This is a genomic window from Variovorax sp. LjRoot290 (assembly GCF_964253985.1).
Classification (GTDB): domain Bacteria; phylum Pseudomonadota; class Gammaproteobacteria; order Burkholderiales; family Burkholderiaceae_C; genus Variovorax.
The window spans coordinates 865001-920734 of record NZ_CAXURW020000001.1 but is presented as its reverse complement, the minus strand read 5'-3'; the positions used below and the strand labels follow the sequence as shown (position 1 = coordinate 920734).

The window sequence follows — 55734 nt, the reverse complement described above, 5'->3', positions numbered from 1 at the left end:
GCGTTGCGCAGCCGGCACCTCGTCGCCGGCGCCTTCCTTGTCGATCCACGCGATGTGCTTCAGCAGCGGGAGGCGCTGCGGGCCCAGTTCCCGCAGCATGCCGAGGTAGTCGCTGGTCTTGAACTGCGGCATCGTGACCAGCGCACTGCACGCCACCTTGTTGAGCGCGTACTCGAGCTCGGCGGTGCGGTAGGCCGGATTGATGTTGACCAGGATGATGCCGACCTTGGCGGTGGCGATCTGCATCAGCACCCAGGGCGCGTTGTTGTGCGACCAGATGCCGACGCGGTCGCCGGGCGCGAGCCCCAGGCCGAGCAGCGCGCTGGCCAGGCGATTCGACTCACGCTGCAGTTCGAGGTAGCTCAGGCGCTTGTTCTCGTGCACGCTGACCAGCGCGTCGCGCTTGCCCTGCCGCGCCGCCATGTCGTCGAAGAAATCGCCGATGGTCTGCTCGATCAGCGGCACGTCGGTGGCGCCCTTCGCCAGGCTGCGCGTGACGGTCATGAAGAACTCCTTCAAGCGGTTTCGGCAAACAGTTCGCGGCCGATCAGCATGCGGCGGATTTCGCTGGTGCCGGCGCCGATCTCGTAGAGCTTGGCATCGCGCCACAGCCGCCCCACCGGGAACTCGTTGGTGTAGCCCACGCCGCCCAGCGCCTGGATCGCCTCGCCGGCCATCCAGGTGGCCTTTTCGGCCGAGTAGAGGATCGCGCCCGCGGCGTCCTTGCGGAAGGTGCGCGCATGGTCGTTGCGGTCGCAGGCCTTGCCCACCGCATACACGTAGGCCCGCGTGGCCTGCCAGGTCGAGTACATGTCGGCCAGTTTGCCCTGCATGAGCTGGAACTCGCCGATGCTCTGGCCGAACTGCTTGCGCTCGTGCACGAAAGGCAGCACCGCGTCCATGCAGGCGGCCATGATGCCGAGCGGGCCGCCGGAGAGCACCGCGCGCTCGTAGTCGAGGCCGCTCATCAGCACCTTGGCACCGGCGCCCTCGCCGCCCAGCACGTTTTCTTCGGGCACTTCGCAGTTGTCGAAGTAGAGCGGGTAGGTGTTGGAGCCGCGCATGCCGAGCTTGTCGAGCTTGGTGCCGGCCGAGAAGCCCTTGAAACCCTTCTCGACGATGAAGGCGGTCATGCCGCGCGCGCCCATCTCGGGCTCCGTCTTGGCGTAGATCACCAGCGCGTCGGCGTCGCCGCCATTGGTGATCCACATCTTGCCGCCGTTGAGCACGTAGCGGTCGCCCTTCTTCTCGGCGCGCAGCTTCATGCTGACCACGTCGGAGCCGGCGTTGGGCTCGCTCATCGCGAGCGCACCCACGTGCTCGCCGCTCACCAGCTTCGGCAGGTATTTCTTCTTCTGCGCTTCGCTGCCGTTGCGGTGGATCTGGTTCACGCACAGGTTGGAGTGCGCGCCGTAGGAGAGACCGACCGAGGCCGAGGCCCGCGACACCTCTTCCATCGCCACGATGTGGGCAAGGTAGCCGAGCTCGGTGCCGCCGTATTCCTCCTTCACCGTCATGCCGTGCAGGCCGAGCTCGCCGAGCTTCTTCCAGAGGTCGTGGGGGAACAGGTTTTCGCGATCGATGTCGGCCGCGCGCGGCGCGATCTCGTTGGCGGCGAAGTTCTGGATCGCATCGCGCAGCGAATCGATGGTCTCGCCCAGGTCGAAGTTCAGGCCGGGGTCATGCATGGGGTTGTCTCCTCACAAGCGGTGTCGTTGGCGCCGGAAATCCCGCGCGGGAAGCCGCAGCTTACGCCCCCTGCCGTTGCAATTGGCGCCACAATGGTTGCATATTGCGTCATCAAGATCGCATTCTTCCATGTCGTCTTCCCTCTTCAAACCGGCCGTCCGCGCCGCCACGCCAATGGCCTTCGTGCGAGCGATCGTGCTGGGCTACGAGCGCTACGGCATGGACCCGTCCCGGGCCCTGGAAGTGGCACAGATTGCGCCGCGCGATCTGAAGAATGCCCAGGCCCGCGTGACGGCCGCACAGTTCGAGGTTCTGTCGGGTTTCGCGATGCAAGAGCTCGACGACGAGGCGCTCGGCTGGTTCGGCCGCCGCCTGCCCTGGGGCACCTACGGCATGCTGTGCCGCGCCTCGCTGAACTCACCCAACCTCGGGGTTGCCATCAAGCGTTGGTGCCGGCACCACCGGCTCCTGACCGAGGACATCGCGCTCGAACTGAAGGTGGCCGGCGGCGTGGCGACGGTGTCGATCCGGGAGCACGCCGCGCTCGGCGAGCTGCGCGAGTTCTGCCTGGTGTCGAACCTGCGCTTTCTGCACGGCTATGCCTCCTGGGTCATCGATTCGCGGGTCTCGCTGCGCGAGGCCAGCTTTCCCTTCGAGGCGCCGCCGCACCGCGATGCCTATCCGCTGATGTTCGGCGGCGAGCTGCGCTTCGGCGCCGAGGCGGCCAGCTACAGCTTCGACGAGCGCTACCTGGCCCTGCCGCTGCAGCGCGACGAGCAGGCGCTGCGCACCATGCTGCGGCGCGCGCTGCCGCTCACCGTGCTGCAGTACCGCCGCGACCGGCTGCTGGGCCAGCGCGTGCGCGAGCTGTTGCGCACGCGCGGCAGGGAGGCGGCCACGGCCGAGGCGCTGGCTGCGATCCTGAACCTGTCGGCCCGTACGCTGCATCGCCAGCTGCAGGAAGAAGGCGTGTCGCTGCAGGCGCTGAAGGACGAAGTGCGGCACGAGCAGGCGGCCGAGCAGCTGCGCCGCACCGAGCGGCCGATCAAGCAGATTGCGCTGGCGGTGGGATTTCGCAACGAAAAAAGCTTTTCCCGTGCGTTCCGGACCTGGGCAGGTGTAACACCCGGCGCATTTCGTCGCGGCGGCGCATCGGAGGCCGGTCGGAGGCTTGCCTCGCGAGGATGATCCGTGACAAAGTTCATCGCTGCGCTCGCACCTGCGCTCAAGGCGCGAGCCCTCCCGCCCTAGGATCGAGGCATGCACACTCCCGACACCGACACCTCCGAATACGCGGCCCTGGTCGAATTCGCCGCCACCTCGGGCCGCTCGCGCATCCATCCCGCGGTGGTCGAGAACGCCGACAAGCTGATCGCCCGTTTCTGGTCGGCACGCGCCCAGGCCATGACGCAGGCCCTTGCCGCGATGGCCAAGGCCGCCACGCAGCGCGCGAACTGAAGTTTTTCTTTTCCGCTCAGCGCTCGCGGGCGGCCAGCAGCGCCGGCAGCTGCGCCATGTCGCTGAACACCTGCGTCACGCCAACGGCCAGCAGCGCCTCCGGCCCGCTGTGGCCGAGATCGGAAGGGCTGTAGCCGAACACGGTGGCGCCCGCGGCGACGCCGGCCGTCGCGCCGGTCACCGTGTCCTCGACCACCGCGCAGCGCGCCGGATCGACGCCCAGCGCCGCGGCAGCGGCCAGGTACACGTCGGGCGCGGGCTTGGAGCGCGGCATCTCGTGGCCGCTGAAGATCCGGCCGGCGAAGCAGTCGAGGATGCCGATCTTGTCGAGCTGCAACTCCACCTTGTGGCGGTCGGCGCCCGAAGCGCAGGCGATGCGCCCGTCGAACGCCGCGTGCAGCGCGCGCACCGCGCCGGCCGCGTTGGGGATCGCGACCAACTCGCGTTCGAGCGCCTCGTTGCGGCGGCCGCGAAAGCCGTGCAGCCATTCGGGCGTGATGGCGAAGCCGGTGTTGGCCTCGATCAGCGCGGCCTCGTCCTTCACCGCCTTGCCGGTGAAAAGGCGCATCGACTCTTCCACCGTGAGCTGCCAGCCGAGCTCGCCGAGCATCTCGGCGAGCACGCGGTTGGTGATGGGTTCGGAGTCGACGAGGACGCCGTCGCAGTCGAAGAGGACGGCGTCGAAGGGGATGGAAGGCATGGGGCGATGGTATCAACCACCCTCTGCCTTCCCGGCTCAACGCGCCTGGATCGGGATGTAGATCTCGCCCCCGCCGGCCTTGAACTCGGCCGACTTGCCCGCCATGCCCTCGTCCAGGGCCTTCGCCTCGTCGATGCCGCGCTGCGCCGCGTACTCGCGCACCTCCTGCGTGATCTTCATCGAGCAGAACTTCGGGCCGCACATCGAGCAGAAATGCGCCACCTTGCTCGAGTCCTTGGGCAAGGTCTCGTCGTGGAATTCGCGCGCGGTGTCGGGGTCCAGGCCGAGGTTGAACTGGTCCTGCCAGCGGAACTCGAAGCGCGCCTTGCTGAGCGCGTCGTCGCGCGCCCGCGCGCCCGGATGGCCCTTGGCCACGTCGGCTGCGTGGGCCGCGATCTTGTACGCGATGATGCCCTGCTTCACGTCGTCGCGGTCCGGCAGGCCCAGGTGCTCCTTGGGCGTGACGTAGCACAGCATCGCGGTGCCGGCCCAGCCGATCATGGCGGCGCCGATCGCGCTCGCGATGTGGTCGTAGCCCGGCGCGATGTCGATGGTCAGCGGGCCCAGCGTGTAGAAAGGCGCCTCGTGGCAGTGCTTCAGCTGCTCGTCCATGTTGGCCTGGATCATGTGCATGGGCACGTGGCCGGGGCCCTCGATCATGGTCTGCACGTCGTGCTTCCACGCGATCTGCGTGAGCTCGCCCAGCGTGCGCAGCTCGGCGAACTGGGCCTCGTCGTTGGCGTCCGCGGCGCAGCCGGGACGCAGGCCGTCGCCGAGCGAGAAGCTCACGTCGTAGGCCTTCATGATCTCGCATATCTCCTCGAAGCGCGTGTAGAGGAAGCTCTCCTGGTGGTGCGCGATGCACCACTTGGCCATGATCGAGCCGCCGCGCGAGACGATGCCGGTGCGGCGATCGGCCGTGAGATGAATGAAGGGCAGGCGCAGCCCGGCATGGATGGTGAAGTAGTCCACGCCCTGCTCGGCCTGCTCGATCAGCGTGTCGCGGTAGATCTCCCACGTGAGGTCTTCCGCCACGCCGCCGACCTTCTCGAGCGCCTGGTAGATCGGCACCGTGCCGATGGGCACCGGGCTGTTGCGCACGATCCAGTCGCGCGTGGTGTGGATGTTGCGGCCGGTGGACAGGTCCATCACGTTGTCGGCGCCCCAGCGGATCGCCCACACCAGTTTTTCCACCTCTTCCTCGATGCTGGAAGTGACGGCTGAGTTGCCGATGTTGGCGTTGATCTTGACCAGGAAGTTGCGCCCGATCGCCATCGGCTCGACTTCCGGGTGGTTGATGTTGGCCGGGATGATGGCGCGGCCGCGCGCCACCTCGTCGCGCACGAACTCGGGCGTGATGATCTTCGGGATCCGCGCGCCCATCGGGTTGCCGGCCAGGCGCTTCTCGCGCGCCGCGTCGGCCAGGTACTCGGCCATCCATTCGCGCTTGCCGTTCTCGCGCAGCGCCACGTATTCCATCTCGGGCGTGACGATGCCGCGGCGCGCATAGTGCATCTGGCTCACGTTCATGCCGGACTTGGCACGCAGCGGCGTGCGCTGCAGCCCCGAGGCGGCAGCGCGCAGCTCGGCCAGGCGCTGCGCATCGCGGTCGGCATGGGTGGCGCCGTCGTCGAGCATCTGGTGGGTGCGGCCTTGATAGCTTTCGGTGTCGCCGCGCTCGGCGATCCAGGCGCCGCGCACGCCGGGCAGGCCCTGGCGCACGTCGATCTCGGCCGAAGGGTCCGAGTACGGGCCCGAGGTGTCGTAGAGCGAGACCTGCTCGCCGTTGGTGAGCCGCACGTCGCGCACAGGCACGCGCAGGTCGGGCCGGCTGCCGGCGATGGCGCTCTTGGTCGAGGCAGGAAAGGGCTCGCGCGTCAGCGTGAGCAGCGAGGCGAACTTGTCAGGGGCATTCATGCGGGGGCACTCCGGTTCGTTGGACGGGTGCTCCGCGATCGCTCCAGGATCGGCACGGCGGAAAAAAGAATGTCCGGGGCCGGGGAGTTGCAGCTCTTCTTACGCTGGTATGAACCAGATCAAGTTCGCGGGTTCGGCGCTTGGCCATCTCAGCACACATCTGCGTGCACCCCGGAGCGGGACCGATTCTAGGCCTCGTTCGCGGCAGGGATCAAGCGGGATGTGCGGCGATGTCCGGCGCGCCGGCCGGCAGTGCCTCTTCATCGACCTCGATCGCGGCGGCGGCGCTCCAGGCCGAGAGCCCGCCGGCGAGCACGCGCACGCGCGGCAAACCGGCCTTCATCAGCACGCGCGCGGCAGCGATGGCGGACTCGTCGTTGGGGCAGTCGCAGAACACGATGAGTTCGCGCCCGTCGGCAAAGGCAGCCAGCTCGACGGGGAGCTCGCGCAGCGCGATGCCGATGGCGCCCGGAATCGCGCGCGGATCCAGCGCGCGTCCCTCGGCGGAGCGCACGTCGATCAGCGTCGGGCGGGCACCGGCCGCGAAGGCTTCGCGCAGCGCGCCGGCCTCGATATGCTCGATGTCGTCGGCAGCGAGCGCGATGCGGCGCCGGCGATAGCGCCAGGCGACGAAAGCGACGAGCACCAGCGTGCCGACAGCCGCAGCCGTGAGGCCGACGCTGGACAGCACCGCCAGCACGTCCTGGATCGCCGCGTGGAAGATGCGGCCCAGCAGGAGGAAGCCCAGCGTCCAGATCAGCGCGGCCACGGTCTCGTAGGACAGGAAGCGCGTGTTCGACATGCCCAGGGCGCCCGCCATCGGCGGCGCGACCACCGACACGCCGGGCACGAACTTGGCCGCGATCAGCGACAGCCCGCCCCAGCGGCCGAGGATGGCCTCGCTGCGCCGTACGCAGGAGTCGGCCGACAGCGAGATGCGGCACAGGAGGCGCATCACGCGGTAGCCCCAGCGGCGCCCGGCCAGGAACCAGGCGCCGTCGCCGAGGATGTTGCCGACCAGGGCGGCCGCCAGCACGGCGGCGAATGACACCTGCCCGCCGACCGACAATCCGCCGGCGATAACGAGAAAGGGCGCGGCCGGCACCGGCGCGCCGAGGCGGGTCGCCAGCGTGGCGAGGAACACCACGGCGGCACCCTGGGCCGAGAGGAGCGTGACGAGATCGTCCATCCGCTATTCCCCGGGCACGGGACGCCCCGCCGCAAAGCCTCCGGCGCTGCGCGTGGGCGCGATGCTGCGCAGATCGATGTCGGAAAAATAGGCCAGCCCGTGGCCCTGCGTGTTGTCCGCGTCGGCCGAGATCGCGACCGCGACCACGTCGGGCATGGTGTCGCCGGCCTCGTCGCCGAAGACGCGCCGGTAGTCGGCCAACAGGTTGCGGCGCTCGCTCGCCCACGTGCCCGGCGTGGCGGCCGGCCCCGACTCGAGCACCACCATGCGCATGCGCTGGGTGAAGGCGTTCACGAGCGTGCTGCCCTTGGCTTCCTTGTTGTCCCATACGTAGCACAGCGCTTCGCTGGGCACCTGCTCGCCCGTGGTGCGCCGTGCCAGCGCCAGGCGCGTGCGCTCGCCGAAGGACAGCCGGTCGGTGGGGAAGTCGAAGAACACGCAGAGCTTGGCCGCGCCGTCGTCGCCGCTGCGCTTGCGCAGGTCGGCGTCCTTCACGAAGTCGTCGACGCGCCAGCGCCAGGCCAGCGTGGTGGAGGCGTCGAGCGGCACCTGGGTGGCATGCACGAGGTTGCCGTAGGACTGGTCGGCCTCGACCTTCAGGACACGGCGGCCATCCTGCTGCACGACCTCGAAGCGGGTCGGCGTCTTGTTGGGCAGCGTGGTGAAGCGCCACGGCGCAGGGGCTTCGGCACCGCGCGCGCTCGAGAAAGGCGTGATGTCGGCGGCGTCGCCGGCGTGTGCCGCCGGGGCGCAGGCCATCCAGAGCGCAGCGCCCAGGACCGGTGCCGCCAGCATGGCCCAAAGCCACTGCCGGTATGCGGTCGGAATCCTCGTGCTGCGGGTCATGTCGCCCTCTGGTCCAGGTTGTGTTGAAGTCTGGAAGAGAGTGTGCGGGCACAACGGCCGCGGATAAATAGGCCAAACGGAATCGGACTGTCTCTGTTCTGGACACAATGGCGCGCCGCGCGCTATCGAATTGCTAGCGCGCAATGCAGGCCGCGCGGGGCGGCAACAGATTTTTCAGTTGCCCCGCGGCTTCAGCGCAGATCGCCGTCGAGGTAGTACCAGCGGCTGACTGCGCCGTCGTCCTCGCGCACGAAGCGGCTGCGTTCATGCAGCCGGGTCGCCACGCCCGCGCTGCTGCGCTGGCGGGCGACGAACTCGACCTCGGCATGGTCGGCGTCCAGCACCGAACGCGAGCGCACCTCGAGGCCCAGCCATTTGACGCCGGGCTCGAAGCCGAGCGTCGCAGGGCGCGTCGACACGTGCCAGGTAGCGAGCAAATAGTCGGCCCGCTCGAGCACGAAAGCCGTGTAGCGCGAACGCATGAGCGATTCGGCGTCCGTCGCCGGCGTGCGCTCGAAATCGTCGAGGTAGCGCCCGCAGCACTGGGCATAGGGCAGCGGCAGCTCCCGGCGGTCGCGGCGTCCGCAGGGGCAGGGAACGCGCGCGGAGTTGGGAGAGGAAGTGGACATGAGGGAAGGACAGATTCTCGCGCATTGTGCAAACCCTCTCGCAAACCCTGAATCGCCACGGATGGCGCGGCACTTGCTCGCGCACTAAGCTCGGCACAAGGAGGAGGCGGCCATGTACCTGAGAGCTTCGGAACAGCACGCGCTGCGCGGCATCTTCGCGCTGCTCGCAGAAAGCCAGGGCGAACGCGAGATCCGCGAGCGCATCGGCTGGGCACTGCTCGACCTGCTGCATGCCGACCAGTTCGCCTCCTTCGTGTGGGATGCCGAGAGCGGCAGCTTCGGCCGCCGGGTGGCGCTCAACATGGACCCGGCCAATCTCGACCGCTATGCCGAATGGCACCAGCACCATGATCCGATCACCTTCGTCCTGCAATCGCGCCGCCGTGCCACCCGCGTGACCGAAGTGATGCCGCAGCGCGAGCTGATGCGCACACCCTTCTTCAACGATTTCCTCTCGCGCGACGGCCTGCACTGGGGCATGAACCTGCACGCCTTCCATGGCGAGCGCGCGCTGGGCGACCTGCGCATCTGGCGCTGCCGGGGACGCGGCGACTTCGGCGAGCACGAGAAGGCGCTGCTGGACCTGATCGAGCCGGCCTTCGCCGGCGCGCTGCAGCGCGTCGACGCAAAGCCTGCTGCTGCGTGGCCGCAGCTGAGCCCGCGCGAGCAGCAGGTCGCACGGGCGGTGCGCGAGGGTCTGACCGACAAGGACATCGCGCGGCGCATGGAAGTCGGCGTGCCGACGGTGCGCACCTACCTGCGGCGCATCTTCGGCAAGCTCGGCATCGAGCGCCGTTCGGCGCTGGCCGGCTGGACCGCGCCCGGCAGCGATCGCTGACTACTTCGTGGGTGCCGGCAGTCGGCCCAGCACCCCTTCGACCGCCAGCCCCAGCGCCAGCAGCTTGCGGTCGCTTCCCGCCGGGCCATCGAATTCCAGCCCGATCGGCAGGCCGCTCGTGGCGCCCAGGCCCGAGGGCAGTTGCAGGCCGGGGATGCCGGCGTTGCCGGCGGGGTCGGTGTTCTGGATCAGCGCGCCGAAGTTCTTCGGGCTGCTGGCCTCCTGCGTGGCGGCGAGCGCGACGCGCGTCACCGTCGGAAACACGAGCGCATCGAGCCTGTTCGCCTTGAAGGTGTCGCGGTAGAGCTTCTGCAGCGCCGGCCGGGCCTTGGCGATAGCGTTGTCGTAGGCAGGCTTGGCATCGACCACGCCGTTGGGGGCCGGCAGCTTGCGCGGGATCACGAGGCCTTCGAAGGCACCCTTGACATCGGGGCTGGCAGCGGCCGCGGCCAGCTGCCGGATGTCGACGCCGGTGCGGTACTTCGCGAGGTAGGCCACCATGTCGTCGTGCGCCTCGTAGAACGCGATCGGGAAGCCGGCCGCGCCATTGAGCTCCATCAGCTTCGGCATCTCGACGTCCACCAGCGTGACGCCTGCCGCGCGCAGCTTGGCCAGCGCCGCATCGGTGGCGGCCTTGGTGTCGGCATCGAGGTTCGCGAAGAAGGCCGGCACCACGCCGAGCCGCACGCGCTTCAGCTCGGCCGGCACCAACGGTGCGCCGCCGGCGATGGCTGCGTCGAGCAGCGCCAGGTCGGCCACCGACAGCGCCATCGGCCCGGCGGTGTCGCGCGTGTGCGAGACCGGCGCGATGCCCTGCTGCGAATAACGGCCCACGGTCGGACGCAGCGCCGCGCATCCGTTGAAGGCGCAGGGAATGCGCACCGAGCCGCCGGTGTCGGTGCCGAGCGCAGCCGGCGCCATGCGCGCACCGAGCGCCGCGCCGTTGCCCGAGGAGGAGCCGCCCGCGATGCGGGTCGCGTCATAGGCATTGCGCACGCCGACCTCGGGCCCGCTCTGGAACGCGGGGTTGTAGCCCGTCACGCCGAAGGCCAGCTCATGCATGTGGGTCTTGCCCAGCACGATCGCACCCGCCGCGCGCAGCTTGGCGACCACGGGCGCATCCGTCGACGGCACGAAACCCTTCAACGCCGGTGTACCGGCGGTGGCGGGCAGACCCTGGACCTGGATGTTGTCCTTGATGACCACCGGCACGCCGGCCAGCGGCTTGCACGGGCCGCCGCGCTTGCGCGCGGTGTCGGCCGCGCGCGCGGCCTTGAGGGCGCCGGCCTCGTCGAGCGTGATGAAGGCATTGAGCTGCGGCTTGGCCCTGGCCTGCGCGAGGTAGGCCGAGACCAGCTGCTCGCTGGTCAGCGAACCGGCGCAGAGGCGCTGCGCGGCCTCGCTGGCGGTCAGCGTGGCGATGTCCGGGGGCGCGGATTGCGCGTGGGACTGCAGGCCGAGCCCCGCGATGAACGAGAGGGCCGCTGCGCGAAGGGCCAGGGCGGAATTCGAATGAGACATGGCGAGAGCTCCGAGGAGAGAGGCCGCCATGTTGCGCCGCTGGGCGGCGCCTGTCTGTCATCCAGATCGATGACAGCAGAGCTAGGGCCTGCGTTGCACCGGCTTCCGAGCGCGCGCGAGGCGCGCCTTGGCCTGCTGGCCCACATGATCGATCAGCCAGCCGCCCAGCATGACCATTCCAAGCACGCCGAGAGTCATGAGATCCGTTGCCATGATGCGCTCCTCATCGTTTCCACTGGCACCAGTCTGGTCGTTCGCAGCGCGCGCGTGAATCCGCCAATCGGCAGGGAACCTGGCCGCAGGCGCCATACAGCTTTCGACAGTGCGAAGCTGCCATCTTCAAGCCAGGGCGCGCTGGATCAGGAGTTTCTGGATGTCGGAGGTGCCTTCGTAGATCTGGCACACGCGCACGTCGCGGTAGATGCGTTCCAGCGGGAAGTCGTTGACGTAGCCGTAGCCTCCGAGCGTCTGGATCGCCGCGCTACACACCTTCTCTGCCATCTCGCTCGCGAAGAGCTTGGCCATCGCCGCCTCCTTGAGGCAGGGCCGGCCCGCGTCGCGCAGGCTCGCCGCATGCCAGATCAGCTGGCGCGCGGCTTCGAGCTGGGTCGCGCATTCCGCGAGCCGGAAGCCGACGGCCTGCTGCTCGAAGATCGAGCCGCCGAAGGCCTGGCGCTCCTTGGCGTAGGCCAGCGCCACCTCGAAGGCGCTGCGCGCCATGCCCACGCTCTGCGCGGCGATGCCGATGCGGCCGCCCTCGAGCGCGCCGAGCGCGATCTTGTAGCCCTCGCCCTCCTGGCCGATCAGGTTCTCCGCCGGGATGCGGCAGGCGTCGAAGTTGATCTGGGCGGTGTCGCTCGAATGCTGGCCCAGCTTGTCCTCGAGCCGCGCGACCGTGTAGCCCGACGCGTCGGTGGGCACGATGAAGGCGCTCATGCCGCGCTTGCCCGCGCCCTTGTCGGTGACGGCGATCACGATCGCGACCTGGCCGTTCTTGCCGCTGGTGATGAACTGCTTGACGCCGTCGATCACCCAGCCGTCCGCGTCCTTGCGCGCCGTGCTGCGCAGCGACGAGGCATCGCTGCCGGCCTGCGGCTCGGTCAGGCAGAAGGCGCCGAGCATCTGCCCTTGGGCCAGCGGTTGCAGCCACTTCTTCTTTTGCTGCGCATTGCCGTAGCGCATGAGGATCGCGTTGACCGGGCAGTTGGTGACGCTGATCGCGGTGCTGGTGCCGCCGTCGCCGGCCGCGATTTCCTCCAGCACCAGCGCGAGCGTCAGGTAGTCGAGGCCGGCGCCGCCGTCTTCCTCGGGCACGCAGATGCCGTAGGCGCCGAGCGCCGCCAGGCCTGCGTGCGCTTCCTTGGGAAAGCTGTGCTCGCGGTCCCAGCGCGAGGCATGAGGCCAGAGTTCGGCTTGCGCAAAATCGCGCACCGCGTCGCGTATCGCTTCCTGGTCGGCGTTGAGCAGCATGGTGACCCTCCTGCTTGCCTGTCTACTTCGATGCGCCGAGGTCCATGATCAGCTTGCTGGCCATGTAGAGGCGGCGCGGGATGGCGTCGATCATCACGTACTCGGCGGAATCGCTGTGGTAGCCGAAGCCCGGCAGGCCCAGGCTTTCGATCACCGGCTTGCCCGAGAGCGCCGCGTAGGCCGCGTCGGTGCCGCCGCCGGTGCGCTCCTCCACGCCGAGCGTGCCGCCCGCTTCCTTGTAGTAGGCCACCGCCTTGTCGACCAGCTTCTTGCCGCCTTCGCCGGCATTGAAGGCCGGACGGCCGCGCGTGGCCAGCACCTTGATCTCGGAGTTCGGCAGCTTTTTCTTCTGCGCGCGCTCTTCCAGCGTCTTCATCGCGGCTTCCAGGTCTTCGTTGCGCGCGTAGCGCACGTCGGCGTTGAGGCTGGCGCTGTCGGGAATGATGTTCGACACCGCACCGGCCTTCGCGATGGTCCAGTTGAAGCGCAGGTTCTGCGCCTTGTTGTCGATGTCCATGGTGCGCAGCACCAGGTCGGAGGCCTCGATCAGCGCATTGACGCCGAGCTCGGGCGCCGCGCCCGCATGCGAGGCCTTGCCCTTGATGTTGACCTGCACGTAGGCGATGCCCGAGGTGCCGAGCGAAAGCTTCTCGGCTTCGGCGCCGGTGGGCTCGAAGGAGAGCACGTAGTCGCTGGCCCTGGCCTCTTCCTGGATCAGGTCGCGCGAACCGAAGGAGCCCTTCTCTTCGTCGGTGTTGAACAGCACGGTGAGCGTGCCGAAATCCTGGAAGCCGCGCTCCTTGAGCAGCTTCAGCGTGTGCAGCACGACCGCGTTGCCGCCCTTGTCGTCGGCGATGCCGGGGCCGTAGGCCTTGTTGCCTTCGACGCGGAAGGGCGCCTTGGCCAGGATGCCCTTCAGGTAGACCGTGTCCATGTGCGACATCAGGAGGATGTTCTTGCCGCCCTTGCCCTTCAGCTTGCCGACGATGTTGTCGCCGACCACGATGCCGGTCGACTTGCTGCGCGTGACAGTGAAGCCCAGCGCCTTGAGCTCATCCTCGAAGTACTTGCCCGCGGCGGCCATGCCCTCGGCGTCGCCGGTGCCGGTCTCGATGTTGACCAGCCGCTCCAGCGTCTTCACGACGGCCGGCTGCTCGGCGGTGGCGGCGCTGAAAAGCGCCTCGTCACGCGTCTGGCTCCAGGCGGCGGGGGCAAGGAAAGCGGAGGCGAACAGTGCGGCGAGCGCGTGGCGGGGAATGGCCGGAAGCATGAACAGGGTTTCCTAGGAGTGGGCAAGCCCATCATTCTAGGTACCGCTCAATGCGACACGGCTCGCCCCCGCGCCGAACAAGAAATGTCACAGCGCGCGGCGATATGGCAAAAAAATGTCAACCGCGCACCGTGCCTGTCGCTAGGCGGCGATCAGCGCGGCCGAGCGCGCAATGGCTCGCGCACTCAGCTTGGCGGCGGTTCGCAGCACGCCGTCCCAGTAGCGCTCGACTGCTTCGAGGCCGCCGGCTTTTTCCTGCAGCTCGAAGGGAACGCAGAGGGTCCAGTCCTTGATGCCGAGAAAGTGAGTTCGAAAGACCTCACCATGAAACTCGGCGGTCTCTTCCGCGCTGACGTCGCGCGTGATGGAGGGCCCGTTTTCGAACTGGGCCCGCAAGGCGCCCAGATAGCCCTTTGCCATACTGGTTCGGAAGCGCGCGAGCTCGTGGTCCGTCAGCTTCTGGCGGGCCTCCAGGCCCAGGCCGGGCACCGTGCGGCCCCGTGCCTCGGGCGGCAGGCTGTCGTCGACATCGCCGGCGGCCCAGCACGCGTAGTAGTAGCCGCGGTCGGCGAGGTAGTCATAGGCCGTATGGATGCGCCCTTGGTCGACCAGTGCGCGAAGCTTGTCGAACTGAGCCTTCGAAATCGGAGACGGCATGAAAAGAGAACTCCAGCGTGGAAAGGTCGCGCATCGAATGGACGGCGCCTTTTTTCCAACGGCCGCCGCCTTCGTTGCGGTCTGAACTGCAGTTATCGTGCCTGCTCTTGCCTCAGACCAATTCGAGCGCGACCGCCGTGCCCTCGCCGCCGCCGATGCACAGCGTCGCCACGCCGCGCTTCTTGCCTTTCTGCTGCAGCGCATGGATCAGCGTGACCATGATGCGTGCGCCGCTGGCGCCGATCGGGTGGCCCAGCGCGCAGGCGCCGCCGTGCACGTTGACGATGTGGTGCGAGACGTCGAGCTCGTGCATCAGCGCCATCGGCACCACGGCGAAGGCTTCGTTGACTTCCCACAGGTCGACGTCCTTCACGCCCCAGCCGGTCTTCTTGAACAGCTTGGACACGGCACCCACCGGCGCGGTCGAGAACCATTCGGGCTGCTGAGCGTGGGTGGCATGGCCGACGAGGCGCGCGATCGGCCTGGCGCCGAGCTTCTTGGCGGTGCTCTCGGTCATCATCACCAGCGCGGCGGCGCCGTCGTTGATCGACGAGCTCGAGGCCGCGGTGATGGTGCCGCCCTCTTTCTTGAAGGCCGGCTTGAGCTGCGGGATCTTGTCGAGCTTGACCTTGCCGGGGCCTTCGTCGATCTCGATCACGGTGTCGCCGCCGCGACCCTTGACCGTGACCGGCGCTATCTCGGCCTTGAAGGCGCCCGAGGTGGTGGCGGCCTTGGCGCGCTCCACGCTGGCGATCGCGAAGGCGTCCTGCTGCTCGCGCGTGAACTTGTACTTGGCCGCGCAGTCCTCGCCGAAGGTGCCCATCGAGCGGCCGGGCTGGTAGGCGTCTTCGAGGCCATCGAGCATCATGTGGTCGAAGATGCGGTCGTGGCCCATGCGGTAGCCGCCACGGCCCTTGAGCATGAGGTAGGGCGCGTTGGTCATGCTCTCCATGCCGCCCGCGACCATGACTTCGTGCGTGCCCGCGAGCAGCAGGTCGTGCGCGAGCATCGCGGCCTTCATGGCCGAGCCGCACATCTTGCTGAGCGTGACGGCCCCTGCGCTGTCGGGCAGGCCGCCCTTGTAGGCCGCCTGGCGCGCTGGCGCCTGGCCCTGGCCGGCCATCAGGCAATTGCCGAACAGCACCTCGCCGACCGCCTCGGACGCGATGCCCGCGCGCTCGACGGCCGCCTTGATGGCGACGCCGCCCAGGTCGTGCGCGGCGAGCGAAGAAAAGTCGCCCTGGAAGCCGCCCATGGGGGTGCGGGCGGCGCCGACGATGACGATGGATTCGGTCATGGAAGTTGCTCCTTTAGAAAAATGTGCACTAGCAAAAATCTACTCTCGCGCCCACCCTGGCCCCATTCGCGAAACACCGCGGAACCGGCTTTGCCGGCCCGCAGGTGTTGCCTCCGGTAGGGGGTTGGCGGAGCGACACGAAGTGCGCGCAGCCTGGGGGCGAGCTAAAAGTAAGGCGCATGGCCATCGTGAATGAACCGCTGCGCCTCGTCGTAGGGAAAAACGTCCAGCATCTGGCCGGCCTGGATGCGCTCCTTGTGGCTTTGCCAGAAGGCGGCGTCGAGCAGGTCGGCATGGTGGGCCATGAAGGCCTCGCGCACCGCCTCGTTGCCGAGCAGGAAGGGGCCGAAGGTCTCGGGGAACACGTCCTTCGGGCCGACCGAGTACCAGACCTCGCCGCTCATCTCGTCTTCCTCGTGGATCGGCGTCGGCACGCGGCGGAAGTTGCAGTCGGTGAGGTATTCGATCTCGTCGTAGTCGTAGAACACGACCTTGCCGCCGCGCGTGACGCCGAAGTTCTTCCACAGCATGTCGCCCGGAAAGATGTTGGCCGCAACCATGTCCTTGATGGCATTGCCGTACTCGATGACCGCATGCTCCAGTTGCTTGCCCGCGCGCTTGGCATGCTCGGGATGCTCCATCTGGTCGAGGGCTTCGTGCAGGTAGATGTTGAGCGGGATCATGCGGCGCTCGATGTAGACGTGCTTGAGCACCACCTCCATCTCCCCGTTGCCGTCGCGGTCGCCGATCTCGAGCTGGCTGGGCGCGAACTTCTGGATCTCCTCGATCAGCTCGGGCTCGAAGCGGTCGAGCGGGAAGCCGACGTCGCTGTACTCCAGCGTGTCGGCCATGCGGCCCACGCGGTCGTGCTGCTTGACCAGCATGTACTTACCCTTGATCTGCTCGCGCGTGGTGTCCTTCTGCGGCGGGTAGAAGTCCTTGATGACCTTGAACACGTAGGGGAAGGACGGCAGGTCGAACACCAGCATCACCATGCCCTTGATGCCGGGCGCGATGCGGAACCTGTCGCTCGAGTAGTTGAGGTGGTAGAGGAAATCGCGATAGAAGAGCGTCTTGCCCTGCTTGGCCAGCCCGAGTGCGTTGTAGATCTCGGCGCGCGGCTTGCGCGGCATCAGCGAGCGCAGGAACTGCACATAGGCCGAGGGCACTTCCATGTCGACCATGAAGTAGGCGCGCGCGAAACTGAAGAGCATCTGCAGGTCTTCCTCGCCGAAGAGCGCCGCGTCGATGTAGAACTTGTCCGCGCTGTCGTGCAGGATCGGCAGCGCGAAGGGCAGTTCGATGAAACCGTTGATGATCTTGCCGACCACGTAGGCGCCCTTGTTGCGGTAGAACAGGCCCGACAGCACCTGCAGCTGGAAGTTGGCGCGCAGCTTGACCTGGTGGAAGCGCCCGAGGATGGCGGCCGCCACGCGCTCGGCGTCGCGCCTCAGGTTGGCGTAGCCGCCCTGCAGCGCGTAGTCCTCGAGCATGCGCTCGATGGTGTCGGCCAGCGTCTCGCGCTCGGGGTAGTAGGCGCGGTAGGTGGGCGCATCGCGCGGCTCGATGTACTCGGTGCTGATGGCCGGCCGCACGAAGATGAAGTCGTTCTGGAAGTAGGCGCGGTGCAGGATCTTGGTGGTTACCGAGTTGAAGAAGCTCTCGGCCAGCTCGGGCTGGTGGTGGTCGACCAGGAGGCCGATGAAGTGCAGCTTGACCTGGTGCCAGACGTCCATCGGCTGGTCGCCGGCCTTGAACTCCTTCTCGAGCCGCGCCACCGCCTCGCTCACCCGCAGATCGTAGAACTCGATGCGCTCGCGCTGCGCCCGCTGCTGGCCGTGCCAGTCGGCGGTTTCGAAGCGGTGCTTGGCGCGCGCCGACTCGGCGCGGAACAGCTGGTAGTGGCGGTTGAAGCCGTCGCGCATCGCCTTTGCGATGTCGTAGGCCAGCGGCGAGTCGAGGCGCTGGGGGAACATGGTCTCAGTCGGTTTCCTTGAGCACGTCCGGAACGGGTTGGGCGGCTTCGCCCGGCTTGCTCCACTTGTAGCGAATGCGCTGCACCGCTGCGCGGTACAGGTTGTCCAGCGGCTTGGAGCCGTCGACGGTCATGCCCAAGTCCTCGAGCAGCCCGTCGTGCACGCCGAAGGCCCAGCCGTGGATGGTGACCGTCTGGTTGCGGCTCCAGGCGTCGACCATGACGGTGCTGACCGCCACATTGACCACCTGCTCCGCCACGTTGAGTTCGCACAGCGCATCGGCGCGCACGGTTTCCGGCAGGCTTTCGAGCATAACCCGGTGCCGGTCGCGCACGTCCTGGATGTGGCGGATCCAGTTGTCGGCGATGCCGATGCGCGCGCCTTCGAGCGCGGCCTGCACGCCCGAACAGCCATAGTGGCCGACCACCATGATGTGCCGGACCTTGAGGCGCTCGACCGCGAACTGGATCGCCGACAGCGCGTTGAGGTCGGAGTGCACCACGATATTGGCCACGTTGCGGTGCACGAACACTTCGCCCGGCTCGAGGCCGGTGATCTGGTTGGCGGGCACGCGGCTGTCGGAGCAGCCGATCCACATGTACTTGGGGGTCTGCTGCTTCACCAGGCTGGTGAAGAAGCCGGGGCGATCGCGCTCCATCCGCGCAGCCCAGCTGCGGTTGTGGGAGAACAGGTCATCGAGGTTGTCGGGCATGGTGTTGTCCATTGTCGGTGACTGGGGTGAATATCGGGCCCTCAGCGGGCCTTGGGTTTGACGGCACGCGCGAGCGCGGCGCGCGCCTGCTTTTCCTGTGCGCGGACCTCGGCGAGGTTGGTCTCCAGCTCGGCCAACTGGGCCTCGAGCTGGGCGCGGTGGTTGCCGAGCACGCCGAGAAAGCGCTGCAGCTGCGCGGCCGTGTCGCGCGGGCTGTCGTACATGTCGAGGATCTCCTTGGCCTCGGTCAGCTTCAGGCCGAGCCGCTTGGCGCGCAGGGTGAGCGTCAGCCGTGCACGGTCGCGCGCGGTGTAGACGCGCTGCTGCCCGGCGCGCTCCGGGGCGAGCAGCCCCATGTCCTCATAGAAGCGGATCGCCCGCGTGGTGAGGTCGAATTCCCTGGCGAGTTCGCCGATGGTGAAAGTCTGCGAAGGCATGATGCGGGTGCGGGGTTGCGGCGGTGACAGCACATTCGGGCTGCACTGCCTACAATGATGGCTCTTCCCCCTGACGTTTACGTTAACGTCAATCGTACATGAACCTCCTCGAACGCGAACTCCAATACCCCTTCGGCGACACGCTGCCTGCACCGGGCGAGACTTTCGAGGTCGCGCCCGGCGTGCGCTGGATCCGCATGGCGCTGCCCTTCGCGCTCGACCACATCAACCTCTGGCTCTTGCGCGACACGCTCGACGGCGTCGAGGGCTGGACGGTGGTGGACTGCTGCATCGCCCACGATGCCTCGCGGGCGCAGTGGGAGCAAATCTTCACCACCCAGCTCGAAGGCCTGCCGATCCTGCGCGTGCTCGTGACCCACATGCACCCCGACCACATCGGCCTGGCCGACTGGCTGTGCGAGCGCTGGAACGCACCGCTGTGGATCAGCGCCACCGACTACCACGTGGCGCGCGTGCTCACCAGCGCCGGCGACACGCTGGCCGGCGGCGACGCGGCGGCGGACTTCTTCGCCTCGCACGGCCTGGTCGACCCCGAATCGGTGGCCAAGATTCGCGCGCGCAGCAACTACTACGCGAACATGGTGCCCGCGGTGCCGGCCAGCTTCGTGCGCCTGCTCGACGGCGCCACGGTCTCGATCGGCGGGCGCGCCTGGCGCTGCATCAGCGGCTACGGCCACGCGCCCGAGCACATCGCGCTCTATTGCGAGGAGCTTGGCGCGCTGCTCGGCGGCGACATGATGCTGCCGCGCATCTCGACCAACGTGAGCGTGCATGCGGGCGAGCCCGAGGCCAATCCGCTGCGCCTCTTCCTCGACAGCATCGAGCGCTTCAAGACTCTGCCTGCGGGCACGCTGGGCCTGCCCTCGCACGGCAAGCCCTTCACCGGCATCCACCGGCGCGTCGAGCAGTTGCAGGAGCACCATCGCGACCGCCTGGCCGAGCTGCTGGAGGCCTGCACGCAGAAGCCGCACAGCGCGGCCGAGGGCCTGCCGATCCTGTTCAAGCGCCAGCTCGATCTGCACCAGATGACTTTTGCGATGGGCGAGACGGTGGCCCACCTGCACCTCTTGTGGTTCGAAGGGCTGCTGCAGCGCCGCAAGGGCGAGGACGGCGTCTACCGCTTCGGCGTGTTCGCATGAACAACACGCTGGCCCAGCTGCGTGAGGGCCGGCTGGCCGGTGTCCGGCGGCTGGACCTCGCGTGCGGACTCACCGAGTTCCCGCGCGAGATCTTCGAACTGGCGGACACGCTGGAGGTGCTCGATCTCTCGGGCAATGCGCTCAGCGCCCTGCCGGACGACCTGGGCCGGCTGCACCGGCTGCGGGTGCTCTTCTGCTCGAACAACCGCTTCACGCGTCTGCCCGAATCGGTGGGGCAATGCGCGCAACTCGATATGGTGGGCTTCAAGGCCAATCGCATCCGCAGCGTGCCGGCCGCCTCGCTGCCGGCGTCGCTGCGCTGGCTGATCCTGACGGACAACGAGATCGAGGCCCTGCCGCCCACCATCGGCCGCTGCACGCGGCTGCAGAAGCTGATGCTTGCCGGCAACCGCCTGCAGTCGCTGCCGGCCGAGATGGCCGCCTGCCAAGGGCTCGAGCTGCTGCGCATCTCGGCCAACCGCCTCGATGCCCTGCCCGAATGGCTGCTCTCGCTGCCGCGGCTTTCGTGGCTGGCTTTCGCGGGCAATCCCTTCGACGATCGAGCCGAAGCGGCGGCGCTGGCCGCAGAGGCCATTCCGGCCATCGACTGGAACTCTCTCTCGCTGCAACACAAGCTCGGTGAAGGCGCTTCCGGCCTGATTCATCAGGCGGACTGGACCGGGGCTGACGGTGGCATCCAACCGGTGGCAGTCAAGCTGTTCAAGGGTGCCGTCACCAGCGACGGCTGGCCTCACAGCGAGATGGCGGCCTGCATCGCCGCCGGCGCGCACCCCAACCTGATAGCAGTGCGGGGCCAGGTCGGCAACCACCCCGAGGCCACGCCCGGCCTCGTGCTGGCGCTGGTGGATCCGCGCTTCGCCAACCTGGCCGGCCCGCCCAGCCTGGCTTCCTGCACGCGCGACGTCTATGCCGATGCCGCCGGCTGGCCGGTGCCGACCGCGCTGCGCATGGCGCGCGGCATCGCCTCGGCCGCGGCACAGCTGCATGCGCACGGCATCCTGCACGGCGATCTCTACGCCCACAACATCCTGTGGGACGGCCAGGGCGACTGTCTCCTGGGCGACTTCGGCGCCGCCTCCTTCCTGCCGTTGGACGACGGCGCGCAGGCCCAGGCGCTGCAGCGCATCGAGGTGTGCGCCTTCGGCCATCTGCTGGCGGAGCTGCTGGCGCGCTCCCGGCCGGCCGACGGCGAGGACCATGCCGCGCTCGCACTGCTGACTGGTCTTCAGGCACGCTGCGTGCAGCCCGAGCCCGCCGCGCGCCCGGCCTTCGCCGAGATCGCATCGGCCCTCGCAGCCGCCTGAGCGCGAACCCGCCATGCCCGCTCCCCTGCCGCTGCCCACCCGCGACGGCGTCGGCCCGAGCTGCGTCGCGCTGCCGCCCGGCCCCTGGCCCACCATCGCCGAGTTCCTGGTGCAGCGCTTCGCGGCCATCCCGCGCGCCACCTGGGAAGCGCGCATGCGCTCGGGCGAAGTGGTCGACGAGCACGGCGTGCCCGTCACCGAAACGCGGCCCTACCAGCCGCGGCTGCGCATCTACTACTACCGCTCGCTCGAGACGGAGCGCCGCATCCCTTTCGACGAAGTCATCCTGTTCCAGGACGAGCAGCTGCTGGCCGTGGACAAGCCCCATTTCCTGCCGGTCACGCCGGTGGGCAAGTACGTGCAGGAGAGCCTGCTCGTGCGCCTGAAGCGCAAGCTGGGCCTCGACGACCTGGCGCCCCTGCACCGCATCGACCGCGAGACCGCCGGCGTGGTGCTGTTCTCGGTCCAGCCCGCGACCCGCGGCATCTACCACGCGCTGTTCGCCAAGCGCGAGATCGCCAAGCACTACGAGGCCATCGTGCCCTGGCATGGCGATCTGGCGCTGCCCGCCGTGCGCCGCAGCCGCCTTGTGGACGATTCGCATTTCATGCGCATGCGGGAAGTGCCCGGCGAGCCCAACTCCGAGACGCGCCTCGAGCTGCTGGAGGCCGGCGAGGGCTGGGCCCGCCTGCTTCTCGCGCCGCGCACGGGACGCAGGCATCAGCTGCGCGTGCACTGCGCAGCGCTCGGCATGCCGATCTGCAACGACGCGATCTATCCCGAGCTTCTGCCCGAAGGCGACGAAGACTTCGAGCGGCCGCTGCAGCTCTTGGCCAAGGGGCTGGCCTTTCGCGATCCGGTCACCGGCATTCGGCGCGAATTCAAAAGTGCAAGAGCGCTTTCACTGCCGCTTCGACCAAAGTCTTAGCCCGTTCATTCCGGCCTCAATCTGATGAATACTCGGGCCAGAGGTACCGATGAACGTATTGATGATTGATGACCACGTGATGTTCTTGCAGGGCATGAAGAACCTGCTGAGCGTCCTGGTTCCCGAGCTGCGCGTGGAGACCACGGGCGAAATGACGAATGCCGCGAAGCTGGTGGAGCTCGCGGAGTTCGACCTGGTGCTGCTCGACTGGCACCTGGCCGATTGCGATGGCGAAGAGTCCATTCGCCGGCTGCGCGATGCGGGCTGCATGGCGCGCATCGTGGTGCTGTCCGGCGAGACCAACGCCACGCTGATCCGCAACTCGGTCGACCTGGGCGCGGCCGGCTTCATTCCCAAGAAGTACAGCTCGGAAATGATGGTCGCTGCGCTGCGGCACGTGCTGGCCGGACGCATCTTCCTGCCGCTGGAAACCCTCAACGCGGCCCCGCCCGATGTCGAAGCCCAGCCGAACACGGGCAACGACCCTCGGCTCGCAGGCCTCACCGCGCGCCAGATGGACGTCTACCGCGCAGCCGCGCGCGGCCTGCCCAACAAGCTCATCGCACGCCAGCTCAACATCGCCGAGTCCACCGTCAAGGCCCACCTGACCGCGGTCTACACCGCGCTCGGCGTGCGCAACCGCACCGAGGCCGCCTACCAGGCATCGCGCGAGGGCATCCGCATTGACTGACACCGCGTCCGCGCCGATTCCGCTCGCCGGCAGCACGCGCGAGGCACGCATCGGGCGCCGCATTCTCGAGCGCCGGCTGGCGCTGATCCTGCAGTACTCGCGGCGCCTGCCGCTCAACTATCTGGGCTACATTCTGGTGGCCTTCATCGTCTGGCGCCAGGGCGTGCAGGTCTGGCCCTGGATCTGGCTGGCCCTCACCGGCGCCGTGATGGTGTACCGCTGGCGCCTGGGTCTGGCAGTGGAGCGCGCCGAACCCGAGACCCAGCTGCAGTACCTGCCGCGGCTGCTGCGCGGCTTCGACCTCAACGGCATCTCGACCGCGGCCATCGTTCCCTTCGCCTTCTTCGCGCCAGGAGACTTCGCGCCACTGGCGGTGGCCGCGGTGCTGATGGCCGGCTGCACCATCGGCGCCGCCTCGGTCGCGGGCTCGCAGCGCGCCTTCGTGGGCTTCTGCACGCTCACCTTCTTGTGCCTGGCCGGCGGCTGGGCCTGGCGCGGCGGGGCGGTGGGTTACATGTTCGGGGCCGGCATCGTGCTCGTCTATTTCATGCTGCTGGCCACCGTCAGAGACCAGGGACGCATGCTGCACAAGCTCATGAACGTGGTCGACGACAACGCGGTTCTGTCCGAAGCCGTGCGCCAGGAGCGCGACCGCGCCACCGCCGCCAGCGAGGCCAAGACGCGCTTCTTCGCGGCGGCCAGCCACGATCTGCGCCAACCGCTGCATGCGCTGTCGATCAACGCGACCACGCTGGACATCCTGGCCCGGCGCGCCACCGATCCGCTCCTGAAAGAGGTGAGCCGCGGCATCGGCAGCGCGCTGCGCCAGAGCAGCAGCCTCCTGGACGGCCTGCTGGACATCTCGCGCCTCGACGCCCACACCATCGAAGCCAAGTTCGCGCCGCACGACATCGGCGCCGTGCTGCGCGCCTCGCGCGACGAATATGCGGCGCTGGCGGCGCAGCAGGGCCTCTTCATGAAGGTGCTGGCGCCCGACGCGCCGCTCTGGGGCCTCACCGACGGCGACCAGTTGATGCGCATCGTCGGCAACCTCGTGAACAACGCCATCAAGTTCACCACCAGCGGCGGCGTGACGCTGTCGGCACAGCCGGGGCCCGACGGCCGGGTCGTGGTGCGGGTGAGCGACACCGGCCCCGGCATCCCGGAGAACGAGCGCGAGCGGGTGTTCGAGGAGTTCTACCAGATCGGCAATCCCTCGCGGGACCGCGCGCAGGGCCTGGGCCTCGGGCTCGCGATCGTGCGCCGCACGGCCGACCTGTTGAAGATCGAGCTCAAGCTGGACAGCGAGCCGGGCCGCGGCACCACCTTCGAGCTCCATATCGCGCCTGCCGTTCCGTTGGACGACTCCCACCCCGAGGTGGCGAATTCGCTGGCGCGTTCCTTCGACGGCACGCGCCTGGCCGTGCTGCTGGTCGACGACGAGGCCGAGGTGCTGTCCGCGATGTGCACTTATCTGCACCAGCTGGGCTGGTCGGTGAAGGGCGTCGCCAACGGCCTCAAGGCCGAGCAGGCGCTGGCCGAAGGCTTCGAGCCCGACGTGATGGTGGTGGACTACCGCCTGCGCGAAGAGACGGGCCTCGACGTGATCGAAAGACTGCGCCAGAAGAAGCCGGATCTGCCGGCCGTGATCGTGACCGGCGAGACCGCGCCGATGCGCTTCCGCGAGTTCTCGAGCGTGGCGGCGCGCATCCTGCACAAGCCGCTCGACGGCGACCGGCTCGCGCGCACCCTGCAAGAGGTGGTGCTGGCGCTGGACGAAGAGGAACCGCTGGCACCAAGGTGACGGCGGCTGGCGCCCGTGCGCACTAAGCTCCTGCGCATATTCAGGAGACACAGCGCATGGACACCACCCGACTCTTTTCGCTCGAGGGCCGCAGCGCCCTCATCACCGGCGGTTCGCGCGGCATCGGCCGCATGATCGCCGAAGGCTTCCTGGCGCAGGGCGCCCGCGTCTACATCTCGGCGCGCAAGGCCGCGGCCTGCGACCAGACGGCCAAGGAACTCTCGGCCTTCGGCCACTGCGTCTCGCTGCCGGCCGACGTGTCGACGCTGGAGGGCGCGCAAGCCCTGGTCGACGCCTATGCCAAGCACGAGGGCACGCTCGACATCCTGGTCAACAACGCCGGCGCCGCCTGGGGCGCGCCCTACGAGGAATTTCCCGAGAGCGGCTGGGACAAGGTGGTCGACCTCAACCTCAAGACCCCCTTCTTCCTTACCAAGGCGCTGACGCCGATGCTCAAGAAGGCGGCTACCGACCACCTGGCGAAGGTCATCAACATCGCCTCGATCGACGGCATTTCGATCAATCCGCAGGAAACCTACTCGTACGCGGCCAGCAAGGCCGGGCTGATCCAGCTCACGCGCCGCATGGCGCTGCGCCTCGCGCAGGACCGCATCGTCGTCAGCGCGATCGCGCCGGGCGCCTTCGCTTCCGACATGAACAAGGTCGCGCGTGACCATGGCGACGAGATCAAGGGGCACATTCCGGCGGGACGCATCGGCGAGCCGGAAGACATGGCGGCTGCGGCGATCTACCTCGCATCGCGCGCTGGCGATTACGTGATGGGTTCGACGCTGGTCGTCGACGGCGGCGTCACGCACGCACGCTGAACGACACCCGGTTCACCACGGCGGAACCGGGTGCTCCTTGAGCTGCTGCCGCAGCGCGCCGTAGTCCGGCAGCACGCTCTCCACCGTCTCCCAGAAGCGCGGGCTGTGGTCCATCACGCGCAGGTGGCTCAGTTCGTGCGCCACCACGTAGTCGATCACCGACATCTTGAAGTGCACCAGCCGCCAATGCAGGCGGATCGCGCCGTCGGCGCTGGCGCTGCCCCAGCGCGTGGAGGCGTTCGACAGCGCCAGCTTGCGCCAGGCCACGCCGAGGCGGGGCGCAAAGTGGTCGAGCCGCTCGGTGAAGACGCGCCGCGCCTGGCGCATGAGCCAGGCTTGCGCGGCATCGCGGATCTGGGCCTGATTGGCGTTGTTCGCCAGCGCGAGGCGCAGCGTGTGCGGCGCAATGCCCGCCCCCGCATCGAGCATGGCGCCGATGCCGTCGAAGGCATGGTGCGGATCGAGCCGCACCACCACCGGCTCGCCGAGAAAGGGAAAGCTGACGCCGTCCTTCCACTCGATGCGCGCCGCTTCCAGCCGCGCATGGCGCTGCTGCGTCTCGGACAGCTTGCGCAGGATCCAGTCGGCCTTCTCCTTCACCGCGGCATCGACGTCGCGCAGCGCCACCCAGCGCGGCGCGCGCACCGACAGGCCCTCGGCACCGACCACGAAGCCGATGGTGCGGCGCTTGCCGCGCGTGAACTCGTAGGCCACGCGGGCGTCGCCCAGCACGAGCTCGCGCGTGGCGCGCGGATGGACGAAGCTGGCCGGGCTCATCGCATCGGCCAGCGGGATCGCAGGCGGGAAGACGGTGCCCGCCGGCGCTTGTTCGACGGCGGGCGCAGGCGCAGGCGGCGCAGGCTCGTCGAACAGGTCGAGCGTGAACTGCAGCAGGCTGCGCATGGCCGGGCCTCAGGCCGAAACCGTCTCGGTCGAGACGTAGGCCTCGGGATCGAGCCGGCGCATCTCGCCCTCGATCCAGGCCTCGACCTCGCGCATCAGCTCGTCGGGCCGGCGCCCGACGCTCGAAATGGCCGGGCCGATCGAGACATCGACCACGCCCGGGCGCTTGATGAAGGCCTTGCGCGGCCAGACCTTGGCCGAGGTCACGGCGATCGGGATCACCGGCACGCCGGTCTCGCACGCGAGCCGAGTGCCGCCGGTCTTGTAGACGCCCTGCCGGCCGCGCGGAATGCGCGTGCCTTCGGGAAACATGATGATCCAGATGCCCTGCGCCAGCAGCTCGCGGCCCCGCGCGACGACCTTGTTGAAAGCCTGCGTGCGCTGGCTGCGGTCGATGTGGATCATGTCGAGCCGCGCCATGGCCCAGCCGAAGAAGGGCACGTAGATCAGTTCCCTCTTGAACACGAAGGCCAGCGGATGCGGCATCAGCGTGGGCATCAGGAAGGTCTCGAAGGTCGACTGGTGCTTGACCAGCAGCACGCAGCCGGCGAGCTTGTCCTGCGGCAGGTTCTCCATGCCGCTCACGCGCGTCTTGATGCCCAGCAGCAGCCGCGCGCCGCCGATGGCCCAGCCGAGCCAGCGCGCGGCCATCCAGTACAGCGGAATGCCGCGCTTCCAGAGCGAGCTGACCACCATGATGATGCCCCAGGGGATCACCGTGACGAGCATCCACAGCGCGTGGACGAGAGAGCGAAGGAAGGCCATCAGACGGCCACCTGCAGGGTGGCCTGCTGCTCTTCGCGTTCCAGCAGGAAGTCGACGAAAGCCGCCAGATCGTCGTGGACCTGCGTGTTCGGCGGGTACTCGGGCGGCAACGGCGTCACGCCGCGGCAGGCCGCGCCCATGCCGGTCAGCAGCAGGTGCGGCTCGCAGCCGGCGGCCGCGCCGGCCTGCATGTCGCGCAGGCTGTCGCCCGCAACCGGCACGTGGGCCAGGTCGACGCCATAGCGCTCACCGATCTGGTGGAACAGGCCAGGCTTGGGCTTGCGGCACTCGCAGCCCTCGTCGGGGCTGTGCGGGCAATAGAACACCGCATCGACGCGGCCGCCCACCGCGGCCAGCATCTTGTGCATCTTGGCGTGCATGGCGTTGAGCGAAGCCATGTCGAACAGTCCGCGGCCGAGCCCGGACTGATTGGACGCGATCACGACGTGCCAGCCGGCGTGGTTGAGCCGCGCAACCGCCTCCAGCGCGCCGGGCAGCGGCGTCCATTCGATGTCGCTCTTGACGAAGTCCTCGCGGTGCACGTTGAGCGTGCCGTTGCGGTCCAGGATGACGATTTTCATGGCGTGCCGATCAGGTGGCGAGGCGCTCGAGCTGCGCCACGCGGTTCATCGCCGCATGCAGCAGCATCAGGAGGCCGAGTCGGTTGAGGCGCAGGTCGGACTGCTCGGCATTGACCATCACGCCGTCGAAGAAGGCATCGACCGGCTCGCGCAGCGCGGCCAGGGTTTGCAGCGAGGCGGTGTAGTCGCCGGCGTCGAACTGCGCATTGGCCACGGGCACGACCTTCTGCATCGCGGCATGGAGCGCCTTTTCGGCCGGCTCCAGCAGCAGCAGCTCGCTCACGTGCGCATCGGCTTCGGGCGACTTCTTGAGGATGTTGCCGATGCGCTTGTTGGCCGCCGCCAGCGCGGGCGCCTCGGGCAGCGCGGCAAAGGCGCGCACGGCGGCCAGCAGCTTGGGCACCTCGCCGAGGCGCTGCGGCTGGGGCGCCAGCACGGCGTCGACCTCCTGGGCGCTGGCGCCCTGCTCGCGCAGGCTGCCGGCCAGGCGGTCGTAGAGGAAGGCTTCAAGCGCCTCGGTCGGGTCGGCGAGCGCGGCTTCGCCCGCCTTCGGCGCGAAGGCGGCGAAGGCCTGGCCGAGCAAGGCGCGCAGTTCGATCGGCAGCTGGCGCTCGATCAACATGCGGATCACGCCCAGTGCATGACGGCGCAGCGCGAAGGGATCGCGGTCGCCGGTGGGCAGGTTGCCGATGCCGAACATACCCACCAGGGTCTCGAGCTTGTCGGCCAGCGCGACCACGATGCCGACGGGGTTGCGCGGCAGCTCGTCGCCCGCGAAGCGCGGCTTGTAATGGTCTTCGACCGCATCGGCCACCGCGGGCTCGAGCCCGTCGTGCAGCGCGTAGTAGCGGCCCATGGTGCCCTGCAGCTCGGGGAACTCGCCGACCATGTCGGTCACCAGGTCGGCCTTGGCCAACTGGGCGGCCTGCACCGCGTGCGGCGCTAGCGTGCTGTCGTGCGACGCGGCGCCCAGCTGCTCGCCGATGGCGTGCGCGATGCGCATCACGCGCTGCACGCGTTCGCCCTGGGTGCCCAGCTTGTTGTGATAGACCACCTTGGCCAGCGACTCGACGCGCGAGGCCAGCGATTTCTTGCGGTCCTGGTCGAAGAAGAACTTGGCGTCGGCCAGCCGCGGGCGCACCACGCGCTCGTTGCCGCCGATCACCGCGCCGGCATCGTCGGGCCGGATATTGCTGACCACCAGGAACTTGTGGGTGAGCCGGCCCGCGGCGTCGAGCAACGGAAAGTACTTCTGGTTGGCCTTCATCGTGAGGATGAGGCACTCCTGCGGCACATCGAGGAACTCGCGCTCGAACTCGCACACCAGAACGTTGGGGCGTTCGACCAGCGCCGTGACTTCGTCGAGCAGCGCGTCGTCGTCGATCGGCTGCGAGCCGGTGCCGACCGTCAACGCCGCCTCGGCCAGCTGGCGCGCGATCTCGAAGCGGCGCGCCTCGAAGCCGGCGATCACGGCGCCTTCGTCGGCCAGTTGCGCCGCATAGCTGTTGGCGTCGCGCAGCACAATCGGATCGACCTGCGCCTCGAAGCGGTGGCCATGCGTTTCGCGCCCGGCCGAAAGGCCCAGCGCCTCGACCGGAACCACCGTGTCGCCATGCAGCGCCACCAGCCCGTGGGCCGGACGCACGAAGCTCACGCTGCTCCAGCCGGGCAGCTCGCAGCCGGTCTCGAGCTGGTAGCTCATGACCTTGGGGATCGGCAGCTTGGCGATGCTCTCGGCCAGCGCCTTCTGCAGCCCCTCGGCCAGCGTCGCGCCGCGGGCGGTGCTTTCGAAGAACAGGGCTTCGGCCTTGCCGTCCATCGCGCGCTTGAGGCCGGGCACGGCCGAGGCGTCGGCGCCCAGCGCGGCGAGGCGCTTGAGCAGTGCGGGGCTTGCGTTGCCGGAGGCATCGAGCCCCACCGTCGCCGGCATGAGCTTCTGCGAGACCGCGCGGTCGGCGGCCTGCCCCAGGACGTTCGTGAGGTGCGCCGCGAGGCGCCTCGGCGAGGCGTAGGCGGTGAGCACCGAGCCGGCATCGGCCAGGCCCTGGGCCACCAGCTGGTCGCGCAGCACGCCGGCGAAGGCGTCGCCGAGCTTCTTCAGCGCCCTGGGAGGAAGTTCCTCGACGAAGAGTTCGACGAGCAGGTTGTTCTTGGAGGTCATCGCTCAGGCCGCCTTCTTCGAGATCTCAGCGACCCATTCGCGCGGCGCCATCGGGAATCCGAGCCGTTCGCGGCTTTCGTAGTAGCTCTGCGCGACGCTGCGCGCGAGATTGCGGATGCGGCCGATATAGGCCGCGCGTTCGGTCACGCTGATCGCGCCGCGCGCGTCCAGCAGATTGAAGCTGTGGGCCGCCTTGAGCACCTGCTCGTAGGCCGGCAGCGCAAGCTTTTGTTCCATCAGGTATTTCGCCTGCTTCTCGTGCGCGGCGAAGGCGGTGAACAGGAAGTCGGCGTCGCTGTGCTCGAAGTTGTAGGTCGATTGTTCGACCTCGTTCTGGTGGTACACGTCGCCATAGCTGATGCCGGGCGCCCATTCCAGTTCGTAGATGCTTTCCTTGCCCTGCAGGTACATCGCGAGCCGCTCCAGCCCGTAGGTGATCTCGCCGGTGATCGGCCTGCAGTCGATGCCGCCGACCTGCTGGAAGTAGGTGAACTGCGTCACCTCCATGCCGTTGAGCCAGACCTCCCAGCCCAGGCCCCAGGCACCGAGCGTCGGGTTCTCCCAATCGTCCTCGACGAAACGGATGTCGTTCTTCTTGAGATCGAAGCCCAGCGCTTCGAGCGAGCCGAGGTAGAGCTCGAGGATGTTGCTCGGCGCCGGCTTCAGCACGACCTGGTACTGGTAGTAGTGCTGCAGGCGGTTCGGGTTCTCGCCGTAGCGGCCGTCCTTGGGGCGGCGGCTCGGCTGCACGTAGGCAGCTTTCCAGGGCTCGGGGCCCAGCGCTCGCAGGAAGGTGGCGGTGTGCGAGGTGCCGGCGCCCACCTCCATGTCGTAGGGCTGCAGCAGCGCGCAGCCCTGGGCGTCCCAGTAGGACTGAAGCTTGAGGATGATTTGTTGGAAGGTCAGCATGGTGGGCCTGGTGGCCGGTCGGAGGCAGGCGGCTTCCGACGCGACGAACCGGTCATTTTAAGAGCGCCCAGACGCAGGAACGGCCGCAGGGCTTGCGCCACTGCGGCCGGTTGTGCGGAGCCAGGTGTCGCGCCTTCCTCCGCGGAACACCGCGGAACCGGCTTTGCCGGGCCGCTGGTGTTGCCCCCTCGAAGGGGGTTGGCGAAGCGACACGAAGTGCGCGAAGCCTGGGGGTGGGCTAATACTCCCAGAAGATGCGCTGGAGCTGCTTCGGATCGTTGGTCTTGGTGAGGGCCACCATTGCCAGGATGCGCGCCTTCTGCGGCTTCAGGTCGTGCGCGACCACCCAGTCGTACTTGTCGTCGGGCTGCTCGGCGTTGCGGATCACGAAGCCGTCGGACACGCGCGAGCTGCGGATGATCTGCACACCGTCGCCGCGCAGCTTCTGCAGCACCGGCACGATGCGGTCGGCCACCGAGCCGTTGCCGGTGCCGGCGTGGATCAGCGCCTTCACGCCGCTCTTGCCCAGCGCGTCGATCGCGGTGGCAGGTACGCTGCCGTAGCCGTAGACGATGTCGACCGCGGGCAGCGCCGTGATCTCGTCGATGTTGAACTCCGACTGCGTCGTGTGGCGCTTGACCGGCGCGCGGAACCAGTAGTTCTTGCCTTCGACGATCATGCCCAGCGGGCCCCACTGGCTCTTGAAGGCCTCGGTCTTGATGTTGACGACCTTGCTGACGTCGCGGCCGCTCTGGATTTCGTCGTTCATCGTCACCAGCACGCCCTTGCCGCCGGCATCCTTGCTGGCGGCGACGTTGACGGCGTCGAACAGGTTCAGCGCGCCGTCGGCCGAGAGCGCCGTGCCCGGGCGCATCGAGCCGACCACGATGATCGGCTTGGACGTGCGCACCACCAGATTCAGGAAGTAGGCGGTTTCCTCCAGCGTGTCGGTGCCATGGGTGATCACGATGCTGTCGACGTCGGCCTGCTTCGACAGCGCCGAAACGCGCTTGGCCAGCACCATCAGGTTGTCGTTGGTGAAGCTTTCCGAGGCGATCTGGAACACCTGCTCGCCGCGCACGTTGGCGACCTTGGAGATCTCGGGCAGGCCGGCGATCAGCTTGTCGACCGGCACCTTTGCGGCGGCATAGGTGGCGCTGTTGACGGCCGAGGCGCCGGCGCCGGCGATGGTGCCGCCGGTCGCGAGGATCACGACGTTGGGCAGGGATTGCTGGGCGTGCGCGATGGCGCTGGCGGCGACCAGCGCGGCGGCCGCCGCGAAGCTGCGGAAACGGGGGGCGAAGAACATGGAAGCTCCTGTTGGGGTGTGACTAACTTCACGAAGCCGCGAGACGATACAGGAAGCGTGCCACGCCGTCACAGCCCTGAAATGCCTTGTGTGCATGCGACGATGCAGGCCGCCCGGCAGCGCGCCGCGGGCGAGATCGGATCGAAGCGCTACCATCGCCACGGCGGCACAGCCCGCCCAAGCGATGACGAGCCCAACCCTTTCCCCCGCGCCCGTAGCGGCGCAGCAGATGCCGGCGCCGGACGGCCCGCTGTCGCGTGCCCGGCCGGGGCGCGAACGCATCCTGGCCGCGATCCGCAGCGCGGCCATCGCCGAATTCAGCCTGCATGGCCTGAAGGGCACTTCGACCCAGGCGATCGCGGCGCGCGCCGGCCTCACCAAGCCCCAGCTGCACTACTACATCGCCGGCAAGGAAGAGCTCTACGAAGAACTGCTGATGCAGGTGCTGCACGACTGGAAGGTGGTGTTCTCCTTCGAGGAGCATGCCAACGACCCGGGGGCCGTGCTGGGCGACTACATCCGCAAGAAGCTCGACCACGCCTTCGACAACCCCGAGATCTCGCGCATCTTCACGCGCGAAGTGCTCGACGGCGGCCGCAACCTCGAGCGGTACTGGCCCAACGCGCGCGCCTGGACGCAAAAGAAGGTCGACATCATCAACGGCTGGATCGCGCGCGGGCAGATGCGGCCGCTGGATGCGCGCCTGCTCTTGATGCACATCTGGGCGATGACGCAGAGCTACGCCGACTACGCGCTGCAGACGCGCGTGATGCTCGGGCTGCCGCCGGATGCGCCGATCGATCGCGAACCGATCGCGCGCGAGCTGGTGGCTTTCGTGCTGGGCGGCTGCGGGATCAAGGCTTAGTCCTTCTTGTCCTGCGCATGCGCACCGTAGGGCGCCAGCGTGGTCAGCCGGCTGTCCTGCACCGGGCCGCCAACCGTGAAGTGATAGAGCGACTGGAACTCCAGGTCGCTGAAGCCGAACACCTGGTGCACCGGGTCGTCGAAGAAGCAGCCGATGCCCGTGGCTCCGATGCCCGCCGCTTCGGCTTCCAGGTAGAGCACCTGCCCGATCACCCCGGTTTCCCAGAAGAGCGGGCGATAGAACCAGGGGCCGTGCGTGAACAAGGCGTCCCGATACTCGGCGATCATGCCGAGCGAAAAGACCCCGTCGCCCGCGATGTCCTGCGAGCAGCTCACTTGCGTCGCGAGCTGTCTCGCATCGCCGCTTTCCAGCCTGTGAAGGGGAAGGTCCGCCGGGCATCCAGGGGGCCTGGACCAGTCGAAGTGCCGATGCATGGCGCGCTTCAGCTTGTCCAGTTTGGCCGGGTCGCGGACGAGTACGTACAGCCCTGGGTCGAGCCCGTCCACCCGATGAACGAACAAGGCGAGGTGGATGCGCGGCTCCCAGGCCATGGCATCCCAGGGCAACGGCCGCCGGTTCGCCTCCAGTTCCACGCGCGGCATCACGCGCGCGAGCATGGCGTAGAAGCGCTCGGCCGTGATCGAGGTCCGGCCGTCGCAGGCCAGGAGGCTGCGCCGCTGGCGGATGATCCTGCCCGCCGACGGCCCGATCGGGAACGCTGCGCTTCGATGCGCCGGGGCTGGCGCGTCGAACAGGTCCAAGCCATCGCGCTCGCCGGTCGGTTGGCGTGAGGCGAGCGTCACCTCGTCGATGACGGCCCAGTCGACCGGGTCGTCGCGGCTGAGTCGGTTCGCCGTTCCGCACCAGTCTTGCTGCGTGAGCTCGCGCGCCAGCAGCGGATCCAGGCCGAGCGGCAACGCGCGCTGCGCGCCTGCACACCACCGCCCGGCCGCCTCGTTCGGCCAGACGAGCATGACGAGCTCCGGCTGTTCGCGCTCGGCGCCTGCGAAGTCCTCGGCCCGGTTCAGCCCCAGCAAGGCTTCGATGCTTTCATCGGCCAGGCCATGGAGCACGACAGCGCTCCATCCCAGGGTCCCGGCTGCGATGCGAAGCGTGCCGATGGCATGGCCCGCGTCGTGCTGGCAATAGCGGAACGCGCGTTCGCCGTACTTCCACGCTTCGCGCCAGTGGATGGACGAGAGTCCGACCAGAAAGGCCTCTGGGGGAAACTCTCGCATCAGCTGCGCGAACCACTCAGCGGAGGCGTTGGCACGCCGTTCCAGACCGTGCTCTCTCGGCGCGTAGTGGTACAGGCCGGGTGCCGGCGCCAGCCCGGGACACGCGCCGATCAGCAGGTAGCCCTCGGTGGGATGCAGGTTGCCGCTCGAAGGGTTGCTGCGCAGCGCCCAACGCGTGCCGCCCGCCTGCTTCCAGGCCGACAGCGCAAGCGCGTACTCGAACAGCCGCGACAGCGAGCGGACCATGACGGGCGCGCTCGGCACCGCGCCCCGACGATAGATCTCCTGGTAGCGAGGCGACACCGGCTCTTCGTCCGCGCCAAGGATGGGCAACTGCGTGAGCGGCGCCCCCTCGTAACGGCGGAACGGGTTGGGTTGGTTCACCCAATCCAGGGTGCCGGCGGAGCGCGCATAGCGGTGGAACTGGTGCTTGGTGCACTCGTGGTAGCGCAGCACCGCTTCGAGCTTGTCGGCGTCGTGCATCTCGGCGGTCGCCGGCGGCGGACGCTCAATTCAGCTTGATGTCGCCGTCGAACCCGACCTTGAGCCCCAGCGCCGGGATCTCCAGGGTCATGGTGGCAGCAAAGGTCTCGGCGCCGGTGCCGGCGGCGACGGCCTTCGCCACCGCCTGCTCGATTTCGCGCTGCGAGCTGACGCCGACCATCTTGAGGAACTTGCGAATGCTGAGGTTGAGTGTCTCGTCGTCCATCAGGATCTCCCGGTTGGTGTTACCAGAGCGGCTTGCTCAACTGCTGCGTGAACGAAGAGAACATCACGTTGAAGCTGACGCTGATTCGTTCTTCTTCGCTCAGGTTGGCATCGACGGAGTGCTCCAGGAAGGAGGGAAACATCAGAAGCGTTCCTTTGCGCACCTTGACCACCACCTGGTCGGTGTTGTCAGCAGTCAGTTCCACGACCGGGGGCCTGATGACGGCGGTCTGACGCCTCGGGTCATGAAAGTTGATGGCGTCGGCGCCCGGTGGGGTGCACACGTAGTAGACACCGCTCAGGAAATTGTTGGGGTGGCTGTGAATCTTGTGTGCGGCGCCCTTGGCCAGCACGGTGGCCCAGTAGGCCGTGATCTCGAAGGCGGCATCGCCGATTCGCAGAAATCGCAGAAATCGCAGGATGCTCGTGACGCCGCGACGGACACACGAAACCAGCTCGCGAAAGTCCTCGCGTTCATGCAGGGCCTGCCCCGACTGCCAGCCGCGGCCGGCTTCGAGCGGCGGCAGGCCGCGCCGCATGTCGGCCAGCGCTGCGAGGATGCTTCGTGCCAGCGCGTCGCGCAAGCCGGCCTCGAACTGGATTTTCCAGACCAGGCTGGGGAACATCGGAATGACATCCGAGGCTTCCATCCACCGGTTGCTTTCCTTGACCATGGCCGCGCCTCGTCAGCATCACAGGCTGCCGGCGGCGGCGATGATCTGCGCCGCGCTCGGGAAGATGCTGAGGCTGTTGGGCCCGTCGAGCGCCTCGATCTGTGCCCACGCGACGATGCCGGCTCCATCGACCAGGAAGTGGCCGGCGAGCTGAGTGGCGTGGTTCGCGAGGATCGCAGTATCGACTTCGTCGAGCTCGAAGCCGTCCATGGCGTTGAGGATGGCGTTGCTTGCCATCGGCTGCGTCGGTTCCGGCAGCTCGCCGGTCGGGTTGATGCGCGCGGCTTCGAATTCCGCCATGCTCGCACGCGAAGGCCATTCGGACCGCTCGCTGCTGCCTTCGGGCAGGAATTCGATGTGCGGCACGCCGAAGGCCTGGTGCGTGCGGCAATCCGGGTCGCTCAGAAGCATGATCGGCGTCGGGTGGTAGCGGAAGTACAGCCGGGCGCGTTCGAGCGGCGTGTTGATCACGGCCAGGGTCTCGACCCCGATGGCGCGCAGCGCAGGCTGCAGGGCACCGAGCTGCATCACCTGCCGCCGGCAGAACGGGCAGTGCAGCCCGCGGAAGAAGCCGATCAGGAACGGGCGACCACGCAGGTCGGCGAGAGAGACTGCGCCTTCGACATTGATCGCGGGAAGCGCGAACTCGGGCGCGGGTTCTCCAGGTTGCAGCGGGCGCATCGGGTCTCCCACGGCATGTTCCTTTGTTGTGCGTTCAGGCGAACGACGGAAATTCGACCGTATCACTTGTCGAAGGAAGGCACAACGAGCAAGACCACTCCCTCTTTCGGTGCGGGATCGCTGGCATGTCGCTTGCATAAGCTGACCACTTGCTCTGATTAAGCGGTCAAACACCCATGCGCGTGCTCGTCGTCTACTGCCACCCGGTCGAAACCAGCTTCCACGCCGCCCTGCACCAGGAAGTGCTGCGCAACCTGCGCGCGGCCGGGCACGAGGTGGACGATTGCGATCTCTACGCCGAAGGCTTCAATCCCGTGCTCTCGCGCGAGGAGCGCCTGGGCTACCACGAGGTGCCGAGCAACCAGTTGCCGCTCAGGCCCTACATCGAGCGGCTGCAGTGGGCCGAGGGCATCGTGTTCTGCTTTCCGACTTGGTGCTTCGGCCTGCCGGCGATGCTCAAGGGCTACTTCGACCGCCTCTTCATGCCGGGCGTGGCCTTCGACCTCAGCGACCCGGCCAACGTGAAACCGATGCTGACGCACATCAAGCGCATCTCGGCCGTCGTGACCTACGGCCGCCCGCGCTGGGTGGCCTGGTACATGGGCGACCCGCCGCGCAAGATCGTGACGCGCTACATGCCGCGCCTCACCGGCCGGCAGGCGCGCGTCGACTACCACGCGCACTACCACATGAACGTGGCGACCGAGCCCCAGCGGAAACGCTTCATGCAGCGCGTCGGCGACGCGATGGCGCGCTTCGCCTGAGCACACCCCCCTCTTCCCACACAGGACGCCCCATGCTCCACGGCTACATCCCGCCCCACCGCTTCCTGCCCTACCTGAGCTGGACCGAGATCGACGCGCTGCCCGACCGCGAGAACACGGTGATCGTGCTGCCCTGCGGCGCAATTGAGCAGCACGGGCCGCACCTGCCCTGTTCGGTCGACAGCGTGATTTCCTCCGGCGTGATGGGCAAGGCGCTCGAGCGCCTGCCGGCCGAGGTGCGCGCCTTCGCTCTGCCGACCATCACCTACGGCAAATCGGAAGAGCACCTGCACTTTCCCGGCACCATGACGCTGACCGGCACCACCTTGCTCTCGACCGTGACCGAGATCGGCGAGTCGGTCTACCGCGCCGGCTTTCGCAAGCTGCTGTTCGCCAACGGCCACGGCGGCCAGCCGCAGGTGCTGGAGATGGCCGCGCGCGAGCTGCGCCTGCGCCATGGCGACTTCGTGGTCGTGCCGCACGGCGTCTCGCGCCTGCCCAATGCCTCGAGCAGCCAAATCAGCGAACAGGAAAAGAAGCTGTCGATGCATGCCGGCCATTCCGAGACCGCGCTGATGCTCGCGCTCGCGCCCGACACGGTGCACATGGAACGTGCCGCGGCCAACTTTCCGCCGCCCTTCCCGATCAAGCTGCTGTCGGCCGACGGCCGCCCGGCCTGCGCCTGGACCGCGCGCGACTTCGGCCCGAGCGGCGTGATCGGCGACCCCACCAGCGCCACGCGCGAACAGGGCGAAGAGATCCTCGACACGCTCGCCGCGAGCTGGGTGCAGGCGCTGACCGAGCTCTACGCGCTGCGCTGGGTGGTGCGCGAAGAAGCCACCTGGGAGCGCGGGCACCAGCAGGGCTTCATCCAGTCCGCTTTCCAGCCCATTGCCTGAGGCCCGCTACTTGCATAGAGCGCCCGTTTCCATCGTTCTTTTTTTCCCACCGAGAGAGGTCCACACCATGCGCCACCATCCTGCTTTCCGCTTCGGTCAACTGGCTGCCGCAGCCGCCCTCGCCTTCGCTGTCGCCGCCCCGGCGCAAGCCCAGGACAAGTTCACCTACATGACGAACTGGTATGCGCAGGCCGAGCATGGCGGCTTCTACCAGGCAGTCGCGCAGGGCATCTACAAGAAGTACGGGCTGGACGTCACCATCAAGATGGGCGGCCCGCAGGTCAACATCACGCAGATGATGGCCGCCGGCCAGGCCGACTGCATCATGGGCTCGAGCGACATCCAGATGATGCAGGTGCGCGAAGGCGGCGTGCCGGTGGTCAACGTGGCGGCTTTCTTCCAGAAAGACCCGCAGGTGCTGATCGCGCACGACGACGTCAAGAAGTTCGAGGACCTGAAGGGCAAGACCATCCTGATCGGCTCGCAGGCCAACCGCGGCTACTGGCCCTGGCTGAAGGCCAAGTTCGGCCTCACCGACGAGCAGACGCGGCCCTACACCTTCAACATCCAGCCCTTCGTGGCCGACAAGAACACCGCGCAGCAGGGCTACCTGACCTCCGAGCCCTATGCGATCCAGAAGGCGGGCGTGAAGAGCACCGTGCTGATGTTCAGCGACCACGGCTTTCCGGCCTACGCGACCACGGTGTCGTGCATGGACAAGACCGTGAAGGAGCGCAGCAAGCAGGTGGCGGCCTTCGTCAAGGCCTCGGCCGAGGGCTGGAAAAGCTACCTGGCCGACCCGGCGCCGGCCAACGTGCTGATCAAGAAGGACAACCCCAACATGACCGACGACCAGCTGGCCTACAGCGTCGCCAAGCTCAAGGAGATGGGCATGGTCACCGGCGGCGATGCCGCGACGATGGGCATCGGCGTGATCACCGATGCGCGCGCCAAGGCGAGCTACGACTTCCTGGTCGCCGCCAAGCTGCTCGACCCGGCCAAGGTCGAGATCGCGAAGACCTACACGACCGAGTTCGTGAAGGACGCCAAGGTCCTGCCCTGACATCGTCATGAATCGCATCGAGCCCGCCGTCCTCGCGCCGCCCGCGGCACCCGCTGTACCCGCCACGCCCGCGGTCGAGGTGCTCTCGGCGGAGAAGACCTACCCCAACGGCACTCAGGCGCTGCTGCCGGTGGACCTCGCCATCGCAGAAGGCGAGTTCGTCACGCTGCTGGGCCCCTCGGGCTGCGGCAAGAGCACGCTGCTCAAGATGGTGGCCGGCATGCTGGAGCCGAGCGACGGCCGCCTCCTGCTGTGGCGCAAGCCGGTGGCCGAGCTCCACAGCTGCGCCCACAAGATGGCCTTCGTGTTCCAGTCGCCGACGCTGATGCCCTGGGCCAGCGTGCGCAGCAACGTGCGCCTGCCGCTGGATCTGGCCGGCGTGCCGCGCAAGGAGGCCGACGCCCGCGTCGCGGAGGCGCTCGAGCTGGTGGGCCTGGACAAGTTCGCGCAGGCTTTGCCGCGCGCGCTCTCCGGCGGCATGCAGATGCGCGTGTCGATCGCGCGCGGGCTGGTGACCCAGCCCGACCTGCTGCTGATGGACGAGCCCTTCGGCGCGCTGGACGAGATCACGCGCCACAAGCTCGATGCCGAGCTGCTCGACCTCTGGCGCAAGAAAAAGTTGACCGTGATCTTCGTCACCCACTCGATCCACGAGGCGGTGTTCCTGTCGAACCGCGTGATCATGATGGCGGCGCGGCCGGGCCGCGTGGTCGAGCAGGTCCTGATCGAGGAGCCCTATCCGCGCAGCGCCGACTTCATGGTCTCGCCGCAATTCAGTCGCTATGCGAAGCGGCTGCAGGACAGCCTGCTGCGCGCCAGCAATGGCACGCACGAGGAGTCCGCGGTTTGAGCGCGCGGCTGCCTCTTCTGCAGCAGCCGCGCGCGCAGCGCGTGCTGTATCCGGTGCTGGTGGGCGTGGTGCTGCTCGCACTGTGGCAGGGGTTGGTCACGGCCATGGAGCTGCCGCCCTACCTCGTGCCCTCGCCCTACCTGATGATGAAGACGCTCATCGCCGACTGGGTGCCGCTCGGAAACGCGCTGCTCGTCACGCTGAAGATCACCGTCCTGTCCTTCGTGGCGGCCACGATCGCGGGCGTGCTGATCTCCTTCCTCTTCGTGCAGAGCAAGCGCATCGAGACCGCGCTCTTTCCCTATGCCGTGCTGCTGCAGGTGACGCCGATCGTCGCAGTGGCGCCGCTCATCATCATCTGGGTCAAGAACCCGACCGCGGCGATGGTGGTGTGCGCGGCGCTGGTCGCGCTGTTCCCGATCATCAGCAACACCACGCTCGGCCTGCGCAGCGTCGAGCCCGACCTGCAAAGCTACTTCAAGCTCAACCGTGCGACGCGCTGGCAGCAGCTGGTGCGCCTGCGCATTCCGAGCGCGCTGCCCTACTTCTTCGGCGGGCTGCGCATCTCGAGCGGCCTGGCGCTGATCGGCGCCGTCGTGGCCGAATTCGTGGCAGGCACCGGCGGCTCCGGCGCGGGGCTGGCCTACCAGATCCTGCAGGCCGGCTTCCAGCTCAACATCCCGCGCATGTTCGCGGCCTTGCTCCTGATTTCATTGACCGGCGTCGCGCTGTTCGTGCTGATGGCCTGGCTCACCAAGCTCGCGCTTGGCTCCTGGCACGCGAGCGAACTTTCACAAGACTGATTTCTTCATGAACGCGCCCGCATCCGCCATCGAGCAATTGCATCTGGAACTGCCCGAACTCGACTGGATCACCGACGAGAACCGCATCGCCCGGCTCTCGCAGGACTTCTCGTGGTTCAGCCCGGTGCTGCAGCGCCAGCTGAAAGACAAGCGCGCGGATGCCGTGGTGCGCCCGCGCACCGAAGACGAGATCCGTGCGGTGGTGAGCGCCTGCGCGCGCCGCGGCGTGCCGATCACGATCCGCGGCAGCGGCACCGGCAACTACGGCCAGACCACGCCGCTCGCAGGCGGCGTGGTGCTCGACATGACGGGCTACAACGCCATGCAATGGGTGCGCCCCGGCGTGGCGCGCGCACAGGCGGGCATCCGGCTCGGCGAGCTCGAGAAGCACACGCGGCCTTCGGGCCAGGAACTGCGCTGCGTGCCCTCCACCTACCGCAGCGCGACATTGGGCGGGCTCTTCGGCGGCGGCTTCGGCGGCGTGGGTTCGATCAACTACGGGCCGCTGGGCGCCACCGGCAACGTGCTGGGCCTGCGCGCGATGACGATCGAGGCCGAACCGCAGGTCGTCGAGCTGCGCGGCGCGGAAGCCTTGCGCATGCACCACCTGTGGGGCACCAACGGGCTGGTGCTCGAGCTTGAGGTGGGGCTGGCACCGGCCCATCCGTGGCTGGAGAGCCTGGTCGTCTTCGAGTCCTTCGACCAGGCGCTGGCCTTTGCCGATGCACTCGCCCATGCACCGGGGATCGTCAAACGCGAGGTCGCCTTCTTCGGAAGCCCGGTGCCGGACCACCTGGCGCAGCTGGCCGAGCATCTGCCGAAGGGCTGCCATGCGGTGCTCTCTCTGGTGGCCGAATCCTGCGAGGCGCCGATGCTGGAACTCGTTGAAGCGCACAGCGGCACGGTGAGCTACCGCAAGACGGCCGAGGAGGTGTGGAAGAGCAACCGCACGCTGATGGAGTTCACCTGGAACCACACGACGCTGCATGCCCTCAAGGTCGACAAGAACCTGACCTATCTGCAAAGCGGCTTCACGCCGGGACAGCATGTGCAGCAAGTCGCCGAGATGGAGCAGCTGTTCGCGGGCGAGGTCATGATGCACCTGGAGTTCCTGCGCACTGCCGCAGGCCTGATGACCTGCAGCGGGCTGCAGCTGGTGCGCTTCACGACCGAGGAGCGGCTCGACGAGATCATCCGCCTGCACCGCGAGCGCGGCGTGCACATCAACAACCCTCACGTCAACATCGTCGAGGACGGCAAGGCCGGCGGTCCGCTGCCGCCCGAGGTGATCGAAATGAAGAAGCGCTTCGACCCGCAGGGCCTGCTCAACCCCGGGAAGTTGCGCGACTGGCCTGTCGCCGGCTGAGCAGCAGCTTCGCCGCCACGATCAGCAGCGCCAGCCCCCACAGCGGCCAGAGGCCGAAGCGCGAGACCCACATCGCATAGGGCGTCAGTCCGGTGCGGCCTTCGACCTCTGCCACCAGCACGCCGCGCGTGAGCCGCGGCAGCGCATGCGTGACGCGGCCGCGGTGGTCGATGACGACGGTGGCGCCGGTGTTGGTGGCGCGCACCATCGGCCGCTGGAACTCGAGGGCACGCATGCGCGAGATGGCCAGGTGCTGGTCGATCGCGATGCTGTCGCCGAACCAGGCGATGTTGCTCACGTTGAGCAGCATGGTGGGCGCGCTGGCTTCGTCGCGGAAGTTCGCGCCGATCTCGTCGCCGAACAGATCTTCATAGCAAATGTTGGGCGCGATGCGCTGGCCCTGCCACGCGAAGGGCGGCTGCGCGAGGCCGCCGCTCTTGAAGTCGCCGAGCGGGATGTTCATCATCTCGGTGAACCAGCGGAACATCCCCGGAATGAATTCGCCGAAGGGCACGAGGTGGTGCTTGTCGTAGCGATAGGGTGTGCCCTGGCCCGGGCCGAAGCCCAGCACGGTGTTGGTGTAGAGCCGGCCATCGCCCAAGGGCAGGCCCACGATGGCGGCCTGCTTGCCGTTCGCATAGCGCGCAGCGATCGCATCGAGATAACCGGGCGGCAATTGCGAAGGCAGCAGAGGCAGCGCAGTCTCGGGCGTGATCACGAGCGATGCGGTCGCGCTCTGCAGCTGCTCGCCGTACCAGCTCAGCGCGGTCGCGATGCCGCCGCCTGGAATGAATTTCTCGTCCTGCGGGATGTTGCCTTGCAGCAGCGCGAGGCCGAGGCGGCCGCGCGACTGTGCTGCCTCATCGGCTTCGCCGCGTGCCGCGCCGATGAGAGCGGGCGCGCAAAGCAGCACCAGCGCCACGGCGACCGGCGCCGCCAATGCGCGGCCGCGCGCATGGCGAAGCAACAGGGCTGCCAGCGTCGCGATGCCCGCGGCCAGCATGCCGACGCCGTAGACGCCGAGCCAGGGCACATAGGCGGCAAGCGGCCCGTCGACGTGCGCGTAGCCGCCGGCACCCCACGGAAAGCCGGTGAACAAGCTGTTGCGCAACAGCTCGGCCGGGGTCCACAGGGCCGCGAACAGCGCGGCCGCGTACGCCCGGCTGGCCGGTGCGAACGCGACGAAGAAGGCACAGGCCGCGGCGTAGTACAGCGCCAGCGCCGCAGAGAGCGCAAGCACCGCCAGCGCAGCGAGCGGCGCAGCGAGGCCGCCGTAGGTGTGCATCGAGACGAAGAGCCACCAGAAAGTGCCGCAGAGCCAGGCGGTCGCGAACAGCCAGCCGTAGAAGGCTGCGCTGCGCCACGAAGGGCGCGGGCTGGTGCGAGCCCGCAGCGCATCGAGCTGCCAGGCCAGCGCCGCGAGCGAGATCAGCTGCAGCCACCAGAGCGGCTGCCCGTTCCAGGGGGCCGCAATCGACGCGGCCTGCGCGAGCCCCGCGATGCCGAAGCCCAGCGCGCGCGCGAGCGTTTTCAATCGGTCGCGTCGTCGCCGCGTGCGGGCGAGACCTTGAACCAGCGCACCGCGCCACCCTTGGTGTGCAGCACGACGAAGTCGAAGGCGCCCAGCGCATAGTGCTCGCCGCGCTTGGGCACATGACCCATCTCGTGCGCGATCAGGCCGCCGATGGTGTCGAAGTCTTCGCTCAGCACTTCTTCGTCGAAGACGATGCCGAAGGCCTCCGCCACGCGCTCGATCGGCGTGTCGCCCGAGACGCGGTAGGTGCGGTCGGCCAGGCCGAAGATGTCGCCCTCGTCCTCTGCGATGTCGAACTCGTCCTCGATCTCGCCGACGATCTGCTCCAGCACGTCCTCGATGGTGATGAGGCCTGCCACGCGGCCGAACTCGTCGATCACGATCGCGAGGTGGTTGCGGTTGCCGCGGAACTCGCGCAGCAGATCGTTCAGGCCCTTGCTCTCGGGCACGAAGGTGGCGGGCCGCAGCAGCGCGCGGATGTTCAGGCCCGGCGCGCGCTGCAGCTTGAGCAGGTCTTTCGCGAGCAGGATGCCGATGATGTTTTCTTTTTCCCCCTCGTACACCGGAAAGCGCGAGTGCGCGGTGTCGATCACGAGGTGCAGCAGCGCGTCGTAGGGCGCGTCGATGTTGACCAGGTCCATCCGCGGCGCCGCCACCATCACGTCGCCGGCGGTCATGTCTGCCATGCGGAGCACGCCTTCGAGCATCACGCGCGATTCGGCGCCGATCACATCGTTGTCCTCGGCATCGGCGAGCGTTTCGATCAGCTCGTCGCGCGAGTCGGGGCCCGGATGGATGAATTCGGCGAGCTTCTGCAGAAAACTGCGCTTGTCTTCGCGTTCGACGGGCGCGCGTTCAGGGTGAGGGTCGGCCACTGCGGGAGGGCGGAGTTGGGGGATCACAAGGATACCGGAAGAAGCACGTGCCTCCCCCGGTATGGCCCCGTTCAGGGCGAGGACTGGTCGCGGGCGGCGCGCACGCCGCTGCGGATTTCCTGCACGCTGGCGAGAAAAGCCCAGAACTGCTTGGCACGCGTCTTGAGTTGGAAATCGACTTCGGCGTAATGTTCCAGCGCGATCTCGCTCATGCGGCTGTCAAAGGTCGCATCGGGCAGTTGCAGGTGCGCCTCGGACTCGGAGCCGCTGCGCACCACGGTCGCACCGGCATTGCGCGCGATCTTGAGCATGGCGGCGTTCTCGCTCAGCGCGTGGATGAACAGCATGCCGACGCCTTCGTTGCGCGCGACCACCACCGCGCGTTCGAAGAGCCGCGCACCGTAGCCGCGCCCGCGCGCATGTTCGGCCACCGAGACGCCGAATTCGGCGCAATCCTTGTGCTGGTCTGCCGGGGCGAACGCGAGATGGGCCATCGCGATCAGGTCGAGACGACGGTTGTAGATGCCGAACAGCTCGTCGCGGTCGAAGTCCAGGCCGTCGACATAGCGCTGGACCTGCTCGTCGGAGGCTGCATAGCCGAAACGCAGGTAGCGATCGTGCGGCTTGAGAGCAAGAAGATGCTGCGCAATGCGGTCGCGCTCGCGTGGGCCGATCGAGCGGATCGGCACCATGACGGGTGCGGGCGCGGCGGCGCGTGGCTGGGTCTCAACCATCGGCGCTTTCAGGAAAGAGCCGAGGCCAAGCGAGGCTTTGAGGAGTGCCTTGGCGGTAAGCATGCATTCAATATAAGGGTTTTCCCCTAACCAACAAGACCATAGGGACGAAAAAGTAGGTCATTGGTAAACGAATACCAATCCCGTGGGGTGCACGCAACCAATATGTTGTTACACGGGCACAGCAGTGGTCGCCTTGACGCGGTCGAGCACGAAGCTGGTCTTGCAGTCCTGCACGCTGGGGTGCTTGAGCAAGGTGTCCATGATGAAACGGCTGTAGTGCGCCATGTCGGCGACGACCACGCGCAGGAGGTAGTCCATTTCGCCCGTCAGCGCGGCGCATTCGACCACCTCGGGCCAGGTCTGGACGCTGGCGCGGAACAGGTCCATGGGGTTGCGCTTGTGGCTCTCGGTGTGCTTTTCGAGCCGGACATTGAGATAAGCCGTGAGCCCCAGGCCGACCGCTTCGGGTTTCACGAGCGCCACATAGCGGTCGATCACGCGGCTTTCCTCCAGGCGCTTGACCCGCCGCAGCACGGCGCTGGGCGAGAGGCTCACCTCTTCGGCCAGTTGGTCGTAGGTGGCGTGTCCGTCAATCTGCAGGGTGCGCAGAATAATACGATCTTGCTTGTCGAGTGCGTCCATTTCTGTATTTTCGCAGTTTTCTTGCGTTTAAGCCGCGCAGCAGGCGCAATAACGCTGAAATCATGATGACTGGCGCTTTTACAGTTCAACACGGACGCTGCGCATGCGCGGCGCGACACTGAATCCCGCCCTCCCATCCTCTCGCCTTCCATTGGAGACAAGCCCATGAGCACCGCCGACGCCCCCGCCTTCACCCCTTGGGAGAATCCCATGGGCACCGATGGCTTCGAATTCATCGAATATGCCGCACCCGATCCGGCCGCCATGGGCCAGGTGTTCGAGCGCATGGGCTTCAAGGCCGTGGCCAAGCACCGTCACAAGAACGTGTTGCTGTACCGCCAGGGCACGATCAATTTCATCGTGAACGCCGAGCCGGACTCCTTTGCCCAGCGCTTCGCGCGCCAGCACGGGCCCAGCGTCTGCGCCATCGCCTTCCGCGTGCAGGACGCCAAGGCCGCCTATGAGCGCGCCATCGCGCTCGGCGCCTGGGGCTTTGCCGACAAGGCCGGCCCGGGCGAGCTCAACATTCCGGCGATCAAGGGCATCGGCGACAGCCTGATCTACCTGGTCGACCGGTGGCGCGGCAAGAACGGCGCGCAGTTCGGCGACATCGGCAACATCGGCTTCTACGACGTCGACTTCGAAGCCCTGCCCGGCCTCAGCGCGATCGAAGCGCTGGCGCCCGAGGGCAACGGTCTGACCTACATCGACCACCTGACGCACAACGTGCATCGCGGCCGCATGAACGAGTGGGCGGACTTCTACGAGCGCCTGTTCAACTTCAAGGAGGTCAAGTACTTCGACATCGAAGGCCAGGTCACGGGCGTGAAGAGCAAGGCAATGACCAGCCCGTGCGGAAAGATCCGCATCCCGATCAACGAGGAAGGCAAGGAACAGGCCGGCCAGATCCAGGAGTACCTCGACCTCTACCACGGTGAAGGCATCCAGCACATCGCAATGGGCTCGGACAATCTCTACAAGACCGTCGACGCATTGCGCGCCAACGGCGTCAAGCTGCTCGACACCATCGACACCTACTACGAACAGGTGGACAAGCGCATTCCGGGCCACGGCGAAAACGTCGAGGACCTGCACAAGCGCAAGATCCTGATCGACGGCAAGAAGGACGCGCTGCTGCTGCAGATCTTCAGCGAGAACCAGCTGGGCCCGATCTTCTTCGAGTTCATCCAGCGCAAGGGCGACGACGGCTTCGGCAACGGCAACTTCAAGGCGCTGTTCGAGAGCATCGAGCTCGACCAGATGCGCCGTGGTGTGCTGGCCGCCGCACAATAGCCGCCCCATCACACACAGGAGCGCGGAATGCGTCAGACCTTTTGGATTCGCTCGTCATGGATCGCAGCCGCGGTCCTCGTCCTCGGCGGCTGCGCCATGAATCCGCAGCAGCGTGCGGGCGCGGCCTCGTCGCATCTCGACGCGGTGCAAAAGGCTGGCGTGCTTCGCATCTGCACGCCGGGCGACTACAAGCCCTTCAGCTTCCAGAAGCCGGATGCGAGCTACGAAGGGATCGATGTCGACCTGATGGCCAGCTTCAGCACCAGCCTCAATGCGAAGCCGGAATGGGTCAAGACGACCTGGGCCAATCTGCTGCCCGATCTTGCGGCCGGCAAGTGCGATCTGGCCGTGGGCGGCGTGTCGGTGACGACCGAGCGCCAGAAGCGTGCCTTCTTCAGCGCGCCCTACATGGTCAACGGCAAGACGCCGATCGCACGCTGCGCGGACGTCGCCAAGTACCAGAGCGTCGCCGACATCGACAAGCCGGAAGTGCGCGTGATCTTCAACCCGGGCGGCAGCAACGAGCGTTTCGCGCGCGCCAACTTCAAGCGCGCCAAGCTCACGATGCACGGCGAGAACGTGACGATCTTCGACGAGCTGCTCGCGAACCGCGCCGACGTCTTCGTGACCGAATCTGCCGAGGCCATCACCCAGCAGAAGCTGAAGCCGGGTCTGTGCGCCGTCAATCCCGACAAGCCGCTGCAATACGGCGAGATGGCCTGGATGCTGCCGCGCGACGACATGGCCTTCAAGGCCTATGTCGACCAATGGCTGCACCTGTCGCAAGCGGGCGGTGAGTTCCAGCGCGTGATGGACCGCTGGCTCAAGTAAGAAAACATCGGAGCTTTTCATGGAGACGCCAACAGGTGCGGTCATGCCCGCCGTCTACGGTCAATCGGAGCGCCCGCCGCGCGGCGACTATTCGCGCGGCGGCGCCGTTCTCGCCGACTACACCTGCCCGCAGGACTGGGCCAGCTACACGCCGGCCGACCACGACACCTACCGGCGTCTCTATGAACGCCAAGCCGCACAGTTGCCGGGCCTCGCCTGCGATGCCTTCATCGCGTCGCTGCCTTCGCTCGGCGTGAAGGACCGCATTCCGCGCTTCGAGGAGATCAACGAGCGGCTCTACAAGGCGACGCGCTGGGAAGTCGTCGCAGTGCCCGGACTCATCCCCGAGTTGCCCTTCTTCACGCTGCTCGCGAACCGCAAGTTCCCGGTGACGGACTGGATCCGCAAGCCCGAAGAGTTCGACTACATCGTCGAGCCGGACGTGTTCCACGATCTGTTCGGCCATGTGCCGATGCTCTTCGATCCGACCTTCGCCGACTATGTGCAGCGCTACGGCCAGGGCGGCATCAAGGCGCACGAGCTGGGCGCCGGCGAGAAGCTTGCGCGGCTCTACTGGTACACGGTCGAGTTCGGGCTCATTCGCCAGCCGGACGGCTTGCGCGCCTACGGCGCGGGCGTCCTGAGCTCGGTCGGCGAGCTGAGGCACGCGGTACGCAGCCCTGAGCCCTACCGGCTGCCGCTCGATCTGCTGCGCACCATGCGCACCCGCTACAAGATCGACAGCTACCAGAGCACCTACTTCGTCATCGACAGCTTTGCCCAGTTGTTCGAACTGACGGCGCCGGACTTCACGCCGCTCTACCAGGAACTCGCGATGCAGCCCGACATCGAGGCTGGCGTGCTGCTGCCGGGCGAATCCACGGCCTAGCTGTTTTTCCCGGCGCGCTTCAGCGCGCGAGCAGGGCCAGGGTCTCGCGCCTCAACCTGGAATCGAAGGCCATCTCCACATGCGCACGCCCGTCGGCGAGACGGTTGTCGGCGCCGGGCAGCGTCGCGTTCGACGTCGGAAAGACGATGTTGTCGCAGTTCGAGTACCAGCAGGTGAAGGAAACCTGCCGCGTGCTGGCCCGCTCGCCTTCGATCTTCTGCATCCAATCGCCTCCCACTCGCATCTGGCGCCCATTGACCGTGCGGCCGAAGCGCGCGAGCCAGGTGCCGCGGTGCGGCGTGCCGATAGTGACGATGCGGTGCACGCGCGTTGGATCGGCGTCGCGCAGCCAGGCTCGGGCGGCCAGACCACCCATGCTGTGACAGATCAGCATCGGCGGCAGGGAGGTCGCTGCAGTCACCCGCAGGATCGCGTCGTCGATGGTCTGTGCATAGTGGTCGATCGAGCCGAAGACAGGCTCGAGATCGACCGCAACGAAGGCACGGTCGTCGGCGCGCAGTTCGCGCAACCAGGGGCTCCAGAAGCCGCGGTTGCATAGAAAGCCGTGGACCAGCACCACGCCCCTTCGACCGTTGGCCGGCAGGTGATCAAGCACGGCACGCGAATGAAAGGGCTGGTACCAGCAGAAAACGCGAGGCGCGAGCCAGCTCTCGGCCAGCCACGCCCCGATGCACTGGGGCACTCGGGCGCGGGGAAGAGGGTCGCGGCCGTTGATGCGGTAGCTCGCCACGAACTCGATCGCAAGGACGGTCGTGTGGGTACAGGTCAACGCGATGAGGCTGAGCACAGCCACGAGCGGCGACCGGCTCCACCAGAAGCTCGCCCAGGCGATCGCGACAAGAAGACCACCGAGCACAAGACACTGCTGGAGACGCGCAACCATGCGGCCGACTATCGCATGCGCGACAGATCGGGCGCCACCCTAGGACAAGCCCGCTGGCGGCAAGGGCGGACCCGCTTCGACAATCCGCGCCAAAGGAGATCGCATGCAGTCATCCATATTGAAGAACTACCCGGCCGGCGTGCCGCACGAAGTCCATCCCGAGCAGTACCGCTCGCTGGGGCAGCTGTTCGACGAATCATTCACGCGCTACGCCGAGCGGCCGTTTTCGGTGTGCATGGAACGATGGATGTCGTATGGCGAACTCGACGCGCTGTCGAAGGCGATGGGCGCATGGCTGCAGTCGCGTGGCTTGGAGCCCGGCGCGCGCGTGGCCATCATGCTGCCCAACGTGCCGCAGTTCGCCGTCACGATGTGCGGCGTGCTGCGCGCGGGCTACACCTGCGTCAACGTCAACCCGCTGTATACGGCGCGCGAGCTCGAACACCAGCTGAAGGATTCGGGTGCGACGGCGATCGTCATCCTCGAGAACTTTGCGGCGACGCTCGAGCAGGTGATCGAGCGGACGCCCTTGAAGCACGTGGTGGTCGCCTCGATGGGCGATCTGCTCGGAGGCCTTTACGGCACCTGGATCACGGTGGCCGTGCGGCATCTCGCCAAGATGGTTCCGCCATACAAGCTACCGCTGGACAACGGGCGCACCGTCACGCCCTTTCCCCAGGTCATGGCCGAGGGCAAGGGGCGTACGCTGGCCCCGGACCCCAGCACGCTCGACTCGATCGCCTTCCTCCAATACACCGGTGGAACCACGGGGCTGTCGAAGGGCGCGGTGCTGACCCATCGCAACATCGTCGCCGCGACGCTGCAGGCCGAAGCCTGGTTCACGCCCGCACTGGAACGGGCGGGCGATCTGTCCAAGGTCAACAGCATTGCGGCGCTGCCGCTGTATCACATCTTCGCGCTGACGCTGTGCCTGCTCGCGATCCGCCAGGGCTCGCACCTGACGCTGATCCCCAACCCGCGCGACTTCGACAAGTTCATCGCCGTGCTCAAGAAGCGACCCTTCCACATGCTGCCGGCGGTGAACACCTTGTTCAATGCCCTGCTGATGCACCCGCAGTTCAAGACCATCGACTTCTCGACGCTCTTTGTCTCGCAGGCCGGTGGCATGGCGGCTTCCGAGGGCACAGCCCGCAAGTGGTTCGAAGCCACGGGCTGCCCGATGATCGAAGGCTGGGGTATGAGCGAGACCTGCGCGATCGGGACCAACAACCCGGTCTCCAACACCGCGTTCACCGGAACCATCGGGTTGCCGCTGCCCAGCATCGAAATCGCCATCAAGGACGACGAAGGCCGCTCGCTGCCCCCGGGAGAGGCGGGAGAGTTGTGCATCAAGGGGCCCAACGTCATGACCGGCTACTACAACCAGCCGGCCGAGACCGCGGCGGCATTCACCGCCGACGGCTTTATGCGGACCGGCGACATCGCGGTGATGCAGGAAGACGGCTACAGCCGAATCGTCGATCGCAAGAAGGACATGATTCTGGTGAGCGGGTTCAACGTGTTCCCGAACGAATTGGAAAATGTCATCTCGCTGTGCCCCGGCGTTGTCGAGTGCGCGGCGATCGGGGTGCCGGACGAGAAGCAGGGCGAGGCGATCAAGGTTTTCGTCGTCCGCAAGGATCACTTGCTGACCGAGGAGACCGTGATGCGCTACTGCAATGATCAGCTGACCGGCTACAAGCGTCCGAAGCACATCGAGTTTCGAGAGAGTCTGCCAAAGACGAATGTCGGGAAGATCCTCCGGCGCCAGCTGCGACCAGGCGCGACGGCTTGAGCGCGGCCGCTGGTCTGCCGGCGCAGCTCCAGGTTTTTGAGCGCGGATGGCTTTCGTCCAACAACATCCTCTTCGTGGGCCGTGACGAGACGGCCTTGGTCGACACCGGCTACGCGACGCATTGCAGCCAGACACTGGCGCTGGTCGAGGCCGCGCTCGGAGACCGGCCGCTCGACCTTGTGCTGAGCACGCATTTGCACAGCGACCACTGCGGCGGCAACGCGGCGCTGCAGCGGCGTTATCCCATGGCGCGTACCTTCATTCCGCCGGGAGAGGCATCTCTGGTGCAAATCTGGGATGAGGATGCGCTGAGCTATCGGGCGACCGGGCAGCAGTGCCCTCGCTTTCGCTTCGACGGTCTTCTGGCGCCGGGCCGGGATGTGGTGCTGGGTGACCTGGCTTGGCAGGTGCATGCCGCGCCGGGCCACGACCCGCATTCGATCATCCTGTTCGAGCCCGGCTCACGCACCCTGATCTCGGCCGATGCGCTCTGGGAGAACGGCTTCGGCATCGTGTTTCCCGAGTTGGCAGGGGAGCCGTCCTTCGATGAGGTGGCTGCCACCCTCGACTTGATCGAAGCGCTGGATCCGGTATGCGTGATCCCGGGCCATGGGGGCGTCTTCAGCGAGGTGGCGGAAGCGCTTTCATTGGCGCGGCGCAGGCTTGAGGCTCTATCGCGTGATCCCGTCAAGCACGCCCGACATGCGCTCAAGGTGCTCATGAAATTCAAGCTGCTGGAACTGCAGACGACGAGCGTCGACGAATGGAAAAACTGGGCTCGAAGCACACCTTACTTCGACGTCATTCGTGCGCGCTTCTTTGCCTCGTCGTCCCTCGATGAGTTGAGCGCTGAGGTTCTTGCGGAATTGGTCAAGGCCGGAGCCGCCTTTGCCGATGAGACGGAAGTCCGAAACAAGTAACCATTCATTGCTTTTGGAATACTCAAAAGCAAAAAGCCCAACCATTTCTGGTTGGGCTTTTTGGGGCTGTAAGAGCCTGACGATGACCTACTTTCACACGGGAACCCGCACTATCATCGGCGCTGAGGCGTTTCACTGTCCTGTTCGGGATGGGAAGGAGTGGGACCACCTCGCTATGGTCATCAGGCATAAAGGGTTGTTGCATTGACTGGGTCAATACAACGAATTCATAGAGTTTGGAATCAGCTTTGGGTGTTTTGAATGCGTCAACTTGGCATAACACCTTGATCGTAGATCAAAGTTATAGGGTCAAGCCGCACGAGCAATTAGTATCGGTTAGCTTAACGCATTACTGCGCTTCCACACCCGACCTATCAACGTCCTGGTCTTGAACGACTCTTCAGGGGGCTCGAGGCCCCGGCAGATCTCATCTTGAAACGAGTTTCCCGCTTAGATGCTTTCAGCGGTTATCTCTTCCACACTTAGCTACTCGGCAATGCCACTGGCGTGACAACCGATACACCAGAGGTGTGTCCACTCCGGTCCTCTCGTACTAGGAGCAGGCTTCCTCAAATCTGCAGCGCCCACGGAAGATAGGGACCAAACTGTCTCACGACGTTTTAAACCCAGCTCACGTACCTCTTTAAATGGCGAACAGCCATACCCTTGGGACCGGCTACAGCCCCAGGATGAGATGAGCCGACATCGAGGTGCCAAACACCGCCGTCGATATGAACTCTTGGGCGGTATCAGCCTGTTATCCCCAGAGTACCTTTTATCCGTTGAGCGATGGCCCTTCCATACAGAACCACCGGATCACTATGTCCTGCTTTCGCATCTGCTCGACTTGTCAGTCTCGCAGTTAAGCACGCTTATGCCATTGCACTATCGTCACGATGTCCGACCGTAACTAGCGTACCTTCGAACTCCTCCGTTACGCTTTGGGAGGAGACCGCCCCAGTCAAACTGCCTACCATGCACTGTCCCCGATCCAGATAATGGACCTAGGTTAGAACCTCAAACACACCAGGGTGGTATTTCAACGTTGGCTCCACAAGATCTAGCGACCCTGCTTCAAAGCCTCCCACCTATCCTACACAGATCTGTTCAAAGTCCAATACAAAGCTACAGTAAAGGTTCATGGGGTCTTTCCGTCTTTCCGCGGGGAGATTGCATCATCACAAACATTTCAACTTCGCTGAGTCTCAGGAGGAGACAGTGTGGCCATCGTTACGCCATTCGTGCAGGTCGGAACTTACCCGACAAGGAATTTCGCTACCTTAGGACCGTTATAGTTACGGCCGCCGTTTACTGGGACTTCAATCAAGAGCTTGCACCCCATCATTTAATCTTCCAGCACCGGGCAGGCGTCACACCCTATACGTCCACTTTCGTGTTTGCAGAGTGCTGTGTTTTTAATAAACAGTCGCAGCCACCGATTTTTTGCAACCCATTCATGCTCCGTTGTTCACTTCACACTAATAGGGCACACCTTCTTCCGAAGTTACGGTGTCAATTTGCCGAGTTCCTTCTCCTGAGTTCTCTCAAGCGCCTTAGAATACTCATCTCGCGCACCAGTGTCGGTTTGCGGTACGGTCGTGTGTAGCTGAAGCTTAGTGGCTTTTCCTGGAACCTCGTTCAGTCACTTCACCAGCAAGCTGGCTCGATCGTTGGCCTCGGTATATGACGGGCGGATTTGCCTACCCATCGCCTACTTCCAACTAAACCGGGATATCCAACACCCGGATGACCTATTAAGATCCGTCCCCACATCGCACTACACATCGGTACAGGAATATTGACCTGTTTCCCATCAGCTACGCATCTCTGCCTCGCCTTAGGGGCCGACTCACTCTACGCCGATGAACGTTGCGTAGAAAACCTTGCGCTTACGGCGAGGGGGCTTTTCACCCCCTTTAACGCTACTCATGTCAGCATTCGCACTTCTGATACCTCCAGCACGCTTTACAACGCACCTTCACAGGCTTACAGAACGCTCTCCTACCACTTGCAATAAATTGCAAATCCGCAGCTTCGGTAACTGGCTTAGCCCCGTTACATCTTCCGCGCAGGACGACTCGATCAGTGAGCTATTACGCTTTCTTTAAATGATGGCTGCTTCTAAGCCAACATCCTGACTGTTTTAGCCTTCCCACTTCGTTTCCCACTTAGCCAATTTTAGGGACCTTAGCTGGCGGTCTGGGTTGTTTCCCTCTTGAGTCCGGACGTTAGCACCCGGTGCTCTGTCTCCCAAGCTGTACTCGTCGGTATTCGGAGTTTGCCTTGGTTTGGTAAGTCGCCATGACCCCCTAGCCAAAACAGTGCTCTACCCCCGACGGTAATACTTGAGGCACTACCTAAATAGTTTTCGGAGAGAACCAGCTATTTCCAAGTTTGTTTAGCCTTTCACCCCTATCCACAGCTCATCCGCTAGTTTTGCAACACTAGTCGGTTCGGACCTCCAGTACCTGTTACGGCACCTTCATCCTGGCCATGGATAGATCACTTGGTTTCGGGTCTACACCCAGCGACTGGACGCCCTATTCGGACTCGATTTCTCTACGGCTTCCCTATTCGGTTAACCTTGCCACTGAATGTAAGTCGCTGACCCATTATACAAAAGGTACGCCGTCACCCCTTACGAGGCTCCGACTTTTTGTAAGCACGCGGTTTCAGGATCTATTTCACTCCCCTCCCGGGGTTCTTTTCGCCTTTCCCTCACGGTACTAGTTCACTATCGGTCGATGATGAGTATTTAGCCTTGGAGGATGGTCCCCCCATATTCAGACAGGATTTCTCGTGTCCCGCCCTACTTGTCGTTAGCTCAGTACCACACAGGTCTTTTCACGTACGGGGCTATCACCCGCTATGGCCAGCCTTTCCAAGCTGTTCCGTTAAGTCTTGTGCTATCACTAACAGGCTCTTCCGATTTCGCTCGCCACTACTTTCGGAATCTCGGTTGATGTCTTTTCCTCGAGCTACTGAGATGTTTCAGTTCACCCGGTTCGCCTCGCATGACTATGTATTCATCATGCGATACCTTTCGGTGGGTTTCCCCATTCGGAAATCTCCGGATCAAAGCTAATTTGCCAGCTCCCCGAAGCTTATCGCAGGCTATCACGTCCTTCGTCGCCTATCATCGCCAAGGCATCCACCACGTGCTCTTATTCACTTGACCCTATAACTTTGACGTTTCTTCACAGAAACCAAAATCATTTCAAGGAATATGTCAGGTCTTTCACCTGACGCGTTATGCCGTCTTCATACTTTCGATTTGACTCGAAATTGAAGTTCATTTGACGCAATCAAAAATTCATGTCGCTGATGGCACGGTCTGCACTAAACCTTTACGAATGTGCAGTTTCCATCAGCAACGCTGATTCGACTCTATGAATTTTTAAAGAACAGCCGATTGATCAAGAGATCTCGATCAA

At 66.4% G+C, this 55734-nt stretch carries 52 protein-coding genes, 2 rRNA genes and 1 riboswitch (1 of these 55 running past the window's edge); of the genes, 21 read left to right on the top strand and 33 right to left on the bottom strand.

What is annotated here, in order from left to right; all coding sequences use genetic code 11:
- Together ACSQ9A_RS04670 and ACSQ9A_RS04665 are read right to left on the bottom strand one after the other, a co-directional pair.
- Positions 1-504, bottom strand: partial view of an AMP-binding protein gene (locus ACSQ9A_RS04670; protein ID WP_436302850.1) — the beginning only. 1164 nt of this gene lie to the left of the window's left edge; the window shows 504 of its 1668 coding nt (coding positions 1-504); its start codon is at positions 502-504; its stop codon lies off the left edge, out of view.
- Positions 505-515: 11 nt separating this feature from the next.
- On the bottom strand, positions 516-1688 hold the full coding sequence (locus tag ACSQ9A_RS04665) for an isovaleryl-CoA dehydrogenase (RefSeq protein ID WP_436302849.1): 1173 nt from the start codon (positions 1686-1688) through the stop codon (positions 516-518).
- A gap of 130 nt (positions 1689-1818) precedes the next feature.
- Between ACSQ9A_RS04665 and ACSQ9A_RS04660 the strand changes: the two genes are divergently transcribed.
- Together ACSQ9A_RS04660 and ACSQ9A_RS04655 are read left to right on the top strand one after the other, a co-directional pair.
- Entirely contained in the window at positions 1819-2877 is a 1059-nt protein-coding gene (locus ACSQ9A_RS04660; RefSeq protein WP_436302848.1) for an AraC family transcriptional regulator, read from the top strand.
- Between the two features lie 72 nt (positions 2878-2949).
- Positions 2950-3147 carry a hypothetical protein gene (locus ACSQ9A_RS04655; RefSeq protein ID WP_436302847.1) on the top strand — a complete coding sequence of 66 codons (198 nt, stop codon included), beginning with the start codon at positions 2950-2952 and terminating at the stop codon, positions 3145-3147.
- A 16-nt stretch (positions 3148-3163) separates the two neighbouring features.
- On the opposite strand, the gene ACSQ9A_RS04650 is transcribed toward ACSQ9A_RS04655, so the two are convergent.
- From ACSQ9A_RS04650 to ACSQ9A_RS04630, 5 genes are all read right to left on the bottom strand, one after another.
- Complete coding sequence (locus ACSQ9A_RS04650; RefSeq protein ID WP_093109490.1) at positions 3164-3847, bottom strand: HAD family hydrolase; 684 nt, start codon at positions 3845-3847, stop codon at positions 3164-3166.
- Between the two features lie 36 nt (positions 3848-3883).
- Entirely contained in the window at positions 3884-5764 is a 1881-nt protein-coding gene (gene thiC, locus ACSQ9A_RS04645) for a phosphomethylpyrimidine synthase ThiC (RefSeq protein WP_436302846.1), read from the bottom strand.
- 79 nt (positions 5765-5843) lie between these two features.
- A riboswitch (TPP riboswitch) is annotated at positions 5844-5948 on the bottom strand.
- 27 nt (positions 5949-5975) lie between these two features.
- Positions 5976-6953 carry a rhodanese-like domain-containing protein gene (locus ACSQ9A_RS04640; protein ID WP_436293801.1) on the bottom strand — a complete coding sequence of 326 codons (978 nt, stop codon included), beginning with the start codon at positions 6951-6953 and terminating at the stop codon, positions 5976-5978.
- A 3-nt stretch (positions 6954-6956) separates the two neighbouring features.
- Positions 6957-7799 carry a DUF3047 domain-containing protein gene (locus tag ACSQ9A_RS04635; RefSeq protein WP_436302845.1) on the bottom strand — a complete coding sequence of 281 codons (843 nt, stop codon included), beginning with the start codon at positions 7797-7799 and terminating at the stop codon, positions 6957-6959.
- Positions 7800-7990: 191 nt separating this feature from the next.
- On the bottom strand, positions 7991-8428 hold the full coding sequence (locus ACSQ9A_RS04630; RefSeq protein ID WP_436293802.1) for a YchJ family protein: 438 nt from the start codon (positions 8426-8428) through the stop codon (positions 7991-7993).
- 112 nt (positions 8429-8540) lie between these two features.
- On the opposite strand from ACSQ9A_RS04630, the gene ACSQ9A_RS04625 reads away from it, so the two are divergent.
- Positions 8541-9266, top strand: coding sequence for a response regulator transcription factor (locus ACSQ9A_RS04625; RefSeq protein WP_436302844.1), 726 nt, complete (start codon positions 8541-8543; stop codon positions 9264-9266).
- Here the strand turns inward: ACSQ9A_RS04625 and iaaH are convergent, their stop codons facing one another.
- The 9 genes from iaaH to ACSQ9A_RS04580 all read right to left on the bottom strand — a co-directional run bounded on the left by iaaH (position 9267) and on the right by ACSQ9A_RS04580 (position 18606).
- Positions 9267-10787, bottom strand: a complete 1521-nt coding sequence (gene iaaH / locus ACSQ9A_RS04620; RefSeq protein WP_436302843.1) for an indoleacetamide hydrolase — start codon at positions 10785-10787, stop codon at positions 9267-9269.
- Between the two features lie 81 nt (positions 10788-10868).
- Positions 10869-11000 (bottom strand): hypothetical protein, encoded by a 132-nt coding sequence (locus tag ACSQ9A_RS04615; protein ID WP_280142657.1) that lies wholly within the window; start codon positions 10998-11000, stop codon positions 10869-10871.
- A gap of 126 nt (positions 11001-11126) precedes the next feature.
- The gene (locus tag ACSQ9A_RS04610) at positions 11127-12257 is read right to left on the bottom strand and encodes an acyl-CoA dehydrogenase family protein (RefSeq protein ID WP_093109482.1); all 1131 of its coding nucleotides are present in this window, start codon (positions 12255-12257) and stop codon (positions 11127-11129) included.
- A 22-nt stretch (positions 12258-12279) separates the two neighbouring features.
- Positions 12280-13527: a glutamate carboxypeptidase gene (locus tag ACSQ9A_RS04605; protein ID WP_436302842.1), complete on the bottom strand. Its 1248-nt coding sequence runs from the start codon at positions 13525-13527 to the stop codon at positions 12280-12282.
- Positions 13528-13668: 141 nt separating this feature from the next.
- Entirely contained in the window at positions 13669-14184 is a 516-nt protein-coding gene (locus ACSQ9A_RS04600; RefSeq protein WP_436302841.1) for a hypothetical protein, read from the bottom strand.
- A 112-nt stretch (positions 14185-14296) separates the two neighbouring features.
- The gene (locus ACSQ9A_RS04595) at positions 14297-15481 is read right to left on the bottom strand and encodes an acetyl-CoA C-acyltransferase (protein ID WP_436302840.1); all 1185 of its coding nucleotides are present in this window, start codon (positions 15479-15481) and stop codon (positions 14297-14299) included.
- A gap of 164 nt (positions 15482-15645) precedes the next feature.
- Positions 15646-17457, bottom strand: a complete 1812-nt coding sequence (gene aceK / locus ACSQ9A_RS04590; RefSeq protein WP_436302839.1) for a bifunctional isocitrate dehydrogenase kinase/phosphatase — start codon at positions 17455-17457, stop codon at positions 15646-15648.
- Positions 17458-17461: 4 nt separating this feature from the next.
- The gene (gene can / locus ACSQ9A_RS04585) at positions 17462-18169 is read right to left on the bottom strand and encodes a carbonate dehydratase (protein WP_093109601.1); all 708 of its coding nucleotides are present in this window, start codon (positions 18167-18169) and stop codon (positions 17462-17464) included.
- Positions 18170-18210: 41 nt separating this feature from the next.
- Positions 18211-18606 carry a MerR family transcriptional regulator gene (locus tag ACSQ9A_RS04580; protein ID WP_093109477.1) on the bottom strand — a complete coding sequence of 132 codons (396 nt, stop codon included), beginning with the start codon at positions 18604-18606 and terminating at the stop codon, positions 18211-18213.
- 98 nt (positions 18607-18704) lie between these two features.
- On the opposite strand from ACSQ9A_RS04580, the gene ACSQ9A_RS04575 reads away from it, so the two are divergent.
- The 6 genes from ACSQ9A_RS04575 to ACSQ9A_RS04550 are packed head-to-tail and all read left to right on the top strand — an operon-like array spanning position 18705 to position 25341.
- Positions 18705-19766, top strand: coding sequence for an MBL fold metallo-hydrolase (locus ACSQ9A_RS04575; RefSeq protein WP_436302838.1), 1062 nt, complete (start codon positions 18705-18707; stop codon positions 19764-19766).
- Positions 19763-21091, top strand: coding sequence for a leucine-rich repeat-containing protein kinase family protein (locus tag ACSQ9A_RS04570; protein WP_436302837.1), 1329 nt, complete (start codon positions 19763-19765; stop codon positions 21089-21091). The genes ACSQ9A_RS04575 and ACSQ9A_RS04570 overlap by 4 nt, the downstream gene beginning before the upstream one ends.
- A 13-nt stretch (positions 21092-21104) precedes the next feature.
- Positions 21105-22019, top strand: a complete 915-nt coding sequence (locus ACSQ9A_RS04565) for a pseudouridine synthase (RefSeq protein ID WP_436302836.1) — start codon at positions 21105-21107, stop codon at positions 22017-22019.
- 49 nt (positions 22020-22068) lie between these two features.
- The gene (locus ACSQ9A_RS04560) at positions 22069-22710 is read left to right on the top strand and encodes a response regulator (RefSeq protein WP_093109473.1); all 642 of its coding nucleotides are present in this window, start codon (positions 22069-22071) and stop codon (positions 22708-22710) included.
- Positions 22703-24514 (top strand): ATP-binding response regulator, encoded by a 1812-nt coding sequence (locus ACSQ9A_RS04555; RefSeq protein ID WP_436302835.1) that lies wholly within the window; start codon positions 22703-22705, stop codon positions 24512-24514. The genes ACSQ9A_RS04560 and ACSQ9A_RS04555 overlap by 8 nt, the downstream gene beginning before the upstream one ends.
- A 56-nt stretch (positions 24515-24570) precedes the next feature.
- Complete coding sequence (locus tag ACSQ9A_RS04550; protein ID WP_093109471.1) at positions 24571-25341, top strand: SDR family oxidoreductase; 771 nt, start codon at positions 24571-24573, stop codon at positions 25339-25341.
- A gap of 12 nt (positions 25342-25353) precedes the next feature.
- On the opposite strand, the gene ACSQ9A_RS04545 is transcribed toward ACSQ9A_RS04550, so the two are convergent.
- The 6 genes from ACSQ9A_RS04545 to ACSQ9A_RS04520 form a co-directional block, all read right to left on the bottom strand.
- Complete coding sequence (locus ACSQ9A_RS04545; RefSeq protein WP_436302834.1) at positions 25354-26244, bottom strand: M48 family metallopeptidase; 891 nt, start codon at positions 26242-26244, stop codon at positions 25354-25356.
- 9 nt (positions 26245-26253) lie between these two features.
- Complete coding sequence (locus ACSQ9A_RS04540; protein WP_093109469.1) at positions 26254-27009, bottom strand: lysophospholipid acyltransferase family protein; 756 nt, start codon at positions 27007-27009, stop codon at positions 26254-26256.
- Positions 27009-27590, bottom strand: a complete 582-nt coding sequence (gene gmhB, locus ACSQ9A_RS04535) for a D-glycero-beta-D-manno-heptose 1,7-bisphosphate 7-phosphatase (protein ID WP_093109468.1) — start codon at positions 27588-27590, stop codon at positions 27009-27011. Before gmhB ends, ACSQ9A_RS04540 begins: the two co-directional genes overlap by 1 nt.
- A gap of 10 nt (positions 27591-27600) precedes the next feature.
- Positions 27601-29751 carry a glycine--tRNA ligase subunit beta gene (glyS, locus tag ACSQ9A_RS04530; RefSeq protein WP_436302833.1) on the bottom strand — a complete coding sequence of 717 codons (2151 nt, stop codon included), beginning with the start codon at positions 29749-29751 and terminating at the stop codon, positions 27601-27603.
- Positions 29752-29754: 3 nt separating this feature from the next.
- The gene (glyQ, locus tag ACSQ9A_RS04525; protein WP_093109466.1) at positions 29755-30660 is read right to left on the bottom strand and encodes a glycine--tRNA ligase subunit alpha; all 906 of its coding nucleotides are present in this window, start codon (positions 30658-30660) and stop codon (positions 29755-29757) included.
- 238 nt (positions 30661-30898) lie between these two features.
- On the bottom strand, positions 30899-31969 hold the full coding sequence (locus ACSQ9A_RS04520) for an asparaginase (protein ID WP_436302831.1): 1071 nt from the start codon (positions 31967-31969) through the stop codon (positions 30899-30901).
- A 229-nt stretch (positions 31970-32198) separates the two neighbouring features.
- Here ACSQ9A_RS04520 and ACSQ9A_RS04515 point away from each other — a divergent pair, with 229 nt between their 5' ends.
- Positions 32199-32834, top strand: coding sequence for a TetR family transcriptional regulator C-terminal domain-containing protein (locus ACSQ9A_RS04515; protein WP_436306254.1), 636 nt, complete (start codon positions 32199-32201; stop codon positions 32832-32834).
- Here the strand turns inward: ACSQ9A_RS04515 and ACSQ9A_RS04510 are convergent.
- From ACSQ9A_RS04510 to ACSQ9A_RS04495, 4 genes are read right to left on the bottom strand one after another with little or no spacing between them, the layout of a single operon-like run.
- On the bottom strand, positions 32831-34555 hold the full coding sequence (locus ACSQ9A_RS04510; protein WP_436302830.1) for a SagB/ThcOx family dehydrogenase: 1725 nt from the start codon (positions 34553-34555) through the stop codon (positions 32831-32833). The genes ACSQ9A_RS04515 and ACSQ9A_RS04510 overlap by 4 nt on opposite strands.
- Positions 34556-34580: 25 nt before the next feature.
- Entirely contained in the window at positions 34581-34781 is a 201-nt protein-coding gene (locus ACSQ9A_RS04505) for a DUF6494 family protein (RefSeq protein WP_093109463.1), read from the bottom strand.
- Between the two features lie 19 nt (positions 34782-34800).
- On the bottom strand, positions 34801-35454 hold the full coding sequence (locus ACSQ9A_RS04500; protein ID WP_436302829.1) for a 2OG-Fe(II) oxygenase family protein: 654 nt from the start codon (positions 35452-35454) through the stop codon (positions 34801-34803).
- A gap of 18 nt (positions 35455-35472) precedes the next feature.
- Positions 35473-36135 (bottom strand): redoxin domain-containing protein, encoded by a 663-nt coding sequence (locus ACSQ9A_RS04495; protein WP_436302828.1) that lies wholly within the window; start codon positions 36133-36135, stop codon positions 35473-35475.
- Positions 36136-36311: 176 nt separating this feature from the next.
- Here ACSQ9A_RS04495 and ACSQ9A_RS04490 point away from each other — a divergent pair, with 176 nt between their 5' ends.
- The 6 genes from ACSQ9A_RS04490 (at position 36312) to ACSQ9A_RS04465 (ending at position 41880) form a co-directional block, all read left to right on the top strand.
- Positions 36312-36899, top strand: a complete 588-nt coding sequence (locus tag ACSQ9A_RS04490; RefSeq protein ID WP_436302826.1) for an NAD(P)H-dependent oxidoreductase — start codon at positions 36312-36314, stop codon at positions 36897-36899.
- Positions 36900-36931: 32 nt separating this feature from the next.
- A complete protein-coding gene (locus ACSQ9A_RS04485; RefSeq protein WP_093109459.1) occupies positions 36932-37798 on the top strand; it encodes a creatininase family protein in 867 nt (288 codons plus the stop codon).
- Positions 37799-37865: 67 nt separating this feature from the next.
- Entirely contained in the window at positions 37866-38861 is a 996-nt protein-coding gene (locus ACSQ9A_RS04480) for an ABC transporter substrate-binding protein (RefSeq protein ID WP_244503970.1), read from the top strand.
- A gap of 7 nt (positions 38862-38868) precedes the next feature.
- Positions 38869-39711, top strand: coding sequence for an ABC transporter ATP-binding protein (locus ACSQ9A_RS04475; protein ID WP_436302824.1), 843 nt, complete (start codon positions 38869-38871; stop codon positions 39709-39711).
- Complete coding sequence (locus ACSQ9A_RS04470) at positions 39708-40514, top strand: ABC transporter permease (protein ID WP_093109457.1); 807 nt, start codon at positions 39708-39710, stop codon at positions 40512-40514. The genes ACSQ9A_RS04475 and ACSQ9A_RS04470 overlap by 4 nt, the downstream gene beginning before the upstream one ends.
- Positions 40515-40521: 7 nt before the next feature.
- Entirely contained in the window at positions 40522-41880 is a 1359-nt protein-coding gene (locus ACSQ9A_RS04465) for an FAD-binding oxidoreductase (RefSeq protein WP_436302823.1), read from the top strand.
- Here the strand turns inward: ACSQ9A_RS04465 and lnt are convergent.
- The 4 genes from lnt to ACSQ9A_RS04445 all read right to left on the bottom strand — a co-directional run bounded on the left by lnt (position 41840) and on the right by ACSQ9A_RS04445 (position 45668).
- Positions 41840-43414, bottom strand: coding sequence for an apolipoprotein N-acyltransferase (gene lnt / locus ACSQ9A_RS04460; protein WP_436302821.1), 1575 nt, complete (start codon positions 43412-43414; stop codon positions 41840-41842). The two genes, ACSQ9A_RS04465 and lnt, sit on opposite strands and share 41 nt — an antisense overlap.
- A complete protein-coding gene (locus ACSQ9A_RS04455; RefSeq protein WP_093109454.1) occupies positions 43411-44289 on the bottom strand; it encodes an HlyC/CorC family transporter in 879 nt (292 codons plus the stop codon). The genes lnt and ACSQ9A_RS04455 overlap by 4 nt, the downstream gene beginning before the upstream one ends.
- A 71-nt stretch (positions 44290-44360) precedes the next feature.
- Entirely contained in the window at positions 44361-45086 is a 726-nt protein-coding gene (locus ACSQ9A_RS04450; protein WP_436293819.1) for a GNAT family N-acetyltransferase, read from the bottom strand.
- Positions 45087-45194: 108 nt separating this feature from the next.
- Complete coding sequence (locus tag ACSQ9A_RS04445) at positions 45195-45668, bottom strand: Lrp/AsnC family transcriptional regulator (protein ID WP_093109452.1); 474 nt, start codon at positions 45666-45668, stop codon at positions 45195-45197.
- A 165-nt stretch (positions 45669-45833) separates the two neighbouring features.
- Between ACSQ9A_RS04445 and hppD the strand changes: the two genes are divergently transcribed.
- The 3 genes from hppD to phhA are packed head-to-tail and all read left to right on the top strand — an operon-like array spanning position 45834 to position 48681.
- Positions 45834-46961 (top strand): 4-hydroxyphenylpyruvate dioxygenase, encoded by a 1128-nt coding sequence (hppD, locus tag ACSQ9A_RS04440; RefSeq protein WP_436302819.1) that lies wholly within the window; start codon positions 45834-45836, stop codon positions 46959-46961.
- Positions 46962-46988: 27 nt separating this feature from the next.
- Positions 46989-47792, top strand: a complete 804-nt coding sequence (locus tag ACSQ9A_RS04435; RefSeq protein ID WP_093109450.1) for a transporter substrate-binding domain-containing protein — start codon at positions 46989-46991, stop codon at positions 47790-47792.
- 19 nt (positions 47793-47811) lie between these two features.
- Positions 47812-48681 (top strand): phenylalanine 4-monooxygenase, encoded by an 870-nt coding sequence (phhA, locus tag ACSQ9A_RS04430; RefSeq protein WP_436293821.1) that lies wholly within the window; start codon positions 47812-47814, stop codon positions 48679-48681.
- 19 nt (positions 48682-48700) lie between these two features.
- Here phhA and ACSQ9A_RS04425 read toward each other — a convergent pair whose 3' ends face one another.
- The gene (locus ACSQ9A_RS04425) at positions 48701-49585 is read right to left on the bottom strand and encodes an esterase/lipase family protein (protein WP_436302817.1); all 885 of its coding nucleotides are present in this window, start codon (positions 49583-49585) and stop codon (positions 48701-48703) included.
- A gap of 103 nt (positions 49586-49688) precedes the next feature.
- Between ACSQ9A_RS04425 and ACSQ9A_RS04420 the strand changes: the two genes are divergently transcribed.
- Complete coding sequence (locus ACSQ9A_RS04420; protein WP_436302815.1) at positions 49689-51380, top strand: AMP-binding protein; 1692 nt, start codon at positions 49689-49691, stop codon at positions 51378-51380.
- On the top strand, positions 51377-52300 hold the full coding sequence (locus ACSQ9A_RS04415) for an MBL fold metallo-hydrolase (RefSeq protein ID WP_436302814.1): 924 nt from the start codon (positions 51377-51379) through the stop codon (positions 52298-52300). The genes ACSQ9A_RS04420 and ACSQ9A_RS04415 overlap by 4 nt, the downstream gene beginning before the upstream one ends.
- 74 nt (positions 52301-52374) lie before the next feature.
- Here ACSQ9A_RS04415 and rrf read toward each other — a convergent pair.
- Together rrf and ACSQ9A_RS04405 are read right to left on the bottom strand one after the other, a co-directional pair.
- A 5S ribosomal RNA gene (gene rrf, locus ACSQ9A_RS04410) occupies positions 52375-52487 on the bottom strand.
- 118 nt (positions 52488-52605) lie between these two features.
- Positions 52606-55478 (bottom strand): 23S ribosomal RNA (locus tag ACSQ9A_RS04405).
- Positions 55479-55734: the final 256 nt, after the last annotated feature.

Excerpts from the sequence above, each read along its gene's own strand:
- glyS (WP_436302833.1), bottom strand. The coding sequence starts at position 29,751 with ATGACCTCCAAGAACAACCTGCTCGTCGAACTCTTCGTCGAGGAACTT.
- hppD (WP_436302819.1), top strand. The coding sequence starts at position 45,834 with ATGAGCACCGCCGACGCCCCCGCCTTCACCCCTTGGGAGAATCCCATG.
- ACSQ9A_RS04500 (WP_436302829.1), bottom strand. The coding sequence starts at position 35,454 with ATGGTCAAGGAAAGCAACCGGTGGATGGAAGCCTCGGATGTCATTCCG.
- ACSQ9A_RS04570 (WP_436302837.1), top strand. The coding sequence starts at position 19,763 with ATGAACAACACGCTGGCCCAGCTGCGTGAGGGCCGGCTGGCCGGTGTC.
- thiC (WP_436302846.1), bottom strand. The coding sequence starts at position 5,764 with ATGAATGCCCCTGACAAGTTCGCCTCGCTGCTCACGCTGACGCGCGAG.
- ACSQ9A_RS04660 (WP_436302848.1), top strand. The coding sequence starts at position 1,819 with ATGTCGTCTTCCCTCTTCAAACCGGCCGTCCGCGCCGCCACGCCAATG.
- ACSQ9A_RS04580 (WP_093109477.1), bottom strand. The coding sequence starts at position 18,606 with ATGCCTTCGCAGACTTTCACCATCGGCGAACTCGCCAGGGAATTCGAC.
- ACSQ9A_RS04625 (WP_436302844.1), top strand. The coding sequence starts at position 8,541 with ATGTACCTGAGAGCTTCGGAACAGCACGCGCTGCGCGGCATCTTCGCG.
- ACSQ9A_RS04425 (WP_436302817.1), bottom strand. The coding sequence starts at position 49,585 with ATGGTTGCGCGTCTCCAGCAGTGTCTTGTGCTCGGTGGTCTTCTTGTC.
- ACSQ9A_RS04540 (WP_093109469.1), bottom strand. The coding sequence starts at position 27,009 with ATGGCCTTCCTTCGCTCTCTCGTCCACGCGCTGTGGATGCTCGTCACG.
- ACSQ9A_RS04450 (WP_436293819.1), bottom strand. The coding sequence starts at position 45,086 with ATGCTTACCGCCAAGGCACTCCTCAAAGCCTCGCTTGGCCTCGGCTCT.
- ACSQ9A_RS04605 (WP_436302842.1), bottom strand. The coding sequence starts at position 13,527 with ATGCTTCCGGCCATTCCCCGCCACGCGCTCGCCGCACTGTTCGCCTCC.
- ACSQ9A_RS04550 (WP_093109471.1), top strand. The coding sequence starts at position 24,571 with ATGGACACCACCCGACTCTTTTCGCTCGAGGGCCGCAGCGCCCTCATC.
- glyQ (WP_093109466.1), bottom strand. The coding sequence starts at position 30,660 with ATGCTGACCTTCCAACAAATCATCCTCAAGCTTCAGTCCTACTGGGAC.
- ACSQ9A_RS04545 (WP_436302834.1), bottom strand. The coding sequence starts at position 26,244 with ATGCGCAGCCTGCTGCAGTTCACGCTCGACCTGTTCGACGAGCCTGCG.
- ACSQ9A_RS04475 (WP_436302824.1), top strand. The coding sequence starts at position 38,869 with ATGAATCGCATCGAGCCCGCCGTCCTCGCGCCGCCCGCGGCACCCGCT.
- ACSQ9A_RS04565 (WP_436302836.1), top strand. The coding sequence starts at position 21,105 with ATGCCCGCTCCCCTGCCGCTGCCCACCCGCGACGGCGTCGGCCCGAGC.
- ACSQ9A_RS04495 (WP_436302828.1), bottom strand. The coding sequence starts at position 36,135 with ATGCGCCCGCTGCAACCTGGAGAACCCGCGCCCGAGTTCGCGCTTCCC.
- ACSQ9A_RS04630 (WP_436293802.1), bottom strand. The coding sequence starts at position 8,428 with ATGTCCACTTCCTCTCCCAACTCCGCGCGCGTTCCCTGCCCCTGCGGA.
- ACSQ9A_RS04635 (WP_436302845.1), bottom strand. The coding sequence starts at position 7,799 with ATGACCCGCAGCACGAGGATTCCGACCGCATACCGGCAGTGGCTTTGG.
- ACSQ9A_RS04505 (WP_093109463.1), bottom strand. The coding sequence starts at position 34,781 with ATGGACGACGAGACACTCAACCTCAGCATTCGCAAGTTCCTCAAGATG.
- iaaH (WP_436302843.1), bottom strand. The coding sequence starts at position 10,787 with ATGTCTCATTCGAATTCCGCCCTGGCCCTTCGCGCAGCGGCCCTCTCG.
- phhA (WP_436293821.1), top strand. The coding sequence starts at position 47,812 with ATGGAGACGCCAACAGGTGCGGTCATGCCCGCCGTCTACGGTCAATCG.
- ACSQ9A_RS04435 (WP_093109450.1), top strand. The coding sequence starts at position 46,989 with ATGCGTCAGACCTTTTGGATTCGCTCGTCATGGATCGCAGCCGCGGTC.
- ACSQ9A_RS04465 (WP_436302823.1), top strand. The coding sequence starts at position 40,522 with ATGAACGCGCCCGCATCCGCCATCGAGCAATTGCATCTGGAACTGCCC.
- ACSQ9A_RS04650 (WP_093109490.1), bottom strand. The coding sequence starts at position 3,847 with ATGCCTTCCATCCCCTTCGACGCCGTCCTCTTCGACTGCGACGGCGTC.
- ACSQ9A_RS04490 (WP_436302826.1), top strand. The coding sequence starts at position 36,312 with ATGCGCGTGCTCGTCGTCTACTGCCACCCGGTCGAAACCAGCTTCCAC.
- ACSQ9A_RS04655 (WP_436302847.1), top strand. The coding sequence starts at position 2,950 with ATGCACACTCCCGACACCGACACCTCCGAATACGCGGCCCTGGTCGAA.
- ACSQ9A_RS04560 (WP_093109473.1), top strand. The coding sequence starts at position 22,069 with ATGAACGTATTGATGATTGATGACCACGTGATGTTCTTGCAGGGCATG.
- ACSQ9A_RS04485 (WP_093109459.1), top strand. The coding sequence starts at position 36,932 with ATGCTCCACGGCTACATCCCGCCCCACCGCTTCCTGCCCTACCTGAGC.
- ACSQ9A_RS04600 (WP_436302841.1), bottom strand. The coding sequence starts at position 14,184 with ATGCCGTCTCCGATTTCGAAGGCTCAGTTCGACAAGCTTCGCGCACTG.
- ACSQ9A_RS04515 (WP_436306254.1), top strand. The coding sequence starts at position 32,199 with ATGCCGGCGCCGGACGGCCCGCTGTCGCGTGCCCGGCCGGGGCGCGAA.
- ACSQ9A_RS04420 (WP_436302815.1), top strand. The coding sequence starts at position 49,689 with ATGCAGTCATCCATATTGAAGAACTACCCGGCCGGCGTGCCGCACGAA.
- ACSQ9A_RS04480 (WP_244503970.1), top strand. The coding sequence starts at position 37,866 with ATGCGCCACCATCCTGCTTTCCGCTTCGGTCAACTGGCTGCCGCAGCC.
- ACSQ9A_RS04640 (WP_436293801.1), bottom strand. The coding sequence starts at position 6,953 with ATGGACGATCTCGTCACGCTCCTCTCGGCCCAGGGTGCCGCCGTGGTG.
- ACSQ9A_RS04575 (WP_436302838.1), top strand. The coding sequence starts at position 18,705 with ATGAACCTCCTCGAACGCGAACTCCAATACCCCTTCGGCGACACGCTG.
- gmhB (WP_093109468.1), bottom strand. The coding sequence starts at position 27,590 with ATGAAAATCGTCATCCTGGACCGCAACGGCACGCTCAACGTGCACCGC.
- can (WP_093109601.1), bottom strand. The coding sequence starts at position 18,169 with ATGCCCGACAACCTCGATGACCTGTTCTCCCACAACCGCAGCTGGGCT.
- ACSQ9A_RS04610 (WP_093109482.1), bottom strand. The coding sequence starts at position 12,257 with ATGCTGCTCAACGCCGACCAGGAAGCGATACGCGACGCGGTGCGCGAT.
- aceK (WP_436302839.1), bottom strand. The coding sequence starts at position 17,457 with ATGTTCCCCCAGCGCCTCGACTCGCCGCTGGCCTACGACATCGCAAAG.
- ACSQ9A_RS04510 (WP_436302830.1), bottom strand. The coding sequence starts at position 34,555 with ATGCACGACGCCGACAAGCTCGAAGCGGTGCTGCGCTACCACGAGTGC.
- ACSQ9A_RS04520 (WP_436302831.1), bottom strand. The coding sequence starts at position 31,969 with ATGTTCTTCGCCCCCCGTTTCCGCAGCTTCGCGGCGGCCGCCGCGCTG.
- ACSQ9A_RS04665 (WP_436302849.1), bottom strand. The coding sequence starts at position 1,688 with ATGCATGACCCCGGCCTGAACTTCGACCTGGGCGAGACCATCGATTCG.
- ACSQ9A_RS04445 (WP_093109452.1), bottom strand. The coding sequence starts at position 45,668 with ATGGACGCACTCGACAAGCAAGATCGTATTATTCTGCGCACCCTGCAG.
- ACSQ9A_RS04595 (WP_436302840.1), bottom strand. The coding sequence starts at position 15,481 with ATGACCGAATCCATCGTCATCGTCGGCGCCGCCCGCACCCCCATGGGC.
- ACSQ9A_RS04615 (WP_280142657.1), bottom strand. The coding sequence starts at position 11,000 with ATGGCAACGGATCTCATGACTCTCGGCGTGCTTGGAATGGTCATGCTG.